Origin of the sequence: Vibrio sp. 10N.261.55.C5, assembly GCF_041470505.1 — a bacterium.
GTDB lineage: Bacteria > Pseudomonadota > Gammaproteobacteria > Enterobacterales > Vibrionaceae > Vibrio > Vibrio crassostreae_C.
In genome coordinates, this window is record NZ_JBFRMS010000061.1 from 1 (window position 1) to 57,671 (window position 57,671).

Genomic DNA, 57,671 nt, shown 5'->3' on the forward strand with positions numbered 1-57,671 from the left:
TGAATTACGCAACAAAGCCATTACGCGAGACAAACCAGCCTAACCAAATTAGAAAACATACGTACACGCCGAAGCCTGTAAGAAAAAGTGTGCTGTTCATTTGACACCTCTCAGTGAAATATTAAGCTCATTCCTGAACTTTTATTTATGATTCATTCATTTTATATTTCATATCATTACTTTATTTATTTTGTATATTTTAATTAAAGTAATTTTTATAAATGTAGGGTGAGAGTATTAAGGAATAATAACAGGGATAACTACGCCCTAATACTCTCTAAGTAGGTTATTGTGATTAGGTTATTACTATACGCGGTCAGCGCGGTAGCAAGTCACATCTACTTCAACTTTCACGTCTACGACTAGGTCACAAACCATGCAGATACGTGCCGGTGGGTTAGCACCAAAGAACTCTTTGAATACCTTATTAAAAGATTGGAAGTAACGAGAGTCCGTTAGTACAACCTTTACGTGTACTACGTCTTCTAGGCCGTAGCCGGCTTCAGTCATGATATCGACACAGTTTTGGATCGCTAGGCGAGATTGATCAACAATACCACCCTCAACCACTTCACCATCTGTCATCGGTGTCTGGCCAGAAACGTATAGGAAACCACCCGCTTCAGTTGCGCGTGCAAATGGTAAATGTTGTCCGCCTGTACCTGTACCGCCTTCAACACCGTAACGTTTAATAGTCATTTTTTAACTCCACTTCTTTATAGATAATATTGGTTCTGTTCCAATATATTTAAATTAATTCATCGTTTTCTTATTACTGTATATTTAATAAAATAATTAAATTCTAATTGCGGTAAATAAAAACGCCTGAACGATTATTTTTCACTTTTCCTTTTTGGTAAGTTAACTCACCATTTACAAATACACTTTCTATTCCCTCAGCAACTGAAATAGGATTTTCAAATGTTGCTGTGTCTTTAATATTCTTTGGATCAAATAAAACTAAATCGGCAAATGCACCTTGGCGAATTTCACCTCGACCCGCTAAGTTGTAGCGCTCTGCTGACATACCAGTCATTTTGTGAATCGCTTCAGGCAATGCGAACAGTTTTTCATCTCGGCAGTAATGGCCTAACACTTTCGGGAAGGTGCCCCACAATCTTGGGTGCGGGTGCGGGTCATTCGGCAACCCATCGGAACCAACCATGGTCAACTTGTATTTCAAAACGCGCTTTACGTCGTTCTCATCCATACAGTGATAAACCGCACCCGCTGGTTGAAGCGCTTTTGCTGCCTCCATCAGGGGTAAGTTCATCTCATCAGCAATCTGCTTTAGTGTTTTGCCTGCATGTTCTGGTTTTGCTTCAGACCAAGTAATGAAGATATCGAAATCGTCCGTCACCTGTTTCAAGTCTAATGTCGAAGAGCTCGCTGAATATGGGTAACAGTCGCAAGACACATCTTGGTGCTCTGAAACCTTATCCATCAAATCAAGTACTTCAACAGTTCTGCCCCAGTTGCCTGCACCTGCACATTTAAGGTGAGAGATAACAACCGGTACTTTCGCGTATTGGCCTGTCTCAAACGCCTCTTCCATCGCGCTTAAGATCTCTTCGAATTCAGTACGCATATGCGTGGTATAGATACCGCCATGACTAGACAGCACTTTCGCTAACTGCATCACTTCATTGGCGTTGGCTTGTTTCGCGCTTGCGTAAGCCAAACCTGAACTCAAACCCAGTGCACCCTGCTCCATCGCTAAATCAAGGTTGCTTTGCATTGCCGCGATTTCTTCTTCGCTTGCGGTGCGTTGCAGGTCGTCCATCACTTGGTTACGCAGTGTAGTGTGGCCAACTAATGCTGCTACGTTCACCGCTGGTTGCGCTTGCTCTACCGCTTGTGCATACGCCGCAAAAGTTGGGTATTTAAAATCAGCCTGCGCACCTAAAAGATTCATTGGGTCAGGTGGATCGCCAGCCAAAACCGTTGGCGATGCGCTGATGCCACAGTTGCCAACAATCACGGTTGTCACACCTTGGCTGATCTTAGGTAGGCAGTCTGGATAACGAATTACGTTGGTATCGTCATGTGTATGTACATCGATAAATCCAGGAGCCAATGCTAAGCCTGCTCCCTCAACCAACTGGCCACAATCTTCGTGATCGATTTGACCAATTTCGGCGATTTTTCCATCAAGGATTGCTACATCGGCACAAAACGATTGTTCGCCGGTGCCGTCAAACACCTCTACATTTTTGATTATCGTATCGAACAACATTTTTCACTCTCTCAATCCACTCTGTTGATGGAGCTATATTAGAAATCCAGCCGATTATTTTCAGTGACAAAACACACATAATATTTTAATTTGTGTGATAGTTTCTATCACAAAACACATTATAGACATATTTAAATATTAAATAACAGCCACTTAAATCATGTTAGGAATCAGCAATGAAACATAACCCTGCACAAAAAGATGTTATAAAGTATCAAAAAGATAGTTTCATCTTGACTGAAAAAGGCCAAAAAGGGAGAGCAGTATCACAATCTGAGAACGGTGTTTATCGACTGGTTGATGAAGACATTTCGCTTCCGGTAGCAATTATCAAACAATCAGCGTTGACCAATAACCTGAATTGGATGCAATCATTCGCCGATCATCATCAGGTTAAATTGTCGCCACATGGCAAAACATCGATGACGCCTGATTTCTTCCGTCAACAGCTAGAAAATGGCGCTTGGGGAATTACCGTTGCGACACCTGCACAAGCAGAAATTGCAGCAATGGCAGGCGCAAAAAGAATCATCATCGCTAACCAATTGGTAGGTAAAACCAACATGGCGATCATCGAACAGCTTATTAGTGAGTTCGACGTTGATTTCTATTGCTGTGTGGATTCATCGGTAAACGTGCAGCAACTCAACCAATACTTCGCCAACAAAAAGCAGACGCTAAAAGCTCTAATCGAGTTTGGTGTTCCGGGTGGCCGTTGTGGTTGTCGTTCACCTCAAGAAGTTTTAGAACTGGCTCAAACCATTCAAGATACGCCTGCACTTTCGCTAGCGGGTATTGAGGTGTATGAGGGCGTGATTCATGGCGACAATGCCGAGCAAGACATTCGTACCTTCTTAAACCAAGCGCTGACCTCGGTCGAAAGCCTCGCATCAGATGGCCTAATTGCAGGGCAACCTATCATCACTGGTGCAGGTTCGGCTTGGTATGACGTGGTTGCAGAATGTTTAGCGAACCTAACCGATTACTTGGCGATCATCCGCCCGGGCTGTTACGCGATTCACGACACAGGTATCTACCTAGACGCTCAAAGCAAGGTGTTGCAGCGTGCCCAAGTAAACCAAGGTTACGCGTGCGAATTGGGTGGAGATCTCGAATCGGCACTTGAGGTATGGGCGTATGTAATCTCTCGCCCAGAACCGACCAAACTAGTTGTTGGGCTAGGCAAGCGTGATGTGGCCTTTGATGCGGGGTTACCTATTGCCGAACGCGGCTATCGCAATGGCGAAGCTATCTCTGTGAAAGGGCTGACTGCGACCGCCGTGATGGATCAGCATACCTTTGTTGAAACGGACGGCTCTTCTGAAATTGAAGTGGGCGACATGATTGCATTCTCAACCTCACACCCGTGTTTAACCTTCGATAAGTGGCGCTACATTGCCATCAGCGATGACGACCATCAGGTAACAAACTGGGTGGAAACCTGCTTCTAGTTCGATTTTTCAATAAGCTAGAATCAGCGAAGCAATAAGATATACTAACGGGGCTAAGGCTTAGTTTTTAATGGATTAGTGCTCATAAAAAGCTAAAGAGCTTGCTTCTTACGAGCTAGATTCTTAATAACTAGGTAATAACGATTAGCCCCATCAACAAAGGATCAGGATTCTTGAGTTTAGAAGTAGATATCATTTCACAGATAACGGAGCGTTTTCCCGCTCTTCGTGATGCAGAGAAAAAAGTCGCTAAGCTGATCATGGACGACATTGATTTTGCTGCCAATGCCAGCATCACAGAGCTTGCTGAAAGCGCTCAAGTGAGTGAAGCCACCATTACACGTTTTGCTAAAGCGATCGGTTGCAGCAACGTACGTGATATGAAGATTAAGTTGGCTCAGACGCTAACCGTTGGCCAGCGCTTTATCCTCGAACCGGTTGACCAAACGGGTTATCAAGGTATCTACGAATCGATCAAGCAAAGCCTAGACATCAACCGCACCTTGTTCAAAGAGCAAGACGTTGAAACCGCAGTCAGCTGGCTGCATAACGCCAGACAGATCATTGCTATTGGTATGGGTGGTGGTTCAACCATTGCTTCTCAAGAGCTGCAACATCGACTGTTTCGTTTAGGCTACCCAGTGGTGTCGTACAACGATGGCTTGATGTCACGTATGGTTGCTGCCACGGCAGATGCTAATGACGTAATGGTGATGATCTCTGCGACTGGCTTTACACCAGTGATCACAGAAACGGCAGAGCTGGCTAAGCAGTACGGACTTAAGATCATTGCGATTACCCCACAAGATACACCGCTAGCAAAAATTGCCGATATCTTGTTACCCATCAAGCATATGGAAACCGACTTCATCTACAAGCCGTCGGCTTCTCGCTACGCTATGTTGGCGTTAGTGGATGTGCTTTCTATGGGAATCGCAGTCAATCACAAGAACCGCTCGCGCGACAAACTGCGTCGCTTGAAAGTTGCGCTCGATTCTTACCGAGGCGGTGGCGATAGACAGCCTCTCGGTGATTAACGAATCAAGGATAGAATGAGCTTAAATTCACGCGCGCGGCAGTCTTTCACAAGCTCGTATAAGCTCATTTCTAATCCTGTGATTTGGATACCAGCATCCATTAGTCGACGGATTGCCAGATCTTTGTTGAGTGCCGTTCGTGAGCTAACACAGTCGCCAACTACCTGAACCTTGTACCCAAGTTCCAACAACCCCATTGCGGTTTGATAAACACAAATATGAGCCTCAATACCACACACTAACCAAGTCTCTACATCCTTGGCTTGAACCGCCTCAACAAACTTGGGCTCATCACACGCGTTGAAAGTGAATTTAGGTATCGGCTTTGCATCATTCAGCAAGTCATTAAGTTCGTCGACTGTAGCACCTAGCTTCTCTGGGTTCTGCTCCAAACGAATAATTGACAGCCCCAAAACCTGCGCTCCTTGAGCTAACTTCCCGCAATTAGCAATCAGCGTATCGCTCTCATCAACAAGGCGTGCGAGCTTGCCTTGTACGTCCACAACCACCAAACCTGTGTTTTGTTTCGTTAGCATGTTTATTCCTTGTTTTAAACAGCCTGACTCACTAAGCAACCTGATGTGTATTTTTTCTACTATGTAACGATTCAGCTTACAAAGCCATACAGTAATACATACAAGACTACGGAATAATACTCACCAACGGTCGAAAGGTCGCAAAATAAAAATTATTGATACTGGCATGACATTTAAGAGTGAGTAACAAAGATGAACAAGATAACGAAATCAGCATTAGCACTGGGTTTAATCAGCGCAGTTTCTCTTCCAGCTTTAGCAGCAGGTACTGACGGCGGTGCGTACATTGGTGGCGGACTTAGTGTCTACCAAGATTCTGACACAGACGGTCACGGTAGCTTAGATTCAGATGGCATGGGCTACAACCTATACGGCGGCTACCAATTCAACCGTATCGTAGGTGTTGAACTTGGCTACACAGATTACGCAAACTACAAAAATAGCGCTGAAAAGCTGTCTCCGACGTCTGTTTCTTTGTCAGCAAATCTTGGTTACACATTCGACAACACAATCCGCCCATTCGTATTGGCTGGTTTAAGCTCTGTTGACCTAAACGCAAATAAGAGTGCTGGTTACGCTGATGACAGCGGTACGGGTTTCCACTTTGGTGTAGGTGTTGAATACACGCCAATCGAACACCTAACGCTACGCTTAATCTCGCAAGCGGATGCAGTAAGCGTAGACGACACGGTCCAATTTAAGAACTCTCAGATATCAGCTGGTGACCACACGCTTGCCTTCAAAAGCATTAGCTTCGGTGGTTCATACAACTTCTAATGTGATTGAACCACATAGAATAAGCTGAACATACTAATTCACTTTGCTGTTCCACCTTGTCATGAAGGTCACTCAGTAAAGTAAATTTTTTGTATCTACACACCTTAGCGTCATTTCACTTTAGCCAGTTTATCGCTCAGCGCCTTCTATTTGAGCTTTATGCATTGATATTAGAGCTTTCTTGGTAGCGAGACTAAAATAAAGGGATAAGTGACACAGGAAGACAAGACCTATGAATCTACCACGCTTAAACATGTCGATAAACAAACTCCCTTTCGTTTTGGCAGTGTATTACCTGCTTGTCATTAACTTGCCTATCTCACGCGAACTGTTCAATATTCTTAGTGCCTCACAAGCCGAAAGCATTGGGTTTATCATCTCGATCCCATTTTTCTTTCTCGCCGCATTCAACTTTATCTTTCAAGTATTCAACTGGCCGATATTCGCCAAAGCTTTTTTTATCTTGTTACTACTTACTTCCTCTTTAGTCAGCTACAGCATGTTCAACTACGGCATTTTTGTAGACTATGGAATGATAGAAAACGTCTTCGAAACCAACAGCGGAGAGGCTGCTAGCTACCTAAGCAGCTATTCTATTTTATGGTTTGTTCTGATGGGAGGAGTCCCGTCACTGCTGCTTTTATTTACGGATCTTGAAAGAGAATCTTGGAAAGATTTTGCTATTGGGAAGGCGATTGGATTGCTCTCTTCGTTGATCGTCATTGCCATCATTGCCGGGTTGTTTTACAAAGATTATGTGTCGATTGGTCGTAATAACTCTCATCTTAAAAAGATGATCATTCCGACCGAATACGTCGCTTCAACCGCAAAATACATCAACAATACTTACATCAAAGAACCGATTCCTTACCAAGAAATCGGCTTAGATGCGCAGCTAAAACCAGAAGCTAAACAAGCTGAAAAACCAACCTTATTGGTGTTTGTTCTTGGTGAAACAGCACGTGTATATAACTACCAATATTATGGCTATGAGAAAGAAACCAATGCTCATACCAAACCCTATAATCCGATTTTTTTCTCTGATGTTCAGTCATGCGGAACAGCCACTGCGGTTTCTGTGCCGTGTATGTTTTCTAACATGAACCGAAGCAACTACGATCGCGACAAAGCCTACAACCAAGATAACGTGGTCGACATTATGAACCGCGCGGGCATTCACTCTATCTGGCGAGAGCACGATGGTGGAGACAAGGCGGTCGCACATCGAATCAAAGAGATGACTCTCGTCGCCAAAGACAGCGACCCGCTGTGTAATAACGATGTGTGCTATGACACAGCCATGCTAGAGAACTTCGAACAAGATACTCAAGTTCTTAAACAAGATAGCATCATTTTCTATCATATCTCCGGATCTCACGGCCCAACTTACTTTGAGCGATACCCAGAAGATCATAAGAAGTTTGTGCCAGACTGCCCACGTTCTGATATCGAAAACTGCACCAAAGAGCAAGTGGTCAACACCTACGACAACACCATCTTGTACACAGATTTCTTTCTATCACAGGCTATTCAGAAGCTAGAGAAACTCACCGATAAGTACAATGTTGCGCTGATGTACATTTCCGATCACGGAGAATCATTGGGAGAAAATGGCGTCTACTTACACGGCATGCCTTATTCATTGGCACCGAAAGAGCAAACCCATGTGCCTATGATAATGTGGATGTCTGATGGTTTCGCCGAGCAGAAAGGGATAAACCAGACCTGCTTAAGAAAGGCAGGCAAAGAACAGAGCTTCTCCCAAGATAATCTGTTCGACTCTTTACTCGGCCTAATGGATGTACAAACCAAAGAATATCGAGAGAACCAAGACATTTTTTCTGCGTGTCGGTAGTGCTTTTGCTTATGTAAACCATCGGAAAACTCGAGTTGCCTGAACAAGCTCTCCTCAACTTCTCCTAAAAAGAAAAGACCTCGGTCTTTTCTTTTTTTTCGTCGCTAACATGGAGCCAGAGTGCTAATTTATAACGATGAAACAATGAGCTACATTTAATAGAGACAATAATGGAAGAGTACGTCGTGCTCCAAAGACCAACCTGTCTTATTAGACTTTATCTCACTCACATCGATCATTGAACTTACCAAGATTAAGCTCAGTTCAATACCGCGCCTGAATGGCGCATAATATCAATGTTTACGTCATATCATTAAGGACAAATGAATGGACGCTTTCATAATTTCAAGCTGGCAATTTTCTGAGGGGGTGGCACATGAACACACCACCAGCCCAGCCTCATTCGAGCAATCAACTTGGTATCACTGCCAAAGAGATGCTGACGGTTTGAGAGAATGGCTCCACAGTAATACGGTTCCAAATGCCATCATCGATTCATTACTCACCGATGACACCCGCCCTCGGTTCGAACAATTTGGCCACGACTGTTTTTTGATGATTCTGCGAGGCATTAATCTAAACGAAGGTGCTAACCCTGACGACATGCTTAGCCTACGCATCTTATGGTACAAAGGCACTTTAATATCAACACGTAAAGTTCCTTCAAAAGCGGTCAGTAATCTGATATCTGATCTCAAACAAAACCAAGGCCCTACATCATTACCTGATGTGTTGTTGGGCATGATCCGTGGAATCAACCACAGTATTTCAACCTTCCTAGCACCCGTCGAACTATTAATTGACGAGTTAGAATCTACATCCAATATCGACATAAGATCCATTAACGCTCTACATTCAAGGCTACTCAGACTAAGGCGTTATTTGAAGCCACAGAAATACGTTTTTGAAGATTTAATGAGTGACCTACCTGCGCCATTGAGTAAGCACAACAGTCATATAAAGAACAGCCTTGATACCATCCTGAGAATTAACGAGTCTGTTGAGTTTTACATCGAACAAATTAATGTATTTTTAGCGAGCCTAAGTCAGCAACAAGCTGAAAAAATGAATAGAAATACGTACCTATTTTCTATCATTGCAGGTATTTTCCTCCCTGCTGGGTTTTTCACCGGTTTACTGGGTGTCAATATCGCTGGGATACCCGGAACAGATAACCCGATAGCATTTCCACTATTTTGCGTTGGGCTGCTCGTGGTCATAGCGGCAGAGGTCGTTATTTTGAAAAAATTGAGGTTTATTTAATGGTTGAGTTTTTGCAATCCAATATGTGGCTTAGACAAGTAGTTTTAGGTTTACTTCTTATCACTGTGTATTGGGTGATCAAACGCTTAGGTAAGAACTGGATAGAAACATTAGCGGAAAATAAACGTGTCGAATTGAAGCGAAAGCAGTTCGTGATTAAGTGTTTCAATATTGTTCTGTTTCTACTCTTCATCGCTGTGTTTACGATTGTTCTTAACTTGGGTTTTGGTGATATTTCTCTGTTCTTGTCTTCGATATTTGCGGTGCTGGGTGTCGCTTTATTCGCGCAATGGTCGATTCTAAGTAACCTCACAGCCAGCGTACTAATATTTTTCGTCTTCCCTTATCGCATTGGCGACAGAGTAAGAGTCGCGGAGAAAGACGAAGACATCAGCGGTGTGATCATCGATATCACCATGTTCCATGTTATTCTTCGACACAGTTCGGGCAACATTATCACCTACCCTAATAACCTGATCCTACAAAAAGGCGTAATCAAAGTTTTGGTTGAACCGGAAGCAAAAAGTGAAGCAGGTGATACTGAGCTAACCAAAACTGAAAATTCAGAATCATAAGATCTACTGGTGCCTTAGATATCGGCAAGTCAAACAGATAGACACAGCGAACTGATTCGTAAGATATTAAAAGAGCTTAGTTCGACATGGATTGCAAAACTTGGCGATAAAGGACATTAGAGAGAAGCTTCAATAAGGTAAAAAGTCTAACACCCAATACTTACGCCAAACAAGGCGGATTAACCATAGATGTGTATGGTGGAGTGAGATCTGACTAACCCACCTTTTCTCTATGACGAACGCACTGTTTATAACGTACACCTCTGTCTTTTGTGCCCCATTCGTAGCAAGTTTTATTGAGTTTAGATTTGCGACTCCATATACTGGAAATACCATCAGACGGAGGGCAATAATGAATAATAAAAACAAACACATAGTTTTAATTCATGGTCTGTATATGCCTGCGTTGATCATGCTATATCTGGATAGAAACTTCAAAAAACGCGGCTTTACAACGCACAAGTTTGCCTACAACTCGCTGCGTTTCCCTTCTGCAGCCAAACGCCTAAATCGCTTCGTAAATGCTCGCTTTAATGAGTACGATGAGGTCTATTTCTTTGGTCACTCACTCGGTGGCTTGCTGATTCGCCACTACTTTAAGTTCTACCAACCCGACTTTGCAGACACCTGCATCATTACCGCGGGGACTCCACACAACGGCGCAACTATCGCTAAAACGTTGTCGAATCATGGTCTTGGCTTTATCTTTGGCTCGAGCAAGATGATCTTAAGTGATGGCTTGGGTGACTACGATATTGATGTGCCGATTGGCGTGATTACAGGCACCTACGACGCCGGAATTGGACGTATTGTACTGGGGAAAAACCCGGGCGATGGCACAGTCACACTCGAAGACGCCAACCTGAGAGGAGCAACGGATACTTACGCCCTCAAACTCAACCACACGGCGCTTGTCTACTCCAAAGAAGTCGTAACACTGTCGGCTCAGTTCATCGAACACAGAGCTTTTAAGGACGCTTCATAGCTTATTTCCATTAGCTTTTGCGCGTTGACTCCTGTATCGAGCTCTGTTCTCTTATATGTGAAAGACAAAAACAAAAATACCACTCTGCGATAAGAGTGGTATTCAAAGATTCATTACTGAAAGTGAGTGCTTGTTATACTTTCTATACTTGTTACAAGCGATTAACTCGTGTTGGTAGGAACACCTCACCCAACATGCATCGCACCGAACCACCACCAATGTCTTCAATCGTTTTCACGTTAAATGGTAGCAGCTTGCCGTGTGTCGAAAGCTGAGCTAGTTGGGCTGGAGAAAACGCATCGTAAGCCGATTGAGACATCGCGATCACCTTGTCGCCATTCACGGTTTCAAGCTGCAGGATGTTGCCACAGAAACGGTTCATCTGATCAATTGAGATAGAGATAACCTGCTTATCTTTAGCAAGCGACTTCACCACAAAGCGGCGTTCAAACTCAGGAATCACTTCATCACAGATCACGCAGAAGTTATCGCCAATCGCCATCATCACATTGGTATGGTAAATCGGTTGGCCAGACGGTAATGCCGTTTGGAACGAGACCACGCGAGAATAACCAATGCGCTTCGCATAATCTTCTAACACTTCGCGGTCACAACGCTGAGAAAGCGCAGCGTAGATGGTCTTGTTGATATGGTCGATAACCATCACGCCCGTGCTCTCTAGATAAGAACCTTGCGCGATGTAAGACTCTAGAGACTCGCTATGGTTAACAATGCGACCCGACGCTTCTAACGCTTCAATAAGAGCATTTGGCTTAACTTCATTCTGACGGTTTTCACACGCCATAGGGAACGTGAATAAGCTTCCATCACTACAGGTACTGAACCAGTTGTTTGGGAAAACAGCATCCGGAGTTTCAACGCCCAATTCTGGGTAATCAAACTCTACAACTTGCACACCTTCTTTACGCAACGAAGCGACCATAGCTTTAAATTCGGCCATCGTTTCTACTTTCACCTCAGCTTCGGTCAGATTAACTCTGTGCTGAAATTCGTTATCACGTGCTGTTTCTTCGTTAAATTTAAACTCTTTTGGTGGCACCATAACAACGCAATTGGCGTTTTGAACATTAGTGATATGAAGTGATTTTTTGTGTAGGTTTAACATTTCAACCGTCCCTATCTTTTATTTACTTCAGAATTGTAAACAACTTGTTACGACAAGATTCACTGAAAATAATAATGATTTGAATATTTATCCCAAACAATCACTGCAGATCTTAGATTAATCGGTAATTTTTACTGCAAGATAACAGCACATCAGAAAGAACCAACTGTATGCATATTCGTTAAGTCACTTTATGGATAAATATTCCGATTTCATTTTCTCGCTCACCACGAGTTTTGGTTACAATTCAATCCATTTAACGTTAGGATTATCATCGTTGCATAACCATCAATTACGTTTGAAATAAGCTTAACTTTTCCTGTCTAATTCAATCTAAAATAAGCGTCATGAAAGACACTCTTTGGATCTTTCCTTCGTCACTTAAACTAAGTAATTAACTTTAAAACTAAGCATTTAACGTTAAAACCAAGTGATTAAAGCTAAGTAATTAAAGCTAAGCGCTTAAACCAAGTACTTAGATAAGAGCTAGAACAACACCCATCGAATGACTCAATGCTTATAAGAACCCATGGGCGCTTATATAATTTCAAACTAAGACGGTAAAATTTCAAATCAAGACTATAAAAACAAAGCTGCACCAACGATGCAGTCGCTTATAGATGCACTAGTTTATAAAGGGAAATCTATGTACAAGAAATTTGAAGGCTTTACTGAAGCCTTTCCAAAGGGAGAGCCGATACAACCTCCTACTGGAATACTGGCATTCTGCCGCCATTACACTCGAGGTTTCGAAAAACCATTGATTTTGCTCGGGTTGATGAGCATGACCATCGCGATCATCGAAGTCGCGCTGTTCGGTTACATGGGGCAATTGGTCGACTGGCTATCAACAAGCAACCCAGACACTTTCTTAGCAGACAACGAATCGACATTGATGGGGCTCGGTATTCTGCTGTTGGTTGTGATGCCAATCTTGATCAGTGTTTACTCACTATTGCTTCACCAAACTTTGCTGGGCAACTACCCAATGTCGATTCGTTGGTTAGCACACCGCTACCTTTTGAAGCAAAGCCTGTCCTTCTATCAAGATGACTTCGCCGGACGTGTCGCGACCAAAGTGATGCAAACCTCGCTTGCAGTGCGCGAAACTGTGACCAAGATGGTCGATGTGTTTGTCTACGTGACGGTTTACTTCACGGCGATGCTGTTCATGCTTGCTGAATCAGATTGGCGCTTGATGGCTCCGATGCTGATTTGGCTATTCATTTACATCGGTATTCAACTGCACTTCGTGCCAAAGCTAAAAGACGTGTCTTCAGAGCAAGCGGATGCTCGTTCACTGATGACAGGTCGTATTGTTGATAGCTACACCAACATCGCGACGGTGAAATTGTTCTCACACAGTAAAAGAGAAACCGAATACGCCGAAGAAGGCATGGAAGGCTTCCTAGATACTGTGCACCGCCAAATGCGCTTGGTAACCGGCTTCAACATCTGCGTGGAATTCGCTAACTATCTATTGGTGTTCAGCATTGCGGGTATCTCTATCTACCTATGGCTAGATAGCGCAATCACCGTGGGTGCAATCGCGATTGCGGTCAGCTTGGCTCTGCGTATTAACGGCATGTCGAAATGGATCATGTGGGAAATTGGTGGTCTGTTTGAGAACCTTGGTACCGTGATTGACGGCATTAAAACTCTGTCTAAGCCTATTGCTATTGAAGACAAGAAAGACGCGAAGCCTCTGGAGGTTCCACAAGGCGGTATCAACTTCGACAATGTAAGCTTTAACTACGGTGAGAATAAGGGGGTGATCAACAACCTAAACCTCAACATCAAACCGGGTGAAAAAGTGGGTTTGGTTGGCCGTTCAGGTGCAGGTAAATCGACCCTAGTTAACTTACTACTGCGTTTCCACGATGTAGAAAGTGGTCGCATCCTGATTGATGACCAAGAGATCTCGAGCGTTACTCAAGATTCTCTGCGTAGCAACATAGGTATGGTGACCCAAGATACCTCACTGCTGCACCGTTCGATCAAAGACAACATTCTTTACGGTCGACCAGAGGCATCAGACGAAGAAGTATACGCGGCAACTAAACAAGCACACGCGCATGAGTTTATCGAAACGCTAACCGACCCGTTTGGCAACATTGGTTACGATGCTCAAGTAGGTGAACGTGGCGTTAAGCTTTCTGGTGGTCAGCGTCAACGTGTCGCTATCTCACGTGTTCTTTTGAAAAATGCACCACTATTGGTTCTCGATGAAGCAACTTCTGCACTCGATTCTGAGGTAGAAGCGGCCATCCAAGAGAGCTTAATTGAGCTAATGGAAGGCAAAACGGTTATTGCGATTGCACACCGCCTGTCGACCATTGCTGCGATGGATCGCCTGATCGTACTCGACCAAGGCAATATCGTTGAAGAAGGCACTCACCAAGAGCTAATTACACAAAATGGCATCTATGCTCAATTGTGGAATCATCAAACGGGTGGCTTCATCGCAGATGATCTTGAGCAAGCGACCAACGTTTAATTTATGTGCTACTTTAAAAGTGCGGCGTGTTTCACACCAATTTGTCAATTACTGGTAAATTACACATAGCAGAATGTTATGTCGTAATTATATAATGACATTAACGGGACAAGACGCTTCGCTTGCGCGTTCTGGAATAAGGCTAGACTTCGGGGGGAGGCTAGCCTTTTTTATACCTGTTCAGCTTCGGCCCTTTCTCATCTATTCTGTCTGCACGATAAACTTCGTCGATCCTTTTGTTTTTTTCTTGGCGTTTTTTTCTTAAAATGCGCGCAATACGCAATATTCTTTCGAGAGATCAACCATGAACAAAAGTGTCTTAACTAACGTAATAGCGTTATTGCTACTTGCTAGCGGCTATGCGACGACCAACCAATACTTACTTTATGCAGGCCTATTTGCCTTTTCTGGTGCCATCACCAACTGGCTTGCAATTCACATGTTGTTCGAGAAAGTGCCCGGTTTATACGGTTCTGGCGTTATTCCAGCGCGCTTTGAAGAGTTCAAGGCGGCCATTAAACAACTGATGATGGAACAATTTTTTACCGAAAGTAACATCGACCGCTTCCTAAGCAGTGAGATGACCGGAAAGTCGCTGAATCTAGAACCCGTGATTAAGAAGATCGACTTTAACCCTGCATTCGATTCACTGGTTCATGTTATCGAGAACTCACAGTTTGGCGGTATGTTGGCAATGTTTGGTGGCACAGAAGCACTAGAGCCAATGAAAGCGCCGTTTGTTGAGAAGATGCAAGAATCTGTGATTGAAATCAGCAAGAGTGATTCTGTAAAAAATGCCATCAAAGACGAGCTAGAATCGCCTGCGATGATGGATGAAATCAAAGAAAACATTGAGGCGATCATCGATCAGCGCTTGAATGAACTAACACCTAAGCTGGTTAAAGAGATGGTTCAGACCATGATCAAGAAACACCTTGGCTGGCTTGTGGTTTGGGGCGGTGTATTCGGTGGTGTGATTGGCTTAATCTCTGCGGCCATTACGCTTTAAGGCGAACAAGTTTATCGGATTGCTCTTTATCTGACGCTCAACAAAAAATGGAAGCTTATTGCTTCCATTTTTTATATCTAAATCACGTTGGTAAGCGAAATTAGGCCACTATTTTAGAGTTGCCAACAACTCAGGGTTCACGCCGAAGCCCTTTTTATGCTCTTCAATCACCACTTCACTACGTGTCTGAATCACACCAGGCAAGGTGCCCAGCTTGGTGGCCATAAACGCTTGGTACGCCTTCATGTCTTTCACTCGAACCTTGATCATGGTGTCAAAGTCACCCGACAGTGAGTAGCACTCTTCCACCTCAGGCATCATTTCCACGGCTTGGGCAAATTTGTCGAAGATCGAAAAGCTAGTCTGATCGAGACGGATATGGATAAAGACTTGAACATCGAGTCCCAGCTTTTCTGAACAAAGCTCAGCATGATAGCCCGTGATGTAGCCCTCTTTCTCCAATCGCTTGAGTCTATCAGAGCAAGGTGACGTCGTAAGGTTGACCTGTTTTGCCAGTTCAACAACAGGTAAACGCCCTTTCATATGCAGAATTCTTAGTATCTCTTTATCGATACGATCGAGCTGATGCTGAGACATAACATTCCTTAAACATTCTAAATTCCGCTCAGTATATTCCATACCAAGTGCAATCGAAGAAAACCTCGCTCACACATTTAAAAACTAAATGCACGGATGATATTCACGCCAGATATAAACACATACAAATAGATAAGAACCCTTATAAATCAAACTCTGGTTATTAACAAATTATTATAGAAATGACCCGATTAACAAATAAGTTGAGCCGGAAACGAAAGAAAGGATATAGGCCAAAGTGAATAATATAATTATCAAAGAGAAAGGATGACTCTATTATGAAAACGCAAGAACTCGCATATAAACCTTACGGTATTGGTTCATGGACACACGTAACGGTATCAAAAGATGTTGCTCAGGCACTAGCAAATGAATACTCAAACTATGGATGGGAAGTGAAGATTGATGGCAATGCCATTGAAGCTAAGCTTGCACTCAAGGCTGCTTAGAAACACAAAAACCTCCTAGCACGGAGGTTTTTTGAATCAAGTTAGTAAGCACTTACTATGAGTTAGGCTAGGCCAACTTGGGGAACAGCACTTCCAGTTTCGCAACGACAATTGCACGTGCGGCAGAAGTGCTGAGTTTCCATATCGTAGTACAGGTTTCCACTAAATAGTTTTGACGTCCATTGCATCATACGGCCAGAAGCTGTCTCGGGCTCTGATTCACAACGTTTCATTATAGACTTATGTAGTGTTGTTTTTTTACATCCTTTGCAATAGAGATCAGGCATACCTTTGTCCTATAGGTCTTTAGTGGTTACTGACAATTGACACATCATGTCCAATTCGGTTCCACAATTCACCGAGCTAATGACAAAAGTGAGCGCCAAGTTCAAAAAATAGCCATTTTTCTATTTTATTTTTTGACATCAAACGCCACCAACAAGACAGACCTTTCATTTCTCGCTCAAGATCCTTCGCTTTCGATTTACATTGTAAACCCCCATTTCAATATCAGAAAACCTCGAATAAACTTAATTTGAAATAAGACAAAGGTCGTACTCACATAAAAAAATAGAGCCACCGAAGTGACTCTATTGTTCATGTCTTTTGCTAATTCATTGGTATTTTTACAATGTAAATTAGTCTAGCTCAACAAGGTTCTTCTCGAACTCAGCGTGTTGCTTCTTAACTTCGTCTTCAGGCTCGCCCGTAATTAGACTCACGATAACGATAGAAAGAGTCGATAGGATGATTCCCGGTACGATTTCGTACACATCGAACCAACCGCCCGTGAACTGTTTCCAAAGTACGATAGTCACACCACCAACCACGATACCCGCGAGAGCGCCGTTACGGTTCATACGAGACCAGTACAGGCTCAATACAATAGCTGGGCCGAATGCAGCACCAAAACCAGCCCATGCGTAAGACACAAGGCCAAGTACTGAACTGTCTGGCGTCATCGCTAGTACAAGTGCAATCAGAGAGATTAGGATAACCGCGAAACGGCCTACACGAACAATCTCTTCTGACGTAGCGTCTTTCTTCAGAACTTGCTTATACAGATCTTCTGCCATTGCAGATGAAGAAACAAGAAGTTGTGAATCCGCAGTACTCATGATTGCCGCTAGGATTGCAGCAAGTAAGATACCTGCGATTACTGGGTGGAACATCGCGTTCACAAGAAGCATGAAGATCTTCTCGCCATCGTCTAGCTTAGGTGCGCCCGAGTTCGTCACGTAGATTAGACCAACAAGACCAACCAGCATTGCACCAATCATAGACAGTGCAGTCCATACCACCGCGATACGACGCGCGGTTGTTAGGTCTTTGTTGCTACGCGTTGCTTTGAAACGAGCCAAGATGTGTGGCTGACCGAAGTAACCTAGACCCCATGCCGCTAGCGAGATGATCGCGATAGCAGAAAGTGGTTCACCTTTCGCATCATTCCATAGCGTTAGAAGCTCTGGGTTAATGTTGTGTAGGTCAGTAGACAGTTGGCCAAGGCCACCGTTCATTGCTGCGATTGGTACAATCAATAGCGCAGCAGACATCAGTAGACCTTGAACCAAGTCAGTCCAAGATACCGCAAGGAAACCACCAAACAGGGTGTACGAAACCACACATACTGTGCCGATAATTACCGCTGTTGTGTAATCTAGGCCAAATACCGTTTCAAACAATTTACCACCCGCTACCAAGCCTGAACTTGTGTAGAAAAGGAAGAATAAAAGGATAAAGAAAGCAGAAATTGTTTGGATCAGCTTAGAATTATCATTGAAACGACGAGATAGGAACTCAGGTAGCGTCAGTGACTCTGTTGTAATGCTGTAAGTACGCAGACGCTTAGCACTGATTAACCAGTTCGCCCAAGTACCAACTAGCAGGCCACCAGCAAGCCAGAATGCTTCAAAACCAGCAGCATAAGCGTAACCCGGTAGACCAAGTAGTAGCCAACCACTCATGTCTGATGCACCAGCAGAAAGTGCAGCAGGCCATGGACCTAACGAACGACCACCTAGGAAGTAGTCAGTTGAGTTAGATGTACGTTTGTAAGCAATAACACCGATTGCCAGCATCATAATTAGATACGCAATGAACGTCGTCGTTATTGCAAAACTGTTTTCTATCATTTGATAGTCCTCATTTTGTAGAAAGCCTTCCATGCCTAATTCAATGCAAAGCACTCACCGTAAAGGCAAGCAAATGCATTGAGTTAGGTATTCAGGCTCCAAAGCACTATGAGTTAAATCCAAAGATGGAGAAAACCAAAATGGAAAAAAACAAAAGTGTTTAGAGCCAGTATTACTGAAGGTTAGTGAGCTTCGCTTCCAAGTTCGAGCAAGGTCGCGTTACCGCCCACGGCTGTTATATTTATAGTTCGCGTACGCTCGGTAATGAAGCGCAGCGATAGGTGTGGATCATTAGCAACATTCATTGCCGTTAGATCCGTTTCAGCTACTAAACCGACGATTGCACCGTCACGCTTAGCAAGTTGTAAATTGATAGCTTGAGCCGTTTGTGAATTACCCACGTAACCCGCACTTCGTACATCGCAAGACAGCAGCTGTTGAGCAGCGTCGTACGAGGCAACCTGTACCAAGTTAGTTGGTAGATTCGCTTGTTTCGCGGCGTCAGCAATTAAGGTATTGAACTGCACGTCATCACTGCACAGTTGCACGCTGTTACCCGCTAATAGTGCTGCGGTAATCATCGCGGTTGCTGTTTGCAGTGCTGGCTCTTTGTCTTGGCAATCATCAACAATCACCAAAGCCACACCACGTCCTGCAGCATACAGCTCGTTTGTTTCACCAGTCGGGCCAGCCATTAGGTGCTGCTCAGAAAGCAGCGCAGAGGCCTGCTCTAGGTGATAAGTTGCCACTGCCGCCAAAGACGTAGATTGGCTTTCGATCTCTGATTTGAATGCAAGTACCTGAGCACTCTTATGATCAAAATCGGTAAGATTCCATTGTTCCCACGCCAAGAAAGCATCAGAAAAACCTGTCACTTGATGAACCATGATACTGCTCCTTATGCCTTGTCTTGTGATTGAGAGAAATGAACATCAGTAAAGCGGTATAGGTAGTGAGGACCACCCGCTTTAGGGCCAGTACCAGACAAACCTTGACCGCCGAATGGTTGAACACCAACAACAGCGCCCACTTGGTCACGGTTGATGTAACAGTTACCCACACGAACGTGTTTTTCGATCCAACGGTAAGTTGTCTCGTTACGGCTGTGGATGCCCATGGTTAAGCCAAAACCGGTTTGGTTAATTTGGTCTACCACTTGCGCCAGTTCACTCGCTTTGAAGCGAACGATATGCAGTACAGGACCAAACTGCTCTTCTTTCAAACAGCTGATGTCATCGATTTCAAATGCACTTGGTGGAACAAAGTCACCATGTTCACAATCCGCTCCTAGAGAAAGTTGAGCCACTTTCTTCTGGGTCTTAGTCATATTTTCTAGGTGCGCCATTAGCTTCTGTTTTGCGTTTTGGTCGATAACAGGGCCAACATCGGTTTTATGAAGGTGTGGAATACCAACACTCAACTCGTCCATTGCACCGTGAATCAATGCAATCACGCGGTCTGCGATGTCTTCTTGGATATAAAGCACACGCAGTGCAGAACAACGTTGACCTGCAGAAGCGAATGCCGAACGAATAACATCACGGACTACCTGTTCAGGCAGTGCGGTACTGTCGACGATCATCGCATTCTGACCACCGGTTTCCGCGATAAACGGAACAGGCTTAGCGTTACGACTTGCCAATGACACGTTGATACGTTGTGCTGTTGGTGTTGAACCCGTAAAGGCAACGCCCGCAATGGCATCATGGCTGGTAAGTGCACTGCCGATCTCAGCGCCACGCCCCGGTAGTAACTGAATAGTGCCAGCAGGGAAACCCGCTTCATTCATCAGTTCAACGGCGCGAGCTGCAATTAAGCTTGTTTGCTCGGCAGGCTTAGCCACAACCGTGTTACCCGCAACCAAAGCTGCTGTAATTTGGCCAAGGAAGATAGCGAGAGGGAAGTTCCAAGGGCTAATACAAACGAACACGCCACGACCTTGTCGAGAAGCAATTCGTGTTTGGCCATCAAAACCTTTTAGTTCGAAACCTTGTAGGTTATCCGCTTGTTTTGCGTAGTAACGACAGAAGTCGACCGCTTCACGCACTTCATCAATGCTGTCGTGAATTGTCTTACCCGCTTCTTGATGACAAATTGCCACCAGCTCAGCCAGGTTTTCTTCCATCAGATCCGCCAACTTCTCAAGCGCAGCGGCTTTGGTTTCAACCGATGTCGCATTCCAATCAGCAAATGCGGCGTCTGCACCAGTGATCGCTGCGGAAACATGATCAAGGTTTGCAAAAGCCACCTGACCCACGCTAATACGACGATCGTAAGGTGCTGTTACTTGTTCAACATTCTGATCAGCCTTGATCATGCTTTCGGCAAGAGATTCGCCGTTGATCACAGGTCCAGCAGTCCATTGATTGTTCAAAAAGCCTTTTACTTGCTCTTCAAACTGATGCGCTTCGCTCTCGATATCAATGTTCACACCGTATGAGTTCTTACGCTCAGGGAATACCGCTGGCGGCAGAGGAATCTTAGTGTTGTTCAACGTATCGAATGCCAAAAGCATGTCGACTGGATGCTGTGTTAGCTCTGCTACAGGGCAACGAGCATCAACCAAACGGTGTACAAACGAGCTGTTTGCACCATTCTCTAACAGACGACGTACTAGGTATGGCAGTAGATCTTTATGGCTACCAACTGGCGCGTAAATACGTACCGACTGTTGGTAAGCTTCCATTGCATGGTTGTAAAGTGAATCACCCATGCCGTGTAAGCGTTGGAATTCAAAGTCTTTATGGTCTGTCATCACTGCAATAGCGGAAACCGTATGAGCATTGTGGCTAGCAAACTGCGGGAAGATATTACCACGAACGCTTGGGCTCAATAGATAACGCGCACACGCTAGGTAGGCTACATCAGTCGCTTCTTTGCGAGTGTAAACAGGGTAGTTATCGAAACCAGCTTGTTGTGACCATTTGATCTCACTATCCCAGTAAGCACCTTTAACTAGGCGAAGTGGGATTAAGTCACCCTGCTCTTTTGCTAGGCGGTTTAGCCAAACTAGAACCGGTAACGCACGCTTTGAATACGCTTGAATAACCAGACCAAACTTGCCCCAGCCTTTCACTAGCTCGCTGCGATACAGTTTTTCGAATAACTTAAGCGAAAGCTCTAGGCGATCCGCTTCTTCTGCATCAATCGTGATCGCAACATCAAGCTCAATCGCACGGCGCAGTAACTGCTCTAGCGTGTCGCATAGCTCAGTCAGTACGCGGTCTTCGTTCGCCACTTCGTAACGAGGATGAAGTGCAGAAAGCTTGATAGACACAGATGGCGCTGGGCTAGATTTTGAAGAGACATAAGTGTCTCGACCTACGGCTTCAATCGCCATTAGGTAATCTTTAAAGTACTTATTTGCGTCAGCTGTGGTCAGTGCTGCTTCACCTAGCATGTCGTATGAGTAGGTAAAGCCTTTGTCGCGCATCGACTTACCGTTCTTTTGCGCTTCAGCAATGCTGCGGCCAAGAACAAATTGGTGACCCATCACTTTCATCGCTTGGTGCATCGCTTTACGAATTACCGGCTCAGAAAGCTTGTTCACTAAACGGTTAACCGCTTGTCCAGCACTCTGCTCGTTCGATGAAAGTCCAACCACCTTGCCTGTTAGCATTAAGCCCCAAGTTGAAGCGTTAACAAAAACCGAATCAGAATTCTTTAGGTGAGACTTCCAATCCGCAACGCTTAGCTTGTCGCGAATCAGTGCATCAGCCGTTGCTGAATCAGGAATACGCATCAAGGCTTCCGCCAGACACATCAGCAAGATGCCCTCTTGAGTATCTAAGCTGTATTCAAGCAACAGTGCATCGATCATCTGGATAGAAGTCTTATCCGCACGGATAGCTTCGATCAAAGAAGTCGTTTTGTCTGTGATTTGCTGCTTTTCAGACTCAGAAGGGGTAGCTAGTGGCAGAAGTTGCTCTAGCCATTGGGTTTCATCCACCATATATAATGGTGAGATAAGCGACCATAGATCATCAAGCGACTGCTCGTTGAATTCTGGCTTTAACACATCAGTAGCTGTAAACATGCGTTTTCCTTAATCTCACACCCGGAATTAGCCCGGGATCTCTACAATGGCTGCAGTGTATTTAGAGTATATAAGGATTACTTGTCAAAAACTCCGAGTTTTTTGCTAAAAACTCGCTTTATTAACAAAACAAACACAACGTCACATATGAAACTTTAAAATAATATGCCGTTTTGTTTCACTATTTAACAGAAATTTTCTTTTTGTATTGGGATGGAGACATGCCTTGAAGGCGTGAAAAGGTGTGAGTAAAAGAGGATTGACCGGAGAAACCAGCCAGTTCTGCGACCTGACCAAGGCTAAGGTTACCCTGTTCAATTAAACGGCGAGAACGATCGATACGCTTACCAAGAACATACTGGTGAGGGGTAATGCCCATTTGCTCTTTGAACAGCATATGGAACTGGCTTTCGCCCAAGAACACGCTGCCCGCAAGCTGAGCGACAGAGATCTTATTCGCGAGGTGTTGCTCGATGTAGCGATCCAGTGCTTCAAGATCAAAACGCGAGTCTTTAATTGAGGTTTCAAATGCCGATATGTGCCTTTGCATCAGAGCGATCACCGTGTCATTGCAGGCACGGCTTAACAATAGATCATCCGGGCTCGCCTGCATTTCTTGCACCAACATATGGATAAGCTTTTGAATTTGCGCGTCTAATTGGAAGTAGACGTTCGATGATTCTAACTGGTTAATCTTCTCTAACATTAGAGGGTCATCATCGGTTGGCACAGGCATATTGAGCACTAGGATATCCGACTGACCAACCACCCCACCGAAAGCATGATCAGAGCTCGCTGTTACCACACAACCTTGACCCGGCCCGATAAGATTACCTTTACCGCAAACTTCAAATTCCGCCTGACCATTTAAACCAATCACGACTTGCGAATAGTGGTGATCGTGGCAATCCATATGCGAAGGCAAAGTAATGATCTCCGCAGGGCGAGGGCCAGTAAGGCCTAGCGGGGACAAGTCTAGGTTTGGAAAGGGTAAAGGTTTTGGCATGACAGCAAAGTACTCAGATCGACATAGTGAGAATAATACTCTGAAATCTGCACAAGATGAATTTGTAAATGATCATGAGAGTCATTTCCTCACCATAAACAGAAGATCATTACCGCGATCATCTTGATCATGCCTCCGGAAAGATGATCAAGAGCGTACAAACTACGGGCATTGTAAAACCAATCGTTCCGGCGAATTTAGGGGCTTCACAAGCAATCACACGAACACGAACACGAAAAACATTTTACAGGCTTCTACGACATGGTGGGTAATGTATGGGAATGGACAACCGTTCAGAAAGGCCTAGCGAAAGGTGGCGCGTGGAGCTTCTCTCCTGAAGAAGCAAAAGTGTTTAACGAACTGTACGTACCGCCTTCAACGGCAGCGAACTATCTAGGATTCCGAGTAGTACGAGAGCTGTAGGCTCCCAGTCATAGGCTCAGAACCCCAAATATTTACTCTAGGTTCTCAATTATCACATTGAGCAACATTTATAGGGGAATTCCCCCCTTATGCATAAGCACTCCTAGGAGTAGATTCGTCGATAGAGTAGTAAGTCACTCTGGGTATCAAATTGATGCCTCAGTTTAATTTACCTGACCCTCGTAAATTAGACTGAAAATCTTCTACATGTCGACAAGGCATATCTTGTCTTTAGCCAGCCCCTCTTCAGGCTGGCTTTTTTTTGCCTGATTATCACCCTTTATGCCCATCGATTCTCCGTGATTGACACAGTTAGTCAGCAGTCCGTTTAACTGTCAGTCCCCCCTTATTTTTCGTACTCTAATTGCCATTGCAGCGCTATAAGAAACTGATATTATTGCAACATCGCAACACACGAGATAAAACCTTGCCAGATCCACTCAACTCCATACATCGTTCTTTATTCGAACAACTTCCAGGCTGCTGGGGCTGCAAAGATACTGACTCGGTCTTCGTGTATGCCAACCTTGCTTACAACCAATTGATTGGCTTAAAACCCAATGAGACTTGTACTGGCTTGACCGACTTCGACATGCCCAGTCAAACCACTGAGTGCGCACAAGATTTCAGGGCTCAAGACAAACATGTAATGGATACACGCAGTACCCTTAAGATTCTCGATATTCACCCCTATCCAGACGGACGCTGGCACGCCCATATCTTTACCAAAACCCCTTGGCTTGATGATGACGACAACGTCCAAGGCACCATCTTCTATGGCCAAGAGCTTACCGATACCGCGATCTTAGAGGTTGGTCATTGGGTTTGTCAGGCCACAGGAACAAAAGGCAATCAGGCATCGCTTGCGGGGTCAGAGCCGCGTGTGTCTAAACTGCAAAAGCGGCTGACTTCGAGAGAATCAGAGGTGCTGTTCTTACTGCTTTTCGGCAAGAAACCACAGTACATCGCGTCGACGTTAAACATTTCAATCAAAACGGTCGAAGGTCATGTCGCTAGATTGAAACAGAAGTTTGATGCACGCAGTAAAAGCCAATTGATTGAGTATGCGTTGGATTCAGGATTGGGCTCAGTGATCCCAGAAACTCTGCTCAAAAAACAGATCTCCGTTGTTCTGCACAGTGACTGATTGACTGTTCAGCTGAAAATCCAGACAAAAAAATGCCGTTGATTTGATCAGTCTAATCAACGGCACTTTTGGATCTGTTAAGCAGCTAAGCGATCAAGCAGCCTAAGGCGCTAGACGATCAATATCCCAACTGTTGTCTTGGCGAGAGAACAAGAAACGGTCGTGCAAGCGGTGTTCACCACCCTGCCAGAACTCAATGCTATCAACACGAACTCGGAAGCCACCCCAGAAAGAAGGCACGGGAATCTCGCCTTTGGCAAACTTCTGTTTAAGCTCTAGATACTTACCTTCTAAAATCCCACGCGCTGAGATGCGGCTACTCTGCTTACTTGCAATCGCGGCCAATTGGCTCTCTTTTGGACGTGACGAGAAGTACTTCATATTTTCCATAGCCGTTAGCTTTTCAGCCGTGCCCGTAATATGAACTTGTCGCTCAAGTGGATGCCAAGGAAAGTGCAAACTGATTTTGCTGTTGTGCTCAAGCTGGTGCGCTTTACGGCTACCTAGGTTAGTGTAAAAAACGAACCCGTCTTTATCAACATTCTTCAGCAGAACAATGCGTTGGAATGGCTGACCATTTTCATCAACCGTAGCAACTGTCATGGCAGTAGGGTCCGTCAACTTCGCTTCAATGGCTTGCTCTAGCCATAGATTGAATTGCTCAATCGGGTCTGGGGCCAAGTCTTTGCGTCTCAATCCACCCTTAGCGTATTCGCGACGAATATCTGTCAGTTCCATTTGGTTGCTCCTTTTAATTTTTTTGTGATTTTGCGCCGTAATCCTTTGAAACACAAGTCTAAGCCATGGTTTTGTCTCACAGAAGGTGCTCTGTGTTAACAAGATCTCGGTACTCTCTCCATCATATTGATAATCTTTATACAAACCGATGACAAGCTGAGATCCGAGTGACCAAAATACTGCCTAACCTAATGACGCCCTTTGTTTTATTCTCATTGTTATTGGGAGCTGCAGGGCTGACCGCAACCCACTTTATGGCAGTACAATTCCAAGAAAAAATCGTCACTCAGCAACTCGATGAAGCGGCGAATAAAGCCAATCTACAAATCGATTCTGAACTGGATAAATTCAAACAGATCCCGGATTTGCTCAGTCATGACCCGCGCTTGCTCTCTTATTTTGACTCATCACCACAAGCAGACAAGATTTCCGCTGCGCAGCTCAATCAATTGCTATTTGAATGGTCGAATCAAAGCCAAGCCGACACCATCTATATTCACGATCCGAACGGTACTGTGGTCGCTTCCAGTAATTACCAAAAGCCTCGCACTTTTGTGGGTGAGAACTTCTCGTTTCGTCCCTACTTTGCTTCTGCCATTCAAGGTAACAACACACAATATGTCGCGCTAGGCGCTCGTTCGAACGTACGCGGTTATTTTCTGTCTTCACCTCTGTATATCGACAAGGAAATTGTTGGCGTTATCACCGTAAAAGTGAGCTTAGAAAATCTCGAAAACATCCTAACCAGCGACGATTTTGAGATCGTAGTACTCGACTCTAACCAAGTGGTCTTTCTATCAAGCCAAGCTCCATGGCTTTACCATTCATTGTTGCCACTAACTCAGCAACAACAAACGGATATCGCACTTCAACGCCAATACGGTCAAAGCGAAATTTCGATCATCGAAGCCTTTCGTTCTTCAAGCTCTCAGTCAGAAGCGAGCAATACCAATCAATCTAGCAACCTTCAATCCAATGAAATCCGAAAAGAGCTCACCGCCAACCAGTTATTCAAGCTTGGTGCTTTTAATCTTTACCCTGCAACGGTCAGCAACAACCAGTACCAAGTTGTCGCACTAAAAGAGACCAGAGCTGAACTTATTAAAATCTTTCAGATCGATGTCATCTTCGTGGTGATTTACAGCTTGGTGATGCTCATCGCTTGGTCGTGGCGCCAGACTTATCTCGCGAAAGTGGCGTTGACCCGACTCAACCAAAACCTAGAGCAAACCGTTGATAAACGTACCCACTACTTGAAGCAATCCAATCAGCAGCTGCAACAAACCCTTTTTCAATACCAAGAGTCGCAGTCGAAGTTGAAACAGACAGAACAAGAGCTGACACAAACCGCGAAACTAGCGGTACTCGGTGAGCTGTCAGCCAGCATTAACCACGAAATCAACCAACCGCTTGCAGCACTGCGAACCTACAGTGAAAACAGCTTAAAGCTACTGGAAATGGAACGAACCGATTTAGTGAAAAGCAATCTTGAGAAAATGATTGGCCTCAACAACACCATTACCGACATCATCGCGCGACTCAAAGTCTTTACTCGCAAGGTCACCAAACAAGAACATCATGTGGCGAACCTGCATCAAGCGGTCAACAACGCCACCAGTATTCTCAGTGCGCTGATGATCAAGCAAGGAATTACGCTAAGGCTAAGCACGGTGCCAGATGACATCAATATTGCGATTCATCCAACCGAACTCGAGCAAGTACTGGTGAATCTGATTCACAACGCGACTCAAGCGCTGCAACATCAAGTTCTTGAACAGAAAATCTTGCAGGAGCAACAAAACCTGGAAAGCGTTGACCAACAGGCTAGCCCACAGATAGGCATCGAATGGCAACTGCATCATGACTCTTGTCAGCTGATCATTTGGGATAACGGAATTGGCATGCCGAACGATAAGCTAGAACAGCTGTTCGACCCGTTTTTTACCACCAAACCGGAAGGTTTAGGGCTAGGGCTTTCAATATCGAAACGGATTATTGAAGCGTATCACGGCACGATCAGCGCGAACCGGTTAGAGCCTTCAGGCATGGTATTCTCGCTAAACATCCCGTTATATAACGATAAGCGCTAACACGCCGTTGTTATTGTTAACGGAAAACGAATTTCACATTACTGCTAATCTCACCTACAGCTAAGGAATCGGCTTTTGCACTCTATGCCTAAACTCTATTTTGTCGACGATGAACCCGCCATTCGAGACTCGGTAGAACAAGCCATGCTCATTGAAGGTATCGATATCGTCGGCTTTCCCAATGCTATTGAGGCATTAAAGAAAATAGATACCACGCAAGCCGGAATTGTCATCACCGATATTCACATGCCGGTAATGGATGGCATTCAATTAACGCAAAAGTTGCTGAGCCAAAATCCTCATTTTCAGGTCATCGTACTTACCGGACATGGTGACGTGCAAACCGCGGTATCAGCGATGAAAGCCGGTGCTTACGATTTTCTGGAAAAGCCATTTGTGGTCGATGCCCTACTCACTGCCGTTAAAAAAGCCGCAGATAAGCTCGCACTGGTTGAAGAGAACAACCTATTGCGTAAAGAGTTGGCAATGCAAAATCAGGTTGGCCCGAAACTGATTGGTCAATCACCATCAATGCAGGCATTACGCCGAGAATTGATCACCCTAGATACCAAAACTAACCCACTTCTATTATTTGTTGGTGATTTAGGGACGGGGAAAAGGGTCACAGCACAATACACCCATGATTTACACAGTCATCAAACCGCGGAGCTTTGCCCTGTCGCTGCGTTTAATTTGCCACGCAGTGACGAAGCGACATTCCATCAGTTTATTTTGCAACTGTTCTTGAAGCATCAAGGTGGAACACTCTATATCCATGAGACAGAAGCACTAACTCAGGATCAATGGCTGTGGTTAGCGAACCTAAAACCTACTCTACTTCGTGAAAACTCATGCAAGACCAATGCAACTTGTATCATTATCGCAACTACAGTAGTTCCTACTACAATTACAGGTGAACTGCGCCGATTTAATTTACTACCCTTGGCGCAAAGAACGGAAGATATTGGCTCTTTGTTCAAACACTTTGCTCGTGGTGCAGCCAGTCGCTATCAACTGCCGCCACCCGTGATTACAGAAAAAGAGATCCAGAGACTCATTGCAACGCATTGGACGGAGAACATTCGTCAGCTTCGCCAACATGCTGAACTCAGAGTGCTGACTCAAATTAAGCAGCCGTCGCTCGACAACGATACTAATGAGCAAAATGAACTCGATACGAGCATTGAAGAGCAACAACAGTCGTTAAACCAACGCACCGATAGCTTTGAACAAATTATCTTGATTGAGGCACTACATCGCCATCAAGGTCGTTTAAAAGAAGTACAACAAGAGCTGCAGGTATCGCGAAAAACACTGTATGACAAACTAAGAAAGCACCAACTCGATAAAACAGATTTCAAGAACCGATAAGTCTTAAAAAATATATAAATTCAAAGATTTAAATGAGCAAAATCTTAACATTTATCAAAAGTAAGAATACACTCAATAGGCTTGCACTTTTATTTAGCGAACAAGGACTGTTATGAGTCAGAAAAATTTCAGCAAATTGAACGAGACCGAGCTTGAGTATGTCGATGATAAAACAGCGGCACTACTCCTCAATACGCCCACCAGTGCGCGAATTATGTTGTGGGTGATCGTTCTGTTTTTTATTGCTGCTATTGGGTGGTCTGCATGGGCAGAGATCGACAAAGTTACCGTTGGCCAAGGCAAAGTGATCCCCTCCTCTCAGATCCAAGTGGTACAAAACCTTGAAGGTGGCTTGGTTAAAGAAATCTTAGTTAAAGAAGGCCAACGCGTTCAAAAAGGTCAACAACTGCTGTTAATCGATGACACACGATTCCGTTCTGACTTCCGCGAACGTGAACAACAAGTCGCGAACTTGACCGCCAACGTGTTAATGCTTTCCGCTTCCCTGACCAGTGTTGTCATCAATGAAGAATTCTCTGAAAAAGAATGGAAGAAAAGTGTCACTCTCGATTATGGCAAGCTTGCGTTCCCACCTAAATTCTATGAACTTCAACCTCAACTGGTTAATCGTCAAAAAGCAGAATACCGTCAAGATCTCAATAATCTGAGAAACCAGCTTTCCGTTTTTGATCAACAAGTTGAACAGAAACAGCAAGACCTAGTTGAGATTAAAGCGCGTGTTCGAAACCTAAAACAGAGCTACCAGTTTGCTCGCCAAGAACTGGATATCACCAAACCTCTCGCCGATGAAGGGGTGGTACCACGAATTGAATTACTTAAACTGCAAAGACAAGTGAACGACACTCGCCGAGAAATGACTTCGAGCGAGCTAAAAATTCCTCTTTTACGCTCAGCAATCAAAGAATCCATGCTCAGCCGTATTGACGCCGCACTGAACTTCCGCTCCGAACAACAAGAAAAACTCAATCAAGCCCAAGACAAGCTCTCTGCAATGACCGAATCTGCCGTTGGCCTAGAAGACAGAGTAAACCGTACCGTGGTGGTTTCTCCTGTAACAGGCACCGTTAAAACATTGGGTATTAATACTGTCGGCGGGGTTATCCAACCGGGTATGGACATCGTTGAGATTGTACCAACAGAAGACTCTCTATTGGTTGAAGCGAAAATCGCCCCGCAAGATATCGCGTTCCTACGCCCAGAATTGACTGCCATCGTTAAATTCAGTGCTTATGACTTCACTAAGTACGGTGGTCTAGAAGGCGTGTTAGAGCACATCAGTGCCGATACCACTCAAGATGAAGAAGGCAATAGCTTCTATATCGTGCGCGTGCGCACCGAAAAACACAATTTTGGACAGAACGAAGAGTTGCCAATCATTCCAGGTATGACCGCCTCTGTCGATATCATCACGGGTAAAAGAACCGTGCTTGAGTACATGTTGAAGCCACTATTAAGCGCTCAAAACAATGCACTAAAAGAGTAAGGACGTTTGATGTTTGATAACGCCTTTCAATACACAGCAAATAGACAAGAGCAGAGGCTATGAAGTCTCGGATTTCGCTATTGCTGCTGGTCCTCACCTCTTTCACCTCTGTGGCGCTCAACAAGAGCGACCAACGGTGGATAGATGCAGTGACCAAAACCTACGGCGATAGAGCCGGAAAGCGAGTGGCGACATGGCGCTCAAATATGACGTCATACGACGGATTAAGTGAAAAAGAGAAGCTCAGGTCAGTAAACCAGTTCTTCAACCAGATGTACTTTGTCGATGACAACATACTGTGGGGAAAGAATGACTACTGGGCAACACCACTGGAATTTTTAGGCAGCAACGCCGGTGATTGTGAAGACTTCACAATCGCAAAATACTTCTCTTTGCTTGAACTGGGCGTCCCAGATAAGAAATTACGATTAGTGTACGTAAAAGCACTGGAACTAAACCAGTTCCACATGGTGTTAGCTTACTACTCAACACCGAGTGCAGAGCCATTAATTTTGGACAACTTAAACCCTGAAATTAAACGCGGTTCCAAACGCCCAGATCTAAGACCAATTTACAGTTTTAACGGTAAAAACCTTTGGTTGATCAAGTCGGCAGCAGGCAGCGGCAAGTTGGCAGGGAAATCTTCAAGATTGAGCTTATGGAACGACTTACGTTCACGTGAGCGCTCTCTAAAATTAAACAAACCCATTATCAATTACGATGAGTAGGTACAATGACTTTATATAAACAGCTTGTGGTCGGGATGGTTGCAGTGTTCATACTGCTGATGACGTCAGTTTTTATGATCGAATTCAATACCACCCGTGGATACTTAGAGGAGCAGCAACGCTCTGAGGTAAGTAATACCATTAATACTGTTGGACTGGCTCTCGCCCCTTACCTAGAAGAAAAGGACAAGGTGGCAGTGGAGTCTGTTATCAACGCCCTGTTTGATGGCAGTTCTTACTCAGTCGTTCGATTGATCTTTCTCGATAGCGGTGAAGACATTCTCCGCTCATACCCTGTAAAGCCAACTGGCGTACCAGAGTGGTTTACCAACCTAAACCTGTTCGAGCCTGTTCATGACCGCCGCGTGATCACCAGTGGCTGGATGCAATTGGCCGAGGTCGAGATCGTAAGTCACCCAGGCCCTGCCTACGATCAACTTTGGCAAGCATTCATCCGCTTACTGAGCATATTTGGCACGATCTTCTTGCTCGGTTTGGTGTCTATCTCTTGGATCCTTAAGCGCGCTTTACGCCCGCTCTCGTTGATCATTACCAAGATGGATCAGATCGCCAAGAATCAGTTTGGCGAACCTCTGGCTCGTCCAAAGACAAAAGATCTCACCTTGGTTGTCGATGGTATCAACCACATGTCGACTCAAGTTGAACTGGCATTTAAAAACCAAGCGAAAGAAGCTCAGAAGTTACGTGAAAGAGCATATATCGACCCTGTATCTCAGCTAGGTAACCGTGCTTACTACATGTCTCAGTTAACTCAATGGTTAGAGGAGTCGAGCTTAGGTGGTTTAGCGGTACTTAAAGCGGAGTTTATCAGTGAAGAGTACGATGAAAAGGGCTATCAAGAAGGTGATGCCTTGGTTCATCAACTGGCTGAACAGCTGCAAGCTTCAATTTCATCTCCAGATATCACCATCGCTCGTATTTCTAGTGACGAGTTCGGTTTCATCATGCCAAACATTGATGAGAGCGAACTGAAACTTGTCGCGAGCAGCATCGTAAACTGTATCCAGAGCCTAGGTTCAGACCCAACAGGCACTGCAAATCCACATATTGCTCTTGGTGTGACCTACAGCAACAAGCGTAAAACCAGTACTGAAATCATGTCGCTGGTGGATAACGCACTCTCAAGTGCCAAGGCGAATCGAGAACTTGCTTACGGCTACGTAACCGCAGACGATCACGGCGCAGTGATGGGCAAACAACAATGGCGTATGTTGGTTGAAGAAGCGATCATCAACGACCTCATTACCTTCCGTTTGCAGGCTGCAAACAATGCCTTTGGTAAAACGTATCACCAAGAGGTGTTCTCTGCGATTGAAAAAGATGGCGTGCGTTACGGTGCTAACCAGTATCTATACGCGCTAGAACAGCTTGAAATGAGCCACATTCTCGACCAATACGTTATTGAGAAGATGGTTGAAAAGCTCAATGCAAAAGAAGTAACCAGCCCAGTCGCTATTAATCTCTCGCCAAGCAGTATATCTCAACCAAGCTTCATCCGTTGGATCGGTAAGACGCTTGAACAGAATGCTTCAATCGCTCACCTGTTGCACTTTGAGATTCCAGAAAACTGCTTCATCAACGTTCCGCACTACACGGCACTTTTGTGTAACACCATTCGCAACGCTGAAGCGGTGTTTGGTGTCGATAACTACGGACGTAACTTCCAATCACTGGATTACATCAACGAATACCGTCCAAGCTATGTGAAGCTAGATTACCTGTTCACACATAACCTTGATGACGAAAAACAGAAGTTTACCTTAACGTCGATCTCTAGAACCGCTCACAACCTAGGCGTCACCACCATCGCGTCTCGAATAGAAACTCAGACTCAGCTAGATATCCTGTCTGATAACTACGTAGAAGTGTTCCAAGGCTTCATTGTTGATAAATAGTTGTAAGGGTTATATCACATGCAAGATCCACTATTGAACTCACTGATCTACGTTAGCCGGTATTACGGGTTAGCTAACTCGCCCGAAGCGTTGATCAATGGGCTACCACTATCTGATGGAAAGCTAACCCCTTTCCTATTCCCTCGTTCTGCTGAACGAGCAGGATTAGTGGCAAAAGAAAACCGTTCCGACTTAGAAAAGATCCCTCACCTGATTCTGCCTGCAGTTTTATTGCTTAAACAAGGTGAGGCGTGCGTTCTCAACAGTATCGATTTAGAGAAGCAAGAAGCGGAAATCATTACAGCGGAAAGCGGAATGGTGCCAATCATCATTCCCGTCGAAGAGCTGAAAGAACAATTCATCGGTCGCTACTTCTTGGTCAAGAAACAGTTCCGTTATGATGAACGTTCACCAGAGGTTCTAAAAACACGCAAAGGGCATTGGTTTTGGAGTACGATTTGGGAATCGAAAAACATCTACCGAGATGTGTTGATTGCCTCCATTCTGATCAACATCTTCGCGATAGCCGCGCCCATGTTTACACGCTTGGTGTACGACAAAGTCGTACCTAACCTCGCCTTTGAAACTTTGTGGGTGCTAGCGAGTGGTATCTTTGTCGTGTTCCTATTCGATTTGCTGCTCAAATTGATGCGAAGCTACTTCATTGACGTTGCTGGTAAGAAATCCGATATTCTCATTTCCTCCAAGCTGTTCAGTAAAGTACTGGGGATACGTATGGAAGCGAAACCTGCTTCTGTCGGTGCTTTCGCTAAAAACTTGCAAGAGTTCGAATCCATTCGTGAATTCTTTACCTCTGCAACCATTGGCTCGCTCATCGACCTCCCCTTCGCACTGATGTTCTTAGCGCTAATTTGGCTAATGGCTGGAAACCTTGTATTCGTTCCCGTTGCTGGAGTGGTCATTTTGATCGTCTATGCATTGCTAATCCAAGGTCCACTGCGCCGTACCATTGAAGAAGGCTCTCGTCTTGCTTCGCAGAAGTACGCGAACTTAATCGAGAGTTTGGCAGGGTTAGAGACGGTTAAGCTGTTCAGTGCGCAAAGCCAATTCCAATTCCGTTGGGAAGAAGCGGTTGCTCACATGGCGAATTGGAATATCAAAAGCCGACGCATCACTGACAGCATCCAAAACACCGCCGGCTTTGTTCAGCAAAGTACTAACGTAGGTATGATCATCTTTGGCGTGTATCTAATTGCAGAAGGTGAACTTACGATGGGTGGCTTGATTGCCGCGACCATGTTGAGCGGCCGAGCGATTGGCCCGCTTGTTCAGCTGTCTTTGCTTTCGACTCGTTACAACCAAGCGAAGTCATCAATGACTCTGATTGAGCAAGTGATGTCGATGCCTGATGAACAAGAAGAAGGTAAACGTTATATCCACCGTCCGATTATTCAGGGCCATATTGCGCTAGATAAAGTGACGTTTCACTACCCAGATTCACCCGTTGCTTCTATTAGAGACTTAACCCTCAATATTAGTCCAGGTGAGAAAGTAGCAATCATTGGTCGTATTGGTTCAGGTAAAACCACACTAGAACGTCTGATTATGGGCCTCTACAAGCCCACAGAAGGCCATGTACGCATTGATGACACGGATATGGAGCAACTGCATCATGTCGACGTACGACGCAATATAGGCTGTGTGCCGCAAGACAGTAACTTGTTCTACGGTTCGGTAAGAGACAACATTACTTTAGGCCGCCCTTTGGTGGATGACCGTGACGTGATGGATGCAGCGAACCGTGCAGGCGTAACTGCGTTTACTCAGCAAGATCCTGCAGGTTTAGAACGCCAAGTGGGTGAAGGTGGTGCCTTGCTGTCTGGTGGTCAACGTCAGTCAATTGCCATTGCTAGAGCCTTCCTAGGCCGTCCGCCAGTATTGTTAATGGATGAGCCGACCAGTGCTATGGATAACCGTTCTGAGATGCACATCAAACACCAGCTTAACCAGTTGCTACCAAGCGAGACGTTGATTCTGATTACACACAAAACGTCGATGTTGGACATTGTCGATCGAGTGATCGTTATGGAGAAAGGCTGCATCATTGCAGATGGTCCAAAAGCACAGGTTCTTTCAGACCTTAAACAAGGCCGAGTGAGAGCCGTTAGTTAGAGCGCTCAAATCACCTAAATAAATCATTATCAGTAGAAACCCAAAGGGGAGCATCAGCTCCCCTTTTTCGATTTGTCAGTATCGTAACCTTAACCATACGTAACTTTGTGTTCAGCACAAAAGTCTACAAAGCAATATCCTCTTGCTCCATCTTAAACGAACATTGGATCTCGTATTGGTTGAATGAGAAAACACTTCCGCCATGGGTTCGCTTGGTTGTGACTGTCTCATCACCAAATTGAATCGTCACTCGGGTATACACTTTTTCGTGAACCTCTACCGTGCATTCAGCAAGGTTGGTTGCAAACTCCGCTTCGAGTGTATCTAACTGCGACTTTGTGTTTTCTATTGCAAGGTTATTCTTCTCACGTTGCTGCTCAATTTCTAGGGCTTGCTCTTCGCTTCTCTCGGCTTTCGGGCGCTTCTTAAATTCTAACTCTTGGCGAATTACACCCATGGTTTGCTCTTGCGTATGTTTATAAGTTTCCTTCAGCTCGGCTATCTTTTGGCGGTAGCCATCGTAGCGCGCAAAACCATGTACCTTGGTGGCGGTATCTCCCTCAACACCTAAGAAAACACATTCTACTTTTCCGCCGACTTTGGCTTCACCACCGCTGAGGGTGCCGTGCTTTTTCAAACTGTCCATCACGATAAGGTTGTTACCACAGCGAATGTCATTACTCATACTGTGCACACCAAGTCGAAGGTCATTAGCCGTTTGTAGCTCGGCATTCTGTGCGTAGCTTGCGGTGATAGAGCCTTTGCTAAATACCTTACAACTTTTTGGCTCACCCTCCTTGGTCGTGTGGCCGATAATCCCTTTCGCGACTTTGATATCCCCCTGGGCTTGCACTTCGGCCGATTCGATAAAGCCACCAACCGTAACACTTCCGGTCGCCTTGACGATCATACCCGGCTCGATGTTCCCAGAGACAAAGACATTGCCTTTAAATTTAACGTGCCCAGTTGAGACATCGACGTTGCTGACACATAAGGCGTCATCCACTTCGATGGTTCGATCTTTAATGATGGGCAATCCAGGGTGCGAGGCGAGTAGTAAATTGGGATCTTCAGGGGAGATGTAAGTGCCCTTTCCAGGCTTGATTAAACTGTCTTGTCCAGGAAGCGGTGGGATAATTCGGCCTTGAACGGTAAAGCCAGCGATACCTTTGGTAGCGGGGGTACGTTTCATTAAGTGATCATTTTGACCAACGGTAATGGTTTGTCCCAAGTCTCGCATATCAATCTTGCCTTCGTCTTTACTGCGAGGCTTTAAGACTTGGCGAGTAATATCTTCAACCAAGGCGGCAAACTTGGCGTCCTTACCTTTTACTGGTTGTGTCCCTTTAGCGACGGGCTGAGTAAACTTTTCGCCGGGCTTAAGTTTGCTACTCATCATCAGAACTTTTCTGAGCGCTAACTTATTTATTCCTTTTGTTATTTGAGCTTGCGATAAACACTGAATGATGTCGCTGCCACGCAGTGGGTGTCCATTATATGGACCAGTAACTACAAGACTCGCCAACATCTCATCATCAGACAGTTCGACCGCAACAGTGGCATTTCGAACTTCGGCAATCAAGATTCCTTCATAAGCTTCACCCTTACCTTCTTTAGCAAGAGTAACGAAACGCAAAACCTCTTCTTCGAAAAGAAAATAGTTTGATGCATTCAAAGCTTCCAAGGTTGGTGGCAGCGTCTTGTTATCAAAGCTTGCGTCAACCACAGTCCCGGTTGGCAGACATGCCATTACTTGTTGCTTGTCTTCCGACAATGTAACGATGTTATCCCACATTCGAATTGAGTATCCCTAATGACTCAGTTGTTATTCAGTCTATATAATTAATTCTGCGCTGAGTATCACATTATTAGAATAATCAGCGTCACATCACTTACTTTCGATTCTGCAAACATGACTCATAAATAAGACTTACACATTTTATGATCTGCTTCGCCTTTACAAATACATAGGAAAATTTTTTCAGAATATTTCGTGTGATTGAATGTCGATTCGATATTGGTGCAAGATAGTAAAGGCGAATAGCTTTAGAAGATTAAAGGCTGTCATGGAGAGATGAAACGGAAGTGATGAAACAGATAATCAGAGTAAAAACGGATTTCAATATGGAGCTTCAGTTTACAGTGTAAATCCAACATTCTAATTTACACTGTAAATCTAATTTGTAGCGGTCAGTCTATTTAAATGATGGCTAGCCTATTTACACTGTAAATTTGCTAACAGAGCATCGACATCTTTACGAAACTGAATCTCTGCTTGTTTACGACCAACCAGATTAAACTGTTCGACACAAGCCCCCCACTCTTTCTGCTGAACAACCTTTGCGATGAGTAAGTCAGAAATACCAATATTTCGATCGTTACTGAGTAGAATCAAGTTCAGTACGCTGAAGCTGATCGCATCATAACTGTTGCCACCGTTCACGTAATTTCTAACTAACTGAGTTTCAAACTCACTAACGGTGTGAACACTCTTTGGCAGCAGTGCTCGCACCATATCGGTTTCAAGTGAAACCAAAGAACCTGAAACAAGAAAACAGTAGCTACGCTCGAAGTGATTTTGAACTTGGTTTATCCAGCCTTGAGAGTTTGAGTTAAGCGCCTTAACCATCAGAACCGAGTGACAGCCACTGGCCTGATCTCGCTGGTGGCCGATGTGCACAGCTTCAAATTCACTACCACGCCAAAAAGAAATCAATTCGCTGGTCGCGCCAAAGCTTGTCGCCAGATAATCTGCTTGGCTGGTTTGCTGTGATAACTGAGCCAACATCCAACGGCCAATACCCAAACCTTGATGACGTGCTGAAACAGCAATGCGCATAACTCGAAGGCACCGACTGGTCGCCGCCTGAGTACAGCCAAATTGGTTTGCCAGTAATACAGGGGCAAGGTGACCTTGAGGCCTGCGTTTTCCAAGTTGAACTTGAGCAATCAACTCGCTGTCCAAACCACCCTCTTCCGTCACTAACATACAACCTAAACATTTATCTTGCTGCCAAGCGGCGTATAAACGGATTGCTGGATTGTTGAGAAATTGCATTAAGTCATTTGGCGAGGTCTGATAGTGCGCATCCACGAGAAGAGAAAAACATTGTTGTAGCTGCTCAGGATTAGCCAAGCATTCTGATTTTGATAACTCGCCCAAGTTTAATTGGTTGATTGCGTCAGCAGAAAAGCCATCGAGTTCATCAACCGCCGATTCAGTGACTGATGCGTCATTGCCAAGTAGAAAGCAATCAAACAACCAATCCTCTAGCGGATCTTTGTTATTCCAACGAATCGGTTGTTCGAGCTTAAAGCCTTTCCACCCCGGACGATGCTCAGAAAGCCAAGACTCAAACTTAATACCGAACCCTCGCCCACTGCCTTCGTAACCATGTACCGTGGTTGAAAAGACCATACGGTGATAGATGTCGACCATGGATTTAAGCATCGGAATTGGAATTGCAGCTGCTTCGTCAACAAATAGAAGGTCACAATCGGGCTTGGATTTAAGTAATTCATCTGGCGCGACGAATCTCAAACTTCCCCCTTGATGGCGAATGTGAGTAGCGTTTACCACTTCGCAAGATTCCAACCCTTGGCTAGCATGGGAAAATACCGGCTCTACCGCTTTCACTGAAGGTGCGGTAACAACAATATTAAACCCGTGACGCTCAACTAACAGCTGCGCAGCGGCAATACCCAATGTCGAACTTTTACCACGCCCTCTATCCGCAGTGAGAATCAAAGGACGTTTACGGTGTCCAGACACCACTTTTTTGACTAATTCAACAGCCGTGTTTTGCTGTTCAAATTTATCCAATCCGTTTTGGGCGCTTTGCATCTGAGGAAGAACGTGAGTTGCTTGAACTACATCGCAGGCTTCATTGTGTTGTGAAACAGACATCAGTTTATCGAAATGACGTTTTAACCAACGTTGACCAAAGCTTTCACTATCTTCAGAGGCATTAACTTTTGGCGGCAACACCAACAACAGCCCACCACCAACTAACGAACCCAACGCGGCACTAAAACCATTCGCATTGAACTGCTCTCTAAAATCACAAACAAGAACCTGACACTCACGACCAAGCAGTTGTTGGCCTTTTTTTACTGGAGCATGAATCACACCTTCAAATGGCGTACCGCCAATCTGGAAGATGCTCGGACTGTGTGAGTCTTGAAGGAAAGAAAAAACAGCAGAGTTTTGCCAATCAAAATCGCCATCAAAGACCACGCCGTAACGGTGATCGTTATGTTGAGCAATATTAGAAAGTGTATGTAGAAAAGTGTTGGTTGGGTTTGTCATAGTTAGCGTCCAGATTCATCTAAACACAGTTTATCACAGCCAAATAAAAAGCCGCATTAAGCGGCTTTAGAGGAGTAATGAAAAGTCGTCGACTTAGTCGAGCTTCGATTGAACGAAGGCGAGGATTTCTTCCATTGTTGCATCATCAACTTTCTTAAGGTTCAACGCCAAGTTTGAACCCTTGCGGCTGTATGATGCGCGGCCCTTAATAAGCTCAACTTTTGGAGAAGCTTTCTTCGCTGGCGCTGGCGCCAATTCAAGAATCCAACCTTCCAAAGTTTCTGTCACGTCTTTGGTTAGACGAGTTACGCCTTGAGCTTCGCTACGCTGCCATACAAAACCTTCAGAAGCATCACACTTAGTCAGCAGTGTTTGCTGCTGTTCACTCGTCAATCCACCAAACTGCTTGTGTAGTTTAACAATGGTTGGACGACCAAGGTCGCTCACATTTGGGTAAGCTTGTAGCAATTCAAGTGGTAAAGCGGCTGCTTTCAATGCACCACTCACCAAAGCTTCACTGCACTGGAACATTTTCGCCAGTGCTTTCTGGTCTTCAGCTTCGCCTTTATCTAGCTTCGCTTGCATCTCTTTGCCCTTCTCATAAAGAGAAAGCGGTTTATGAGCGTTAGCTACGTCTGATAGGAATTTAGCGTGTTCGCCGTTAATGTTTTCAGCAACATAGATTAGGAACTCTTTGTCAGCCAAAATACATGACATACGACGACGGCTACCATCAAGAACTTCAATTTTACCGTCTTTGTTCTTACGACCAACTGCTGGGTATTGCTGACCACGTTCTTTCAATGTTGTAAGAACATCAGAAAGCGCATGCTCGTTTAAGAAAGATTGCTCACGAGCATTCTCTTCAAAAACAACCGTTCGAGTTGCCACTTCAGCCGCAGGAATTCGAACCAATTCAAATGAAACCAAATCTTCGCCAGCAACAGAAAGCTCAATCACTTGAGCCTGTTCTTTTGCCGCTGTTTGCGCTTCTTGTGGTGTTGCTACGCGACGTTTGTTTGCTTTACCAAATAGCTTTGCATTTAAGTCAGATGTTTTAATTGCCATTGTTGTTATCCCTGATTAAGTGAAGGCCAGTTGCTATGTAATACGCGCTCTAATTCTAGAGCACTTTTTTGTACTGCGTCTTGAGCAACAGCTAGAGTTTTCTTACCGCCCTCAAAGTCGCTCACCGTTAGATCGAAAACCGTGCTGTAAGTGTCGGCACAGGTTTCAAAAGCACGGCTTCTTGGAATGGTTGCCATCATTACTTGGTCATTCAACAGGTAGTTCATTTCAGTCAGAACTGACACCTGTTTCTTGTTGTCGTCTTCAAACATGGTTGGCATTAGACGAACAAATTCGAGCCCTTTCCAGTCATCCGGGAACATTTCGTAAACCGTTGGTAAGTGCTGGAAGAAGTTAACCGTTGAAGCCCAATCCAAACGCTTAGCTGCACATGGAATCAGAAGTGCGTTCGACGCGTACATTGCATTCCATACTAGAGGGTCAACGTGCGGGCCGGTATCAATCATAATCACATCGAAGTCATCGGCGATTTTGTCGATAAGCTTCTCTTTTAACAGACGAACAATATCAAGTGACTGATCTTGTGAAAGGCTTTGCCACGCTTCAGCGTTAAACATCGCATCTTCTGGGAAAGCAGAAATTGTCTTCAGGTTTGGATACTGAGTTGGCAATAGTACGTTCTTACGAAGAAACTCTAAATCGACATCTTGGCCTTCAGGCACATTGTCCAACATGATATCGACGGCAGAATAGATGCTGTCGTGCTCTGCCCCACTAATTTGTGGATTTAGGAACAGACGCAAAGAGCCCTGTGGGTCCAAGTCAATCAGACAGATACGGTAGCGCTTATCCAAATTCAGAGACAAACAAGCGGCTAAATGAACTGCTGTCATTGATTTACCCGTACCACCCTTCTGGTTTTGTACGTTGATAATCCATGGCTTATTGTCAGCGTGCTGCTTACGTTCATGGAACTTCGGCACTTCTGCCGCGTCCATCAACATGTGAGCTTCTGTCAATGAAATCGAGTAATGATTAGCGTTGTTCTTTGTGAACTGATGGCCATCAGCTTCAAGTTTAGTGATCGCTTCATCGAGCTTACGACGCGTTAAACCAGAACGAGTCTCCATCATAGCTTTAGACATTGGAGGGAAATGTTCATCACTTCGCTCTTCCAAAATAATCTCAATTCGGTCAGCCTGAACTTGTTGAGTTTGTTCGGCTAGCTGATAGAGCTTATCAATCGTTTGTTCTCTTTTCATTGCCAGTTTCCGTAATGATTAACTAAGTACAAATTGTACAGCGATTAACAACAAACACAACAAAAACATGAACATACATTTATGAGTAAAATCACATAAAATAGACCGCGTTTTTACAATTTGATGAAACATCGCCTTAGACAAACACAAAAATGACTGTTTCTATCATGTATAACCATGCTATTTCTAGTCTACATTTTAAATGTTACAGCATCACTTATTTACAATGTAAATGGAATTTCAACGAAAAACCTTCGGAACGATTGAAATACAACCGTAGATTACGGTTGGTGTGATTTGCATTCGAATTTATAGATTTTCAATCCAATAAAAATTAAAAAACACTCAATGACCAAAAAATTCAAAACAGAAGAGAAGATGGGGTGTCAAAAAACAACAGAGGATTGGAACCTAACCGGAAGAATGATCATGGAGTACATCCAGTGTAAGATAATTGATAACGCCAAATTATGAAGCATGATCAAGGCGTAAACTGAGCAATATTGATCCGAGCAACTGCACATTGAAAATGATCAACCTCCGGAAAAATGATCAAGTAAACATAGTTCCGGAAGCATGTAATTTATGAACTAAGTTACGGACAAATGCTTTTGGAATGGGGATTCAACGCCTATAAGGGCTCAATGATTGAAAATTCAATCGACACAGACCAAGAATACACAAACATGACAATTTCATGATCATGCTTCCTAGTTAAGACCCACCCGCTCTAAATACATCAAAGCAATCCATTTCCAGCGGATACAGACTAAATTTTGCACTCAATAGGGTAGGAACGATAAAAAAGTATGCTCTCTTGATCATTGTTCCGATAGATTGGCCACCACAAGTGTCCACTTAGACAAGTCAAAGCGACTTAGAAACCGATGTTGAATTCCGATCTGTGGATAAGCTGTATAAGTATAATGATCATGCTTTCGAACCAATAATGATCATGCTTACAATGACTTAATGATCATCGTTCTGATGTTCTGTGATCATGCTTTCTTAAGTTTAATGATCATAGTTTCGGAACCTTTATGATCATGCTTTCCAAGGCGGTTTATTTTAATGCTTTAAATTCAGCCACTTATAAGCAAAGTTACGTCCAGATCATTAGATCACTTAATCATTTAAGATCATATTAATCAAAAAGATCAGTTATTTAAAAGCCAATAAATTCTCTTTATTTATGATCATTCTTTCTTTATCATTCAGGAACTATAGTGAAATTACGGTTAGTGTGATACGGATCAAAAATGAAACCAGAAGAGAAATTGTTAATTAAGGCACGAAGCCACAAAGATGGTCATTTATTTGAGGTATCTGAAACAGCCGTTGAATGGATAGAACAATATCAACACTTCAAAGGTGTCACCAAAAGCATAGTTGAGCTTCTTAACCTAATTTCACTTCGTGGGTTTAGCAGTAAAGACGGGTACGTTTCCACCACTGAGATTATTGAATCAACCGATGGTCAAGTCACTCGCGCAGCCTTACAGCAAAGGCTGAGAGCTGCAGTTAATATCGGATTGTTCAAACAAATCCCCGTTCGCTTTGAAGAAGGCCTTGCTGGTAAAACCATGTTGCATCGCTTTGTGAACCCAAACCAATTGATATCGGTGCTGGGTGCCACCAGCTTAGTGACAGAAAGCGTGAAGCAAAATGAAAAGCAAAAGCGCTCTAAAGCCCTAGCTCAAACCAAAGTAAACAAGCGCTTACTGAATGAACATGGGTTGAATACCCCACCAACGATGAAAGATGAAGCGGATCAATTCATTGTTTCGCCAACCAATTGGGCGGGGATTATTGATCAAGCGTTAGCGCCACCTAGAACTCGTAAGAGCTACCAGAAATCCATGGTTTCGATCTCTGGCACTCGAGCTGTGATCGAGACAAGATCTTCTAAAAATATCATGACCGTTGACGATCTGATGACGTTATTCGCGTTATTCACGCTCACCGTTCAATATCATGATCACCACCAAGATGATTACCATCTAGACGCGAAACACACGCCGAACAAAACACCACTCTACATCACTGATATTTTGTCTTTACGTGGCAAGAAAGACAGCGGCCCTGCTCGTGATTCGATCCGCGACAGTATTGATCGTATCGAATTCACGGATTTCCAACTGCACGAGCTTACAGGCCGTTGGCTTAGTGAGAACATGCCAGAAGGCTTTAAGAGTGATCGTTTCCGATTCTTAGCTAGAACCATTACAGCATCGGAAGAAGCGCCTACAGAGGGCTCTGACGGCGAAATTCGCATTAAACCGAACCTATACATCCTGGTTTGGGAACCTTCGTTCTACGAAGAGCTGCTGACGCGTGACTATTTCTTCCTATTTCCGCCAGAAATCCTGAAGCAACATACCTTGGTTTTCCAAGTGTATTCGTACTTTAGAAGCCGCATGGCACGTCGCCATTCAGATAGCATGTTGCTCAGTGAGCTCAACCAGAAATTGGCGCGTAACATCGATTGGCGTCGTTTCTCGATGGATCTGATCCGCGAGCTCAGAAAATTGGGTGAAGTCGGGGATCAAGAAGATACCTTCCTGGTTAATCTATGGGGTTATCACTTGACGATCACCGCGTTGATCGAAAAAGGGAAAACGACCGATTATCAGGTAGATATCAAATGTAATGTGGAAGAAGTATTACGTTACTCAAGAGCGCGTACCACTAACGCAGGTAAGCGTAATATGGCACCAACGCTGCCGAACCCACTTCGTAACGAAATGGTGTCTAAGCAGAAACTGGAAGAGCTGTCTGAGATTATCGACGGTGAGTTTGAACCCATTCAGCGTAAAGCACCGTCGCCAAGAGGCAAATTGGGACGTCGAGTTAAGCAGCGTAAACACTCTGTTGAGATCAACGCTGACGAGATCATGATTACTCTCTCTAAATATACCTCTGCAGAGGCTCTAGAACGCAGCATAACGGCTTTATCTGCTATGACAGGGCACTCACATGCCTCAATCAAAGAAGAGTGCTCAGAGCTCATTGAGAAGCTTGATTGGTTGAGAGTAGGGGAGGACGTTATCCCATACGAAACACTGAGTCGCTTGATTGAGCTATATAACGACCGAGATAGCACCAGCAATCGACATCTGTCCATTGAACGTTTGATCTCTGGTTTAGCGGTGCGTCGTAAAGTGTGTAAACAAGTTCATGAAGGTCATTTAGACGAAAACGTGTTCCTTGCGCTCGATGAAATGGCGATTGGCCACTAGTCATTATCCTATCGCGATAAGCCTGTTTTACCGTCGCTGAATGGATAGTTTTGAACACATTAGGTGCTGATTAAAATCGCACCTAACGCTGACAAAGTGATGACAAAGTAGCGCATCTAGTTGATTATTATTTATCCCGAATAGACAACCTTTGTCCTTTCTTGTGATTAATAGATTGGCTCATATTTTGTTACATCATACTGAATAGATTTTTGCGAGTTCCCAAGGGACTCGCTTTTTTTTGCCTAAAATTCAATAGCTTACAGAGTTAAACGCCGAAGCATGATCAAGGCTCGATCATGCTTTCTACGGATCTAGCTCTGGTGAGATTCTGATTTGATGCTTGATCGAGAAGGGCTTGATCAGTGGAGATGGCGTTGAATAATTCCTTGATCATCGTTTCGGGGATGGGTTGCCATAAAGCGTACATGCGATTCGATCAATTTTTCAGACTCTGCTTTCCAACGTGGTTCTTGCTGTTGGTTCGTAAACTCCAAAGCCAATACACACAAGTGTTGTAGCCGCTGTGTACACCACTCTTGCAATCCCGCTTCTGATTTTGGGTCACATGACACCGCTTGCAGCTTACTGTAGGCAAACATTAGGTATTGGTAGGCTTTATCTTGATGGCTTGAGCTGTTGGCCTCCTGCGAAGCCAAGTCCGGATTCGATGAATCCGCGAGGTGGCGATAGAAAGTAAAGATTCTCAGGCATCCGTCTAGCCAACATGCGATGCCTTTGCTCTGCTCATCCGTGATCAATGGCCCCCAGAGCGCATCTGGAGGCGTTAAGATCAAAGGTTCTAACCGGTCCACTTGATCATGCTTGCGGTCTTTGTACCAATCTCCGATCCGCTCTAACCAAGTGTCTAGTTCATTCATGCAACGTTATCCCACTGTTTTACAAAGTGATTATCAGAAACTTGTTTGATTTCATGCTGTATTTCACTGCTCTGCTCTCGAATACGATCAGCGTCTATTGAATAGTTTGGCTCATTTTTGACGAGTTCGCCAAATGGCAGATCGGGATCTGGTACGGCAGAGATCAACAACTTAGTGTACGGGTGTCGTGGATTGGTTAAGATCGACTGGGTTGATCCCCATTCGACGATCTGTCCTTTGTACATCACCGCCGTCTCTTCAGCGATGTAATGTGCCGTGGCAAGGTCGTGGGTTATGTACAAAAAGCCGATGCCTAACTCTTGCTTCATTTTTTGCATCAAGTTCAACACGCCAAGTCGAATCGAAACGTCCAACATCGAGGTGGGTTCGTCAGCAAGAATAACCTCAGCGCCAACGGCCAGTGCTCTGGCTAGGTTAACCCTCTGTCTTTGGCCCCCACTGAGCTCGTGCGGGTATTTGGCTAGCGTTTCGATGGGTAACTCCACCAGCGTTAATAACTCTTTGAGGCGTTCTGTGAGAGCCTGTTTAGTGGCTACCTGTTTATGGATCTTAAGTGGGCGCGTTAAATGGTGCTCAATGGTGTGAGTGGGATTAAGTGAACCAAAGGGGTCTTGAAACACCATTTGCACACGGCTGCGATAATCCAAGATATCTTTACGGCTTTTCAGCGTAGAGATGTCTCTGCCTTTGAACAGTATCTCTCCCTCTGTCGCAGGGTAAACCTTGGTCATCAATCGTGCGCAGGTGCTTTTCCCGCAGCCTTATTCTCCGGCTAAGCCGAAAATCTCGCCTTAGCCTATGTGAAAGCTAACGGATTTGATTGCATTGAAAGAGGGGAAAATGAGAGTTGGATCAAACCACATTTCTTGTGGGGAATCTTTTAAATATAATTGCAGAAAATGGCTTTGGCAAAGTTTAAATGAGGCATTTATTAATTAGCTTTGTGAAGCGTCGGAATCATCACACTTCAGTACAGAATTTCTTAACAAGCGAAAAAGCATTTGCTACAGATTACCTGTCCATTACATGGTGCTTTTCGGAGGAAAACATGTCCATTAATTCTATCAACCATGATGAAATGACAAATATTGCAAACAAGTGGGATGCTGAAGAAGAAGTATCTTTCAAACCAGAAAAGAAAATGAAGTCTGCTGAAGCTCGTCGTCGTATCGAGACTCTAAGAGAAATTAGAGAAAGCGGTTTGAGTCTGGAAGAAGCGAGGGAGCTAGGTCTTATTCACTAATAATCCCCATTGCATTTAGAAGGGTGGCACAACGCCACCCTTTGATTTATAAGTGTTTTTTCATGTTTCCTATCCAGATTTAATCAACTCCTTGATTCTTTGGCTCACTGTTCCGTTTAGCCTATCCCTTGTGATATTACGCTTTTCAGATGAAAAACACGCACATGGCATACTCTTGAGCTAAGTTGTTTGACAGTCATATTCAACGCCACTAATTTTAAAGTTAAAGCAAAAATATGCGATGTCGTTGGTAAGGAGAAGGCTATGTCTAATTCTGTGGCTCAAGCTAAAGAAGTGCTGTTTTACGAACCCGAAGATCCGAACGGATACCTGTCAAATTTTGCCGCTTGTCCTATCAAGGTAGGTGATCAAGTTTGGGCAACCAGCGAACATTATTATCAAGCGATGAAGTTTGCCTCCGAAGCGCTACGTAATACCATTTTGGAAGCCAGTACACCTGCTGAAGCGTTCTCTTTAAGTCGTGACTACGAAGACCAAGTTCGCGAAGATTGGTATGACATTCGTGTTGAAGTGATGCAGTTCATCGTCACCGAGAAGTTCAGACAGAATCCACAGTTTGCGCTGTTTCTTACCAATACCGGAGATTCGGTGATCAAAGAACATTCGCACAAAGACCACTTCTGGGGCGATGGCGGCGATGGAACCGGCGAGAACCATTTGGGTAAGATTCTGATGGCAGTGCGTCACCAGCTTCGCACTCAGCAACTGCATTTAATTGCTTCGCACTGATTCGTCGATTCAGATAGCGGCATGCTTATCATTACTCCTTAGACGCATTTAAAAGGCCGCCCTGCTATCTAGTATGAAGCAGGGCGGCCTTTTCGGTTTTAGAGAGTCAGGCATCAACGAGAGTTAACGTACGTGACTAAGCTATGCGTTGATAAGTTCTACGTTACGCTGGTGCTATAAGTAACTCTGTACGATGTCGTCAAGCTGTCCATCGTCTTTCATTTGGTCTAGGCGTTGGTTGATGAAGCTTTGCAGCTTAGGATCCATCTCAGGGTCAAACGCCAAATGGATAGGGTAGTTATTGATGACAGAACCAAACTCATGCATCTGGTAATCATCAATACTCAGTTTTTGCTCGTTTAGGTTGTATTTGATTCGTGATTCCATTTCCACAAACACGGTGTCGCCAGGTGCTCGGTTCAGGACACGAAACGCAGCAGTGTAATCTTTTACTCGAATCTCGTTGAGCTTGCCCTGTTGGATATAAGGTTCCAAGTTCGGATACTCAAATCCTTTCAGCAATACCACGGCTTTCCCATCGAGATCATCGATTGTATTGAACTCAAATGGCTTTTTACCGCTGCTGAGTAATACGTGTTTTACATTGTAAATCGGGTCTTCAGATAGGTTCGCAGATTGAATATTCCCCCAACTAGGGCTGCCATAGGTAACCCAGTTTGGATTCTCTCTCGCATCGAGCTTGTCGATCATTCGATTAAAAGGGTAGGTGTGGTAGTTGATCTCATATTGGCTGTCATCAAACACGGCTTCCACAATATCTGAAACAATTCCTCTGTGAGATGACCCGTCAGTTTCGATTTGAAAAGGTTGCGCTTGGCTCGCAATAATGTAGTAGTGAAGAGGTTCGCTTGCAGAAGCATAACTGCTTGAAAACAAACTGACTATGGATGCAACGATAAGATGTTTTTTCATAACCTTCCCTAGTTATTTGATGAATGACTACTATTATACTAGTTGAGTAATTGTAGTTTGCTAGGATAACAATAATGGTAATTTGTGTATGGTGACAAAAGGAAAACGCTACGTTGGACTCTCCCGACAGTTGATCGGGATGATAATAGCGATCAGTACCTTATTCACAGTTATAGTGACAGGTCTCGGGTTGTATGTAGAGTACCAAAGTCGAGTTTCTTTTATCAGCTCTCAGATCGAGCAGGTCAAGGCTGGCTACCTTTCTGGTTTAACGGCAAGTTTGTGGGTTGAAGATCGAGAGCAATTGTTTGTGCAAGCCGAAGGCATCTCTCGCCTCCCTTCGGTCAGTTACCTTCTTATCGAAAGTCCCGATGAAAAAATTCTAGAGTTAGGTCAAAAGACCGAAGGCCAATCTTATTCTCAGTCTTGGGAAATGGTGCACCAGATGGGCGGCACAGACTTCCCGTTGGCGACGCTCACGGTGCAATCAGACTTGAGCATGATCCTAGATGACTTTGAAGAACGAGTGTTATTGTTGCTCGCCTTCGAAGCCGTTAAAATCTTCTTGTTGTCTCTCGTATGTTTAACCATCGTCTATCGTCTTGTCGTAAAACGTTTGATGACTATGTCTTCCCAAATCAACCAACAACAGGTCGAAGACAACAAACCGCGCTTTATAACGCCAACTCACTCTACTTACAAAGATGAGATATCGACTCTAGAGAGTAGCTATAACCGATCGGTAGAACGTATTCGTCAACAATATCAAGAGCTGGAAAAAGCTAAAGATGTTGCTGAGGTGGCCAACCGTAATAAAAGTGAATTCCTTGCCAATATGAGTCACGAAATCCGTACCCCAATGAATGGGATTATCGGGTTGTCGTCTTTGCTCTCTGAAATGGATATGCCGAAAGAGCAAAAAGAGTACATCAACATGCTCAACACCTCTTCGCTTACTTTGCTCGACTTAATCAATGACATTCTCGATTACTCGAAGATCGAAGCGGGGCGACTAGAGCTTCAGCAAGAGCCGATGAAAATGATGGGCATTGCGGCCGACGTTGAATCAACCTTCCGAGTGAAAGCGGAGCAGAAAGGGCTTCGATTCCAATTAGCGATCGACCCTAAGATCCCAACCATGGTGATTGGCGACGGTACACAACTAAGACAAGTCCTAAATAACTTAGTAGGCAACGCGATTAAATTTACCGAGCATGGCCACGTCACGCTCTCGCTTCGTTTGGAAGAGGTGGTTGAGCCTGAGCAAAAACTCAGAGTGAGGTTCGAGGTTGTCGACAGCGGTATCGGTATTGCAGAAGACAAACAGAAATCGGTGTTCGATAAGTTTCAACAAGCCGACGGCAGTACCACACGTATTTATGGAGGCACAGGGCTTGGTCTAACAATATGCGAGAAGATAGTGACATTGATGGGCAGCAAGCTTGAACTCACCAGTGTTGAAGGTAAAGGCAGTACCTTCTATTTTACGGCTGACTTTGACCCGTGTTTAGAAGCCGATGAAAGCAATATCGATTTCAATAAGGTTTCGGTTCTGCTTGTGGATGATAGCCAGCTGAACATGTGTATAACGTCTACACAGCTTCAATCCTTTGGCGTTAAGTCTGAGTGCTGTGAAACGGCAAATCAAGCGTTAGAGTTGGTTTCAGAGTCTGTGGCTAAGTCATCACCTTATGATCTCGTTCTGATAGACAAAGTAATGCCGTCCGTTGATGGCTTTCAACTGGCGAGAAGCTTAGTTGAACGCTTTGGTAGCGAGTGTCCCAAGTTAGTGATGATCTCTGCTGACCCTAGAAAGCAAGATGAAGCTCGTGCTAAACAAGTCGGTTTTGTTGCCTACATTGCGCGTCCTTACCAAGATAATCAGCTTAAATGGACCATCAGTGAGGTACTCGCGAGAGCGGCTGATACTTCAGTCTTTACCTATCCGAACAGAGGAGAGGTTGCGTTTAAAGACAATGAACCTGTGCCGTTAAGTAAACCTGCAGCGGTTGTTAAAGATGCTCCCATTGTCTCTGTAAACGCCACACCAGCCGATAAACAAGCTCCAATTCAAGCAGAGTCAAAACCTGTCGCAGTTGCCGGAGAATTTAGTGGTACAGTTTTAGTTGTTGAAGACTCGCGAGTAAACCAACAAGTCGCCAAGATGATGCTCAAGAAGCTTGGCTTTGAGGTTGATATTGCCGACAACGGTGAAATTGGTGTCGAGAAATTCAAAGTCAACGAATACGAGATGATTTTTATGGATTGTCAGATGCCGGTTCTCGATGGCTTCGAAGCGACCAAGCAGATCCGAGCGCTCGAAGAAGGGGCTGCAAAGCATATTCCAATCATTGCGCTGACGGCCAACGTCGTGCAGCGAGACAAGCATTTGTGCTTCGATGTAGGCATGGATGAGTTTTTACCTAAACCGGTTAACCAAGGCAAACTGAGAGAGATCGTAGCGAGTTTCTTGTCGAAAGAGACGGAATCAAACAAAGAACATGAGCAGCAAATTGTTTAGTTGAGTATCTCTAATCTTACTTTCATTAAAAGAGTAATGAGGCGAATTAGACATAGTCTTTTATGCCGTTGGTTATATTTGAAGTATCGTGTGAAAGAAATGATAAAGGTGGCCTGAAAAGACCACCTTTTTTGTATGTGTCGGTTTGAACTTAATCTCTATCGATTGCGAACGCAGACCATGCTTGACGTGTCGGCATCACTTCGACTCGGTTAATGTTGATGTGATCTGGCAAGGTTGCGATATAAAACATCTGCTCGGCAATATCCTCTGCTGACAACGGTGTAGTGCCTTGGTAAAGGTTGTCTGAAGCCGTCTGGTTACCTTTAGTTCTTACAAGAGTAAATTCCGTTTCTGCAATACCAGGGGAGAGGTCAGTCACTCGTACCCCTGTGCCTTGTAAGTCACAACGTAGGTTGTAACTGAACTGCTTTACGAACGCTTTGCTGGCACCATACACATGGCTTCCTGGGTAAGGCCACTGTCCGGCGATTGACCCAACATTGATGATTGAGCTTCCTGCGCCTTTTTTAATTAACGTAGGCAACAGCGCATGAGTAACATTAACCAAGCCTGTGACATTGGTATCGATCATAGTGTGCCAGTCTTTCAAGTCCACATCAGGCGCGCCTTCTGGTGCCAAAGCTAACCCAGCATTATTGACCAATGCGGTAATCGATGAAAATTCAGCGGGTAATGAATCAATGGCTTGTTTTACGGCGTCTGCGTCTCGAACGTCGAGTTGAATTACATGCACAGGCACCGTTAATTCTTCCTTTAGGTCGAGTAGCCTTTCGATTCGACGACCAGACAGCACTAACGACCAGTTATCTTCTGCGAAACGTTTTGCTGCCGCTTTGCCGAAACCAGAGGTTGCCCCTGTAATGAACGCTATCTTATCCATAAATACATCCTTCTAATTTGAAATTAACATAAGTAGTGCCATGCCGATCAAAATCGGCGCGGTCGTTGTTTTTGCAGATAAGTTCGGTACTGATAGATACAGTTTTTGCCCCAGTACATTGCCAATCAAAGCTGCCGGTAATAGCCATAAACCTGTGATGAACGATTCTTGGTTAAATGCGCCAATCCATATGAAGCCGATCAGTGAAATCGCTGAACTCAGCAGAAAAAACACAATCGCGGTGGCTCTCTGTTCACTGGTTTTAATGGTCAGGTTCATCAAATACGTCACTAATGGCGGACCTCCTGAAGAAGCGGTGGTCATGCTAAACCCCGAAATGGCTCCCGCCCAAAACGCGTGTCGTTGGTGCAACCAAGTGAGGCGTAAGTCCAAAATAATCAGCGTGCCAGCGACCAAAGACATCATCGCGATAAAGGCCTTCAAGCCTGATTCCGATATCGTGCTAATGAAATACAGCGAGAAAGGCACCGCAACCAACATGCCAATACACAGCGGCGCAATAAGCCGGATATTGATGGTGGTTTTACTTCGCTTGAGCAGAGGAAAGGCACTTAAAAAGTCCAACAAGATAGCGATGGTTACCGCTTGCAATGGTGGAACAATAAAGCTGAGGGAAAGCGCTACGATAATCGCAAACCCAAATCCTGAATAGCCTCGAACTACTCCTGCAAACAGAATCAATGTCATCGCTAATCCTAATTCCACTCTTGCTCACCTCTTTGCTTTTGATATTGCTGCTGCGTTAATTAGCGTTCGATGAGACCTGTCTCGTCTGCCTTTCAATCTATTCACACCTAAGAGTTTTGAATAGAGCCAGATCGACGATTGGATTGGGTCAGGCAGTTTGTTGGATCGGGGATGAGACTTGGGCTGATGTACTGGCCCAATGTTTTGTTGAAACTGACACTATGACCTCCGCCCTGTTTGGGATGAAGATTATTCCATCCGATAGCGCAGCCTTTTCAATGTCGTGTTTTGTGTCTTTCATTCTCGAAGACGAGCCAAGCACGAGCGGCTGTGAATCTAGTGTTGTTAATGGAGACGATGAAATGGAAGTATCAACAGAACAGCTTGTGAACCAAGATATTATCGACCTCGACAAGAGCGTATTTCATTCTTGGTCGATTCAAGAAGCTGCGGAGCCTATCGCCATTGCGGGTGGGCAAGGATGCAAAATGTGGGACTACGAAGGTAAAGAATACCTTGATTTTAGTAGCCAACTGGTTAACACCAACATTGGTCATCAGCATCCACAAGTGATCAAAGCGATTAAAGATCAGGCTGATTCATTAGTGACCGTTGCCCCTGCGACCGCCAACCTCACTCGTGGTTTGGCGGCTAAGCGTATCTTGTCGAAAGCGCCAAGCTCGTTTAAGAAGGTGTTCTTTACCAATGCAGGGGCAGATGCCAACGAAAATGCGATTCGCATGGCGCGACAATTCACAGGGCGCGACAAGGTGCTATCTGCTTACCGTTCTTACCATGGCAATACAGGTACTGCTATTGCTGCGACGGGGGATTTTCGTCGAATTCCAAACGAGTATAGCCGTGGGCACGTTCACTTCTTCAATCCATTTCTCTATCGAAGCGAATTCAACGCGGCGACTGAGGCAGAAGAGAGTGAGCGTGCCCTGCAGCATTTAGAGCGAGTGATTGAATGCGAAGGACCAACGGCGATTGCGGCGATTATCCTAGAGACGATTCCGGGAACGGCTGGTTTTCTCATTCCGCCTAAAGATTACCTTATCGGCGTGCGTGAGCTGGCAACCAAACATGGCATTCAGTTGATATTCGATGAAGTCATGGTCGGCTTTGGCCGCACGGGTAAGTGGTTTGCGTTTGAGCACTTTAATGTAGTGCCGGATCTGATTACTTTCGCGAAAGGGGTGAACTCGGGTTATGTGCCGGCTGGTGGCGTGGTGGTCAGCGAACCGATCGTTGAGTACTTTAAGTCAAACTTCTTTATGGGCGGCTTAACGTACTCTGGTCACCCTTTGGCGATGGCTTCTATCGTTGCAACGCTCGATGTGATGGAGCAAGAGGGCATTGTCACACACGCTGATAACGTCGGTAACAGCGTTTTAGGGCCGCTTCTACTGAGCCTTCAAGAGTTGCACCCTATGATTGGTGATGTGCGCGGCAAAGGGATGTTCTGGGCTGTAGAGCTGGTGGAAGATCGTGAAAGCAAGACGCCTTTAAGCAATGAAAAAATGGGGCAATTGAAAGCACAATTGACCAAGCGAGGCCTGTTGACCTTCATTGTGAACAACCGCATTCACGTTGCGCCACCTTTGGTTATTCAGCCAAGCGAGATAAAGAAAGGCGTTAAGATCATTGATGAAGTGTTGTTTGAACTCGCTTCTTAATTCTTCAATAAGATAGCCAGCACAGCAACCAAGGCACTTTGACAAAGAATTCCCCGTTCTTTTCAACGTGCCAAACCTAACCTTCAGAAACGACAAAAGAGCATCGATTGATGCTCTTTTTACGTTTATTCACTAAATCACTTTGCTCAAACCGCTCTTAAGTGATGCTAGATCTTCATCGCCTCAGACAGCTCTTTGATACCGGGTGCGATCAGATCTTTGTCGATGGCGTGAAAGCCCAATCGAAAATAGGAATTGGGGTCATATTCTGACAATGCTTCACAACCCGATTCCGTTTCGGTATTCGTCATAAAGTGTGAATAGCCTGTCTCAATCAATATGCCCTTTTGGGCGGCTCGTGAAGCTAAACGCTGGCTATTGATGTGGCTGGGCGTTTGTAGCCACAGAGAGTTGGCCTGCTCGCTTTGAGCCAGTCGCTTGCAGTCAGGTAAGTACTTCAAGACAGCATCGTTGATCAGCTTCCAGCGCTGGCGAGTGTTTTCTCTAAAGCGCCTCACAAAGCTGTCGTAGTAGCCTTGTTCAATAAAGTGCGCTACTTCCATCTGAACACGGCTTGGCGCATGTCGGTACATCAAGCGACGCAGTATTCTAAGGTCGTAGATTAACTCTTCAGGTGCCACGATGTAGCCTAACCTCAAGCCGGGTGCCAGTAGCTTAGAGAAGCTGCTGACGTAGATGACTCTCCCTTCCTTGTCATTGGCTTTTAGCGCGGGTTTAGGATTCCACTCCACGTTGCACTCGGCGTCATAGTCATCTTCGATAATTACCGCGTCATTGGCTTTGGCCATTTCAAGTAACTGAGTTCGACGCTCATCACTCATGGTGACGCCGGTTGGAGCTTGATGGCTAGGCGTGACATAGAAGTGATCACACAGTGAAGAGTGCTCATTGAATCTCAATCCTTGTTCATCCACTTGATGCGGGTGTAACTGCGCGCCAGAGAGATTGAAGATGTGATTCGCTTCTTTGTAGCCGGGGTTCTCGACTCCGACTCGACTCTGATGGTTCATGAGCAAAGTCGAAATCAAATACAGCGCATTCTGCGAACCTAAGGTTATGAGGATCTCATCACTTTGGGCATGAATACCGCGCTGTGGGAGCACCCTTGTGCGTATCTGTTCGACCAGCATGTCGACGTCTTTATCGACCTTGTCGCAAAGCCAGCGGTGATCATGTGGGTCTGAGGTGACCTTTCTTGTCGCTTCTCGCCATTGAGCTAATGGGAAGTCATTGATAGAGGGTTGGCCAAAAATAAATGGGTATTGGTAACAACTCCAATGCGAGGGTTTGACGATGCGTGGGTATTGGCCCAATTGCAGCTTAACGCGTTTGCTCCAATCCGGTGCATTGTCGCTGTCGGCTGATTCAAAATGATCCAAACTCGCGTCGATAGTATCACTCGGGTTTTCATACTTTTCTGAAAGGTAATAACCACTGCGAGGCTTACTGATGAGGTAGCCATCGTCGAGCAAACTGTCGTACACCAAGGAGACAGTATTGCGTGAAACACCCAATTGGCTAGACAGCTTACGACAAGACGGAAGCGCTTGTTCAGCCGGAAAAATACCATTCAATATCGCCGTCACCAAATAGCTACGTACTTGTTCTTGCAGGCTTCTTTTGGAATCAAACTCGATGAAACAATTGTGATTTATCGCCATGAGATACAGTCCTTATTCTCAGTGAACCTCAGTCCAATTTGTATAAAAGAGCAAGAAATGCGCCAGAGTTCATATTGATGTTTTAAGAGTGTGTTTTGCTCTCTCAACCCCGAAAATTACGTTGTCCCAAACTAGAAAATCGTTCTGTCCCAACCTGAAAATTAAATTGGCTCTACGTCTCCGATGCATTCCGTTCATAAAGTAAAGGCAGGCAAATAATCTCGATAAGGAAAGCGTATGAAACAGGGAATGACGATGAAGGCATGGGTTTCAACAGCGGCAGCGACAGTTGTACTGGGTTGTTTTGGAGTCGCACAAGCATCGGAGCTTGCAGCCATCGAAAAGCAAGGCTTCATGAAAGTGGCGACAGAAGACAACTACTCTCCATTCAACTATATCGACCGCGGTAAGCCTGCGGGGATTAACAAAGATTTGCTTGATGAGTTACGTGAATATTCGAAGTTCGATATCGAACAAGAGATCTTACCTTGGACAGGACTACTCGCTTCGGTATCTGCGGGTCAATATGATGTGGCGTTAACTGGCGCGATCATTACCGATGCTCGCTTGAAGGCCTTTGATTTCACTCCACCTATCGCTTCAGCGCAGCATTACTTCTTAACCAGAGCTGACGCGGAAGATATTAATACGGTAGCCGATTTAGATGGAAAAACAGTGGGCTTACAAGCGGGCAGTGCTTTGCTAGAAAGGCTTCCAGAGCTCGAAGTGATGCTCGAAGCACAAGGCAAATCTTTGGGTAAAGTGGTGCAGTATCAATCCTACCCAGAAGCGTATTCCGACTTGGCAATCGGCCGAATAGACTATGTGATCAACAGTGTGGTTTCAGTTAACGAGGTAGTGAAGTCGAAGTCAAAGGTATTCAAAAAAGGCGA

Annotated in this window: 42 protein-coding genes and 3 pseudogenes (1 of these 45 running past the window's edge); 25 read left to right on the forward strand and 20 right to left on the reverse strand. The window is 44.7% G+C overall.

Annotation, left to right across the window (positions count from 1 at the left end; genetic code table 11):
• Positions 1-306: 306 nt before the first annotated feature.
• Together AB4263_RS20675 and AB4263_RS20680 are read right to left on the reverse strand one after the other, a co-directional pair.
• A complete protein-coding gene (locus tag AB4263_RS20675; RefSeq protein ID WP_061016111.1) occupies positions 307-699 on the reverse strand; it encodes a RidA family protein in 393 nt (130 codons plus the stop codon).
• 103 nt (positions 700-802) lie between these two features.
• Entirely contained in the window at positions 803-2,236 is a 1,434-nt protein-coding gene (locus AB4263_RS20680) for an amidohydrolase family protein (RefSeq protein WP_372098819.1), read from the reverse strand.
• 176 nt (positions 2,237-2,412) lie between these two features.
• Here AB4263_RS20680 and AB4263_RS20685 point away from each other — a divergent pair, with 176 nt between their 5' ends.
• Both AB4263_RS20685 and AB4263_RS20690 read left to right on the forward strand, forming a co-directional pair.
• Entirely contained in the window at positions 2,413-3,687 is a 1,275-nt protein-coding gene (locus AB4263_RS20685) for an amino acid deaminase (protein WP_372098820.1), read from the forward strand.
• 173 nt (positions 3,688-3,860) lie between these two features.
• Positions 3,861-4,724, forward strand: a complete 864-nt coding sequence (locus AB4263_RS20690; RefSeq protein WP_017062019.1) for a MurR/RpiR family transcriptional regulator — start codon at positions 3,861-3,863, stop codon at positions 4,722-4,724.
• On the opposite strand, the gene AB4263_RS20695 is transcribed toward AB4263_RS20690, so the two are convergent.
• The gene (locus tag AB4263_RS20695; protein ID WP_017065162.1) at positions 4,721-5,260 is read right to left on the reverse strand and encodes a hydrolase; all 540 of its coding nucleotides are present in this window, start codon (positions 5,258-5,260) and stop codon (positions 4,721-4,723) included. The genes AB4263_RS20690 and AB4263_RS20695 overlap by 4 nt on opposite strands.
• Positions 5,261-5,452: 192 nt before the next feature.
• On the opposite strand from AB4263_RS20695, the gene AB4263_RS20700 reads away from it, so the two are divergent.
• From AB4263_RS20700 to AB4263_RS20725, 6 genes and pseudogenes are all read left to right on the forward strand, one after another.
• Positions 5,453-6,037 (forward strand): porin family protein, encoded by a 585-nt coding sequence (locus AB4263_RS20700; RefSeq protein WP_065584469.1) that lies wholly within the window; start codon positions 5,453-5,455, stop codon positions 6,035-6,037.
• Positions 6,038-6,269: 232 nt separating this feature from the next.
• Complete coding sequence (locus AB4263_RS20705; RefSeq protein WP_372098821.1) at positions 6,270-7,892, forward strand: phosphoethanolamine transferase; 1,623 nt, start codon at positions 6,270-6,272, stop codon at positions 7,890-7,892.
• Between the two features lie 327 nt (positions 7,893-8,219).
• Positions 8,220-9,155, forward strand: a complete 936-nt coding sequence (locus AB4263_RS20710) for a CorA family divalent cation transporter (RefSeq protein WP_017062015.1) — start codon at positions 8,220-8,222, stop codon at positions 9,153-9,155.
• Positions 9,155-9,730, forward strand: coding sequence for a mechanosensitive ion channel family protein (locus AB4263_RS20715; RefSeq protein WP_017070158.1), 576 nt, complete (start codon positions 9,155-9,157; stop codon positions 9,728-9,730). Before AB4263_RS20710 ends, AB4263_RS20715 begins: the two co-directional genes overlap by 1 nt.
• 18 nt (positions 9,731-9,748) lie before the next feature.
• Positions 9,749-9,948 (forward strand): annotated as a pseudogene (locus tag AB4263_RS20720) (AraC family transcriptional regulator); the annotation flags it as partial.
• A 134-nt stretch (positions 9,949-10,082) separates the two neighbouring features.
• Complete coding sequence (locus AB4263_RS20725) at positions 10,083-10,715, forward strand: esterase/lipase family protein (protein WP_372098822.1); 633 nt, start codon at positions 10,083-10,085, stop codon at positions 10,713-10,715.
• Between the two features lie 151 nt (positions 10,716-10,866).
• Here the strand turns inward: AB4263_RS20725 and AB4263_RS20730 are convergent, their stop codons facing one another.
• A complete protein-coding gene (locus tag AB4263_RS20730; protein ID WP_017061193.1) occupies positions 10,867-11,841 on the reverse strand; it encodes an arginine deiminase-related protein in 975 nt (324 codons plus the stop codon).
• Positions 11,842-12,487: 646 nt separating this feature from the next.
• Between AB4263_RS20730 and AB4263_RS20735 the strand changes: the two genes are divergently transcribed.
• Together AB4263_RS20735 and AB4263_RS20740 are read left to right on the forward strand one after the other, a co-directional pair.
• Positions 12,488-14,338: an ABC transporter ATP-binding protein gene (locus tag AB4263_RS20735; protein ID WP_372098823.1), complete on the forward strand. Its 1,851-nt coding sequence runs from the start codon at positions 12,488-12,490 to the stop codon at positions 14,336-14,338.
• A gap of 304 nt (positions 14,339-14,642) precedes the next feature.
• Positions 14,643-15,347: a DUF445 domain-containing protein gene (locus AB4263_RS20740; RefSeq protein WP_372098824.1), complete on the forward strand. Its 705-nt coding sequence runs from the start codon at positions 14,643-14,645 to the stop codon at positions 15,345-15,347.
• Positions 15,348-15,455: 108 nt separating this feature from the next.
• On the opposite strand, the gene AB4263_RS20745 is transcribed toward AB4263_RS20740, so the two are convergent.
• Positions 15,456-15,944: an Lrp/AsnC family transcriptional regulator gene (locus tag AB4263_RS20745; RefSeq protein ID WP_004732526.1), complete on the reverse strand. Its 489-nt coding sequence runs from the start codon at positions 15,942-15,944 to the stop codon at positions 15,456-15,458.
• Positions 15,945-16,222: 278 nt separating this feature from the next.
• Here AB4263_RS20745 and AB4263_RS20750 point away from each other — a divergent pair, with 278 nt between their 5' ends.
• A complete protein-coding gene (locus AB4263_RS20750) occupies positions 16,223-16,393 on the forward strand; it encodes a hypothetical protein (protein ID WP_017065154.1) in 171 nt (56 codons plus the stop codon).
• A 638-nt stretch (positions 16,394-17,031) separates the two neighbouring features.
• Here AB4263_RS20750 and putP read toward each other — a convergent pair.
• The 4 genes from putP to AB4263_RS20770 all read right to left on the reverse strand — a co-directional run bounded on the left by putP (position 17,032) and on the right by AB4263_RS20770 (position 23,567).
• A complete protein-coding gene (putP, locus tag AB4263_RS20755) occupies positions 17,032-18,558 on the reverse strand; it encodes a sodium/proline symporter PutP (RefSeq protein ID WP_170930181.1) in 1,527 nt (508 codons plus the stop codon).
• Between the two features lie 149 nt (positions 18,559-18,707).
• Positions 18,708-19,412 carry a 1-pyrroline-5-carboxylate dehydrogenase gene (locus tag AB4263_RS20760; RefSeq protein ID WP_017061198.1) on the reverse strand — a complete coding sequence of 235 codons (705 nt, stop codon included), beginning with the start codon at positions 19,410-19,412 and terminating at the stop codon, positions 18,708-18,710.
• Between the two features lie 11 nt (positions 19,413-19,423).
• A complete protein-coding gene (gene putA / locus AB4263_RS20765) occupies positions 19,424-22,561 on the reverse strand; it encodes a bifunctional proline dehydrogenase/L-glutamate gamma-semialdehyde dehydrogenase PutA (RefSeq protein ID WP_372098825.1) in 3,138 nt (1,045 codons plus the stop codon).
• 181 nt (positions 22,562-22,742) lie between these two features.
• Positions 22,743-23,567 (reverse strand): AraC family transcriptional regulator, encoded by an 825-nt coding sequence (locus tag AB4263_RS20770; protein ID WP_017061200.1) that lies wholly within the window; start codon positions 23,565-23,567, stop codon positions 22,743-22,745.
• 246 nt (positions 23,568-23,813) lie between these two features.
• Between AB4263_RS20770 and AB4263_RS20775 the strand changes: the two are divergent.
• Positions 23,814-23,990: pseudogene (locus tag AB4263_RS20775) on the forward strand (SUMF1/EgtB/PvdO family nonheme iron enzyme); the annotation flags it as partial.
• 364 nt (positions 23,991-24,354) lie between these two features.
• Positions 24,355-25,137, forward strand: a complete 783-nt coding sequence (locus AB4263_RS20780; protein ID WP_102332341.1) for a helix-turn-helix transcriptional regulator — start codon at positions 24,355-24,357, stop codon at positions 25,135-25,137.
• Between the two features lie 102 nt (positions 25,138-25,239).
• Here AB4263_RS20780 and pdxH read toward each other — a convergent pair whose 3' ends face one another.
• Entirely contained in the window at positions 25,240-25,875 is a 636-nt protein-coding gene (gene pdxH / locus AB4263_RS20785) for a pyridoxamine 5'-phosphate oxidase (RefSeq protein ID WP_137001607.1), read from the reverse strand.
• Between the two features lie 167 nt (positions 25,876-26,042).
• On the opposite strand from pdxH, the gene AB4263_RS20790 reads away from it, so the two are divergent.
• From AB4263_RS20790 to AB4263_RS20815, 6 genes are all read left to right on the forward strand, one after another.
• Positions 26,043-27,965 carry an ATP-binding protein gene (locus AB4263_RS20790; RefSeq protein WP_372098826.1) on the forward strand — a complete coding sequence of 641 codons (1,923 nt, stop codon included), beginning with the start codon at positions 26,043-26,045 and terminating at the stop codon, positions 27,963-27,965.
• A gap of 84 nt (positions 27,966-28,049) precedes the next feature.
• Complete coding sequence (locus AB4263_RS20795; protein ID WP_372098838.1) at positions 28,050-29,336, forward strand: sigma-54-dependent transcriptional regulator; 1,287 nt, start codon at positions 28,050-28,052, stop codon at positions 29,334-29,336.
• A gap of 112 nt (positions 29,337-29,448) precedes the next feature.
• Positions 29,449-30,840 (forward strand): HlyD family type I secretion periplasmic adaptor subunit, encoded by a 1,392-nt coding sequence (locus AB4263_RS20800; RefSeq protein ID WP_017061206.1) that lies wholly within the window; start codon positions 29,449-29,451, stop codon positions 30,838-30,840.
• 59 nt (positions 30,841-30,899) lie between these two features.
• The gene (locus AB4263_RS20805; protein WP_019823329.1) at positions 30,900-31,568 is read left to right on the forward strand and encodes a transglutaminase-like cysteine peptidase; all 669 of its coding nucleotides are present in this window, start codon (positions 30,900-30,902) and stop codon (positions 31,566-31,568) included.
• A gap of 5 nt (positions 31,569-31,573) precedes the next feature.
• Entirely contained in the window at positions 31,574-33,484 is a 1,911-nt protein-coding gene (locus AB4263_RS20810) for a LapD/MoxY N-terminal periplasmic domain-containing protein (RefSeq protein WP_017061208.1), read from the forward strand.
• Between the two features lie 18 nt (positions 33,485-33,502).
• Positions 33,503-35,617: a type I secretion system permease/ATPase gene (locus tag AB4263_RS20815; protein ID WP_017061209.1), complete on the forward strand. Its 2,115-nt coding sequence runs from the start codon at positions 33,503-33,505 to the stop codon at positions 35,615-35,617.
• Positions 35,618-35,741: 124 nt separating this feature from the next.
• On the opposite strand, the gene AB4263_RS20820 is transcribed toward AB4263_RS20815, so the two are convergent.
• The 4 genes from AB4263_RS20820 to AB4263_RS20835 form a co-directional block, all read right to left on the reverse strand.
• Entirely contained in the window at positions 35,742-37,412 is a 1,671-nt protein-coding gene (locus tag AB4263_RS20820) for a DUF342 domain-containing protein (RefSeq protein ID WP_372098827.1), read from the reverse strand.
• 420 nt (positions 37,413-37,832) lie between these two features.
• The gene (locus AB4263_RS20825) at positions 37,833-39,926 is read right to left on the reverse strand and encodes a GNAT family N-acetyltransferase (RefSeq protein WP_372098828.1); all 2,094 of its coding nucleotides are present in this window, start codon (positions 39,924-39,926) and stop codon (positions 37,833-37,835) included.
• A 93-nt stretch (positions 39,927-40,019) separates the two neighbouring features.
• Positions 40,020-40,994 carry a ParB/RepB/Spo0J family partition protein gene (locus AB4263_RS20830; protein WP_017065141.1) on the reverse strand — a complete coding sequence of 325 codons (975 nt, stop codon included), beginning with the start codon at positions 40,992-40,994 and terminating at the stop codon, positions 40,020-40,022.
• Between the two features lie 5 nt (positions 40,995-40,999).
• Positions 41,000-42,217 (reverse strand): ParA family protein, encoded by a 1,218-nt coding sequence (locus AB4263_RS20835; RefSeq protein WP_017061213.1) that lies wholly within the window; start codon positions 42,215-42,217, stop codon positions 41,000-41,002.
• Positions 42,218-43,476: 1,259 nt separating this feature from the next.
• Between AB4263_RS20835 and AB4263_RS20840 the strand changes: the two genes are divergently transcribed.
• Positions 43,477-45,456, forward strand: coding sequence for a replication initiator protein RctB domain-containing protein (locus AB4263_RS20840; RefSeq protein ID WP_017061215.1), 1,980 nt, complete (start codon positions 43,477-43,479; stop codon positions 45,454-45,456).
• 362 nt (positions 45,457-45,818) lie between these two features.
• On the opposite strand, the gene AB4263_RS20845 is transcribed toward AB4263_RS20840, so the two are convergent.
• Both AB4263_RS20845 and AB4263_RS20850 read right to left on the reverse strand, forming a co-directional pair.
• The gene (locus AB4263_RS20845) at positions 45,819-46,337 is read right to left on the reverse strand and encodes a transcriptional regulator (RefSeq protein ID WP_102320933.1); all 519 of its coding nucleotides are present in this window, start codon (positions 46,335-46,337) and stop codon (positions 45,819-45,821) included.
• Positions 46,334-47,221 (reverse strand): annotated as a pseudogene (locus tag AB4263_RS20850) (ABC transporter ATP-binding protein). Before AB4263_RS20850 ends, AB4263_RS20845 begins: the two are co-directional and overlap by 4 nt.
• A gap of 185 nt (positions 47,222-47,406) precedes the next feature.
• On the opposite strand from AB4263_RS20850, the gene AB4263_RS20855 reads away from it, so the two are divergent.
• Both AB4263_RS20855 and AB4263_RS20860 read left to right on the forward strand, forming a co-directional pair.
• Positions 47,407-47,601, forward strand: coding sequence for a hypothetical protein (locus AB4263_RS20855; RefSeq protein WP_017061218.1), 195 nt, complete (start codon positions 47,407-47,409; stop codon positions 47,599-47,601).
• 189 nt (positions 47,602-47,790) lie between these two features.
• On the forward strand, positions 47,791-48,351 hold the full coding sequence (locus AB4263_RS20860) for an NADAR family protein (RefSeq protein ID WP_050643559.1): 561 nt from the start codon (positions 47,791-47,793) through the stop codon (positions 48,349-48,351).
• Positions 48,352-48,525: 174 nt separating this feature from the next.
• On the opposite strand, the gene AB4263_RS20865 is transcribed toward AB4263_RS20860, so the two are convergent.
• Positions 48,526-49,284 carry an ABC transporter substrate-binding protein gene (locus AB4263_RS20865; RefSeq protein ID WP_136974558.1) on the reverse strand — a complete coding sequence of 253 codons (759 nt, stop codon included), beginning with the start codon at positions 49,282-49,284 and terminating at the stop codon, positions 48,526-48,528.
• 88 nt (positions 49,285-49,372) lie between these two features.
• Here AB4263_RS20865 and AB4263_RS20870 point away from each other — a divergent pair, with 88 nt between their 5' ends.
• The gene (locus AB4263_RS20870) at positions 49,373-51,805 is read left to right on the forward strand and encodes a response regulator (protein ID WP_372098829.1); all 2,433 of its coding nucleotides are present in this window, start codon (positions 49,373-49,375) and stop codon (positions 51,803-51,805) included.
• Between the two features lie 151 nt (positions 51,806-51,956).
• Here the strand turns inward: AB4263_RS20870 and AB4263_RS20875 are convergent, their stop codons facing one another.
• Both AB4263_RS20875 and AB4263_RS20880 read right to left on the reverse strand, forming a co-directional pair.
• Positions 51,957-52,709: an SDR family NAD(P)-dependent oxidoreductase gene (locus AB4263_RS20875; protein WP_017061222.1), complete on the reverse strand. Its 753-nt coding sequence runs from the start codon at positions 52,707-52,709 to the stop codon at positions 51,957-51,959.
• A gap of 12 nt (positions 52,710-52,721) precedes the next feature.
• Positions 52,722-53,417, reverse strand: coding sequence for a sulfite exporter TauE/SafE family protein (locus AB4263_RS20880; RefSeq protein WP_017061223.1), 696 nt, complete (start codon positions 53,415-53,417; stop codon positions 52,722-52,724).
• 362 nt (positions 53,418-53,779) lie between these two features.
• Between AB4263_RS20880 and AB4263_RS20885 the strand changes: the two genes are divergently transcribed.
• Positions 53,780-55,096, forward strand: a complete 1,317-nt coding sequence (locus tag AB4263_RS20885) for an aspartate aminotransferase family protein (RefSeq protein WP_017065135.1) — start codon at positions 53,780-53,782, stop codon at positions 55,094-55,096.
• A 167-nt stretch (positions 55,097-55,263) separates the two neighbouring features.
• Here AB4263_RS20885 and AB4263_RS20890 read toward each other — a convergent pair whose 3' ends face one another.
• Complete coding sequence (locus tag AB4263_RS20890; RefSeq protein ID WP_372083241.1) at positions 55,264-56,778, reverse strand: PLP-dependent aminotransferase family protein; 1,515 nt, start codon at positions 56,776-56,778, stop codon at positions 55,264-55,266.
• A 237-nt stretch (positions 56,779-57,015) separates the two neighbouring features.
• Here AB4263_RS20890 and AB4263_RS20895 point away from each other — a divergent pair, with 237 nt between their 5' ends.
• Positions 57,016-57,671: the 5' portion of a transporter substrate-binding domain-containing protein gene (locus AB4263_RS20895; RefSeq protein ID WP_065584482.1), read on the forward strand. 211 nt of this gene lie beyond the right edge of the window; the window shows 656 of its 867 coding nt (coding positions 1-656); its start codon is at positions 57,016-57,018; its stop codon lies off the right edge, out of view.

Excerpts from the sequence above, each read along its gene's own strand:
- pdxH (WP_137001607.1), bottom strand. The coding sequence starts at position 25,875 with ATGGAACTGACAGATATTCGTCGCGAATACGCTAAGGGTGGATTGAGA.
- putP (WP_170930181.1), bottom strand. The coding sequence starts at position 18,558 with ATGGAAGGCTTTCTACAAAATGAGGACTATCAAATGATAGAAAACAGT.
- AB4263_RS20735 (WP_372098823.1), top strand. The coding sequence starts at position 12,488 with ATGTACAAGAAATTTGAAGGCTTTACTGAAGCCTTTCCAAAGGGAGAG.
- AB4263_RS20845 (WP_102320933.1), bottom strand. The coding sequence starts at position 46,337 with ATGAATGAACTAGACACTTGGTTAGAGCGGATCGGAGATTGGTACAAA.
- AB4263_RS20830 (WP_017065141.1), bottom strand. The coding sequence starts at position 40,994 with ATGGCAATTAAAACATCTGACTTAAATGCAAAGCTATTTGGTAAAGCA.
- AB4263_RS20795 (WP_372098838.1), top strand. The coding sequence starts at position 28,050 with ATGCCTAAACTCTATTTTGTCGACGATGAACCCGCCATTCGAGACTCG.
- AB4263_RS20760 (WP_017061198.1), bottom strand. The coding sequence starts at position 19,412 with ATGGTTCATCAAGTGACAGGTTTTTCTGATGCTTTCTTGGCGTGGGAA.
- AB4263_RS20700 (WP_065584469.1), top strand. The coding sequence starts at position 5,453 with ATGAACAAGATAACGAAATCAGCATTAGCACTGGGTTTAATCAGCGCA.
- AB4263_RS20870 (WP_372098829.1), top strand. The coding sequence starts at position 49,373 with ATGGTGACAAAAGGAAAACGCTACGTTGGACTCTCCCGACAGTTGATC.
- AB4263_RS20825 (WP_372098828.1), bottom strand. The coding sequence starts at position 39,926 with ATGACAAACCCAACCAACACTTTTCTACATACACTTTCTAATATTGCT.
- AB4263_RS20675 (WP_061016111.1), bottom strand. The coding sequence starts at position 699 with ATGACTATTAAACGTTACGGTGTTGAAGGCGGTACAGGTACAGGCGGA.
- AB4263_RS20715 (WP_017070158.1), top strand. The coding sequence starts at position 9,155 with ATGGTTGAGTTTTTGCAATCCAATATGTGGCTTAGACAAGTAGTTTTA.
- AB4263_RS20745 (WP_004732526.1), bottom strand. The coding sequence starts at position 15,944 with ATGTCTCAGCATCAGCTCGATCGTATCGATAAAGAGATACTAAGAATT.
- AB4263_RS20835 (WP_017061213.1), bottom strand. The coding sequence starts at position 42,217 with ATGAAAAGAGAACAAACGATTGATAAGCTCTATCAGCTAGCCGAACAA.
- AB4263_RS20800 (WP_017061206.1), top strand. The coding sequence starts at position 29,449 with ATGAGTCAGAAAAATTTCAGCAAATTGAACGAGACCGAGCTTGAGTAT.
- AB4263_RS20730 (WP_017061193.1), bottom strand. The coding sequence starts at position 11,841 with ATGTTAAACCTACACAAAAAATCACTTCATATCACTAATGTTCAAAAC.
- AB4263_RS20885 (WP_017065135.1), top strand. The coding sequence starts at position 53,780 with ATGGAAGTATCAACAGAACAGCTTGTGAACCAAGATATTATCGACCTC.
- AB4263_RS20750 (WP_017065154.1), top strand. The coding sequence starts at position 16,223 with ATGAAAACGCAAGAACTCGCATATAAACCTTACGGTATTGGTTCATGG.
- AB4263_RS20740 (WP_372098824.1), top strand. The coding sequence starts at position 14,643 with ATGAACAAAAGTGTCTTAACTAACGTAATAGCGTTATTGCTACTTGCT.
- AB4263_RS20680 (WP_372098819.1), bottom strand. The coding sequence starts at position 2,236 with ATGTTGTTCGATACGATAATCAAAAATGTAGAGGTGTTTGACGGCACC.
- AB4263_RS20855 (WP_017061218.1), top strand. The coding sequence starts at position 47,407 with ATGTCCATTAATTCTATCAACCATGATGAAATGACAAATATTGCAAAC.
- AB4263_RS20725 (WP_372098822.1), top strand. The coding sequence starts at position 10,083 with ATGAATAATAAAAACAAACACATAGTTTTAATTCATGGTCTGTATATG.
- AB4263_RS20705 (WP_372098821.1), top strand. The coding sequence starts at position 6,270 with ATGAATCTACCACGCTTAAACATGTCGATAAACAAACTCCCTTTCGTT.
- AB4263_RS20770 (WP_017061200.1), bottom strand. The coding sequence starts at position 23,567 with ATGCCAAAACCTTTACCCTTTCCAAACCTAGACTTGTCCCCGCTAGGC.
- AB4263_RS20865 (WP_136974558.1), bottom strand. The coding sequence starts at position 49,284 with ATGAAAAAACATCTTATCGTTGCATCCATAGTCAGTTTGTTTTCAAGC.
- AB4263_RS20840 (WP_017061215.1), top strand. The coding sequence starts at position 43,477 with ATGAAACCAGAAGAGAAATTGTTAATTAAGGCACGAAGCCACAAAGAT.
- AB4263_RS20685 (WP_372098820.1), top strand. The coding sequence starts at position 2,413 with ATGAAACATAACCCTGCACAAAAAGATGTTATAAAGTATCAAAAAGAT.
- AB4263_RS20695 (WP_017065162.1), bottom strand. The coding sequence starts at position 5,260 with ATGCTAACGAAACAAAACACAGGTTTGGTGGTTGTGGACGTACAAGGC.
- AB4263_RS20820 (WP_372098827.1), bottom strand. The coding sequence starts at position 37,412 with ATGTGGGATAACATCGTTACATTGTCGGAAGACAAGCAACAAGTAATG.
- AB4263_RS20805 (WP_019823329.1), top strand. The coding sequence starts at position 30,900 with ATGAAGTCTCGGATTTCGCTATTGCTGCTGGTCCTCACCTCTTTCACC.
- AB4263_RS20875 (WP_017061222.1), bottom strand. The coding sequence starts at position 52,709 with ATGGATAAGATAGCGTTCATTACAGGGGCAACCTCTGGTTTCGGCAAA.
- AB4263_RS20880 (WP_017061223.1), bottom strand. The coding sequence starts at position 53,417 with ATGACATTGATTCTGTTTGCAGGAGTAGTTCGAGGCTATTCAGGATTT.
- putA (WP_372098825.1), bottom strand. The coding sequence starts at position 22,561 with ATGTTTACAGCTACTGATGTGTTAAAGCCAGAATTCAACGAGCAGTCG.
- AB4263_RS20890 (WP_372083241.1), bottom strand. The coding sequence starts at position 56,778 with ATGGCGATAAATCACAATTGTTTCATCGAGTTTGATTCCAAAAGAAGC.
- AB4263_RS20710 (WP_017062015.1), top strand. The coding sequence starts at position 8,220 with ATGGACGCTTTCATAATTTCAAGCTGGCAATTTTCTGAGGGGGTGGCA.
- AB4263_RS20810 (WP_017061208.1), top strand. The coding sequence starts at position 31,574 with ATGACTTTATATAAACAGCTTGTGGTCGGGATGGTTGCAGTGTTCATA.
- AB4263_RS20815 (WP_017061209.1), top strand. The coding sequence starts at position 33,503 with ATGCAAGATCCACTATTGAACTCACTGATCTACGTTAGCCGGTATTAC.